Origin of the sequence: Corynebacterium jeikeium, assembly GCF_000738175.1 — a bacterium.
Taxonomy (GTDB): Bacteria; Actinomycetota; Actinomycetes; order Mycobacteriales; family Mycobacteriaceae; genus Corynebacterium; species Corynebacterium jeikeium_C.
Window position 1 is genome coordinate 1 of sequence record NZ_JFCH01000029.1, and the last position, 55,041, is coordinate 55,041.

Here is a 55,041-nt window from a genome sequence, read left to right on the forward strand (position 1 = left end):
AACGGGTAGCGAGTCAGTGTTCTTGACTGTTTGCGGGGGCGACCAGGTTTGGCGGGTTCACGCAACCATTTGTACAGCGTCCATCGCCCTGGATAGCCAAGTTCACGGACGGTCTTGGTCACCGATTGAGTGCGCTTGTAAACCTGCAGAGCTATGCGTCGCTGCTCCTTGGTGTATGAGCGGTTCATGATGGAATCCTCCAAGATTCCGTCCGCATCCCCTTTTGACCCTTAACCCATACATGTCCGGCAAGTCCAGCACAGATTCCAGTAGGTTCTGGCACACATTCACCACGAAATTCATCGGCACACCACCCAAGAGCGACCTGAAGCACGTCGAGGAAAACGCAGGCCGCTATTCCCTGGGCTTCGGCACACAGAACATCGGCGATCAGATCGTGTCCGCTAAGACGGTTCTGCCGTGGTTCCTGTCAGTCGTCGCCGCCCCCGCATGGGTCATCCCGCTGCTGGTGCCGATCCGTGAATCCGGTTCGATGCTGCCGCAGGCTCTATTCCGCCCGTGGCTGCAGACGAAGACCTCGCGGTTGGGCTTTATGCAGGTAGGCACTCTCGGCCAGGCACTGGCCTGTGCAATCATGGTCGCCGCTGCACTCCTGACCGATGGATTGCTGGCCGGGTTAATCATCCTGTTCGCCCTCGCACTGCTGTCCACCTGTCGCTCTTTGGTTTCGCTGACCAGTAAGGACATCGCCGGGCGCACGGTTCCGAAGGGCTTCCGCGGGCGGCTGACCGGCTTTGCCACTACTTTGTCCGGCGCGGTGGCGATCCTGGTAGGTGTGGCCATTCAGGCCGCCCGGGGCGAGCTCACCCCTACCCTCTTCGCAGTGCTTTTCGCCATCGCCACCGCAGCCTGGCTGGCCAGCGCATGGCTGTTTAAGGGGATCCGTGAGGGCGTCACTAAACAAGAACAAAAAGAGCTGCCACAGGGCACGAACTACCTACGCGATGTGTTCGACGACATCGTGGACCTCGTACGTTCTAACCGTGACTTTAGGCGCTTCGTGCTGGTTCGTTCGCTGCTGCTGGCCTCTGCACTGTCGCCGACTTTCCTGGTGACGATGGCGAACCAACAGAGTGTGACGGAGGAATCATCGCTGGCCAGCGCCATCTTCACGGGTCTGGGGACGTTCGTGATCGCTTCCGGCGTGGCCGCGCTGCTCGCAGGCAGAATCTCTGGCCTACTGTCCGACGTGAGCTCCCGCAACACCCTGTCCGGCGCCGCGCTACTGGCGACGATCGTCCTGATCATCACCGTGGCACTGGGTTACGCTTCTTCGATTAGTGACGCCCATGCGTGGACCACCGCCCTGGTGTGGTGGCTGCCCATCGCGTTCTTCATCATCTCGCTTGCCCACGCTGCGATTAGGGTCGCCCGCTCCACCTACATCGTGGACATGGCAGAGGGCACGCAACGCACCCGCTATGTCTCGGTGGCGAACACCCTGATGGGCGTGTTGCTTCTGATCGTGGGTGCGCTGACCAGTGTGTTGGCACTGGTGTCCCCCGAGGTCGCGCTGGCTGCGCTGGCGCTTTTCGGGCTTCTGGGCGCCGCACTGTCGAAGACCCTGCCGGAAGTATCGGTGGGCAAAGACAAGATTTCCTAAACGCCCGCGGGCGCCCCTCCCCGACCCGGCGGTCAAGCGGCGCTATGCTGGTATTCGCTTTTAACCGGAAGTAAGGAATGCCAACAACGTGACTGATGCTGCTCAGAACCCCGAAGCTCAACCAAAGGCCCAAGACAAGCCTGTGGCAGTGATCGTACTGGCCGCAGGGGCGGGCACGCGGATGAAGTCCGCAACCCAAAAGACCCTGCACTCCATCGGCGGGCGCACCCTGCTTTCTCACAGCCTGCACGCTGCCGCCGGCATCGACCCCGCCCGCATCGTGGCTGTTATTGGCCACGGGCGCGAGCAGGTCGGCCCAGCGGTGGCGGAGGTAGCCGAGCAGCTGGGGCGCAGCATCGACACTGCGGTCCAGGAGCAGCAGAACGGCACCGGCCACGCCGTGCAGTGCGCAATGGAGGAGCTGGAAGGCTTCGAAGGCACCGTAGTGGTCACCAACGCGGACGTGCCGCTGCTATCCCCGGAGACCCTGCAGGAACTTACTGCCACCCACGACGGCGCCAGCGTGACCGTGCTTTCTGTCAACCAGGACAACCCCACCGGCTACGGTCGCATCCTGCGCACCAACGACGGCATGGTCACTGCCATCGTGGAGGAAAAGGACGCGACGGAAAAGCAGAAGGCAATCACCGAGGTCAACTCCGGCGTATTCGCCTTCGACGCGGCCATCCTCCGCGACGGCCTGGCGCAGTTGAACACGGATAACGCCCAGGGCGAGCTGTATCTGACGGACGTGCTGAGCATCGCCCGCCGGGCGGGTCACCCCGTGCGCGCCCACATTGCCGCCGACGCGGCGGAACTTGCGGGCGTCAACGACCGAGTACAGCTTGCCGCCGCGGGCGCCGAACTCAATCGCCGCACCGTGACCGCCGCAATGCGGGGTGGAGCCACCATCGTGGATCCGGCGACAACCTGGATCGACGTGGATGTGCAGGTAGGCCAGGACGTCACCATCCTGCCGGGTACCCAGCTGCTTGGCACCACCACCATCGGCGATAACGCGCAGATCGGACCGGATACCACGCTGGAAAATGTCACGGTCGGCGAAGGCGCACACGTTGTGCGCACCCACGGCTTCGATTCCACCATCGGCCCGCGCGCCGAGGTGGGCCCCTTCACCTACATCCGTCCCGGCACGATCCTGGGCGAAGAGGGCAAGCTCGGCGGCTTCGTCGAGGCGAAGAAGGCGCACATCGGACGCGGCTCGAAGGTCCCACACCTGACCTACGTCGGCGATGCGACGATCGGCGAGTACTCCAACATCGGCGCCTCCAGCGTGTTCGTGAACTACGACGGTGTGAACAAGCACCACACCACCGTGGGCTCCCACGTGCGCACCGGATCCGATTCGATGTTCATCGCCCCGGTCGTCGTGGGCGATGGTGCCTACTCCGGCGCCGGTACCGTCATCAAGGAGGACGTACCTCCGGGCGCGCTGGTGGTATCCGGCGGCAAGCAGCGCAACGTCGAGGGCTGGGTAGCGAAGAAGCGCCCCGGAACCCCAGCGGCGGAGGCCGGCGAGGCCGCAGCCAAGCGTGTGGCGGAAGGCGGTTCCCCCGCTTCCACACCGCAGGCAGACCAGAAGTAGAAAACGGAAGCTACGCTGGTTTTTGTTGATATCTCTGGGCTCGCCCTAAAATAGGGAGCGCCTTAGTAAAAGTGAATAGTCCAGCTCTTCGACCGGAAGGTTAAAGCACAAGTGTCCACCACCCACTGGATCGACAATCAAAAGAACCTGATGCTGTTTAGCGGTAGGGCTCATCCGGATTTGGGGGAGGCTGTTGCCCGCGAACTGGGCATCGAGGTTACTCCGACCACCGCCCGCGACTTCGCTAACGGCGAGATCTTCGTCCGCTTCGAAGAGTCCGTTCGCGGCTCCGATGCCTTCGTGCTGCAGTCCCACCCGCAGCCACTGAATAACTGGCTGATGGAGCAGCTGATCATGATCGATGCACTGAAGCGTGGCTCCGCCAAGCGCATCACCGCGATCCTGCCGTTCTACCCCTACGCCCGCCAGGACAAGAAGCACCGCGGCCGCGAGCCGATCTCCGCCCGCCTGGTTGCCGACCTGCTGAAGACCGCCGGCGCGGATCGCATCGTCTCCGTCGATCTGCACACTGATCAGATCCAGGGCTTCTTCGACGGCCCGGTGGATCACATGCACGCCATGCCGATCCTGACCGACTACGTGAAGGCCAACTACAACCTAGACAACATCTGCGTGGTCTCCCCCGACGCTGGCCGCGTGAAGGTAGCCGAAAAGTGGGCGAACGTGCTGGGTGATGCCCCACTGGCGTTCATCCACAAGACCCGCGACGTGGACGTGGCCAACAAGGTCACCGCCAACCGCGTGGTTGGTGACGTGAAGGGCCGTACCTGCGTGCTGCTGGATGACATGATCGATACCGGTGGAACTATCGCCGGCGCCGTCGGCGTACTGCGCGAAGCAGGCGCGGGCGACGTGATCATCGCCACCACCCACGGCGTGTTTAGTGGTCCGGCCCGCGAGCGTCTGAGCAGCTGCGGCGCCCGCGAGATCATCACCACCGATACTCTGCCGCAGACCACCGAGGGCTGGGACAACCTGACGGTTCTGCCGATTGCCCCGCTGGTGGCCAAGACCATTCACGAGATCTTCGAGAATGGCTCCGTGACCACACTGTTTGAGTAGTTTTAATCCCCGGTTGGGGGTGTGCTAACATACTTTCGAATCTCGGCGAGGGCTGAATTCTTACCCAGAATTTGGCCGTTATCGGCGCGAAAAGCACACTCCCCCTTCTTTTTGTGTGACGTAACCTTTCAAAGCGAGACCGCTCGCGTGCGGGTGCGTGACCAATAAAACTGTGGGATGCATACACGCCGCGAGATATCGCGGCATTTTTTATGTCCGCGGTTGAAACGCAAGAGCGATTCAGAGCACATCTGAAGCACAAAAATTGAAGGAGAAAATCATGGCTGACATTACCCGCCTGAAGGGCGAGCTGCGTACCGAGTTCGGCAAGGGAGCTTCCCGCCGCCTGCGTCGTGACTTCCGCGTTCCGGCTGTTGTCTACGGCAACAAGCTGGACCCGATGCACGTTCACGTGGACATCCTGGAGTTCCAGGCCATCCTGCGTAACGAGGGCGTGAACGCTGTTCTGGAGCTGGAGATCGAGGGCCAGGACCACCTGGTCATGATCAAGGCTGTGGATCAGAACGTGCTGACCCTGGACGTGGACCACGCTGACCTGCTGAACGTTAAGCGCGGCGAGAAGGTTGAGGTTGACGTTCCGGTTATCTTCACCGGTCAGCCTGCTCCGGGCGCCCTGGTCACCCAGGAGGCAGATGTCATCACCATCCTGGCCGACGTTCTGAACATTCCGGAAGAGATCACCGTCGACATCGAGGGCAAGGAAATCGGCGACCAGGTTCTGGCCGGCGACCTGCAGATGCCGGGCAACGCATCCCTGGTCTCCGAGGAAGACACCCTGATCATCAACGTCGTGGAGCCGGAGGAAGAGGAACTGCCGGAGCCGGACGAGGAGGGCGAAGGCGCCGAGGGCGAGGCTGCCGAGGCAGCCGAGGGCGAGTCCGCAGAGGGCGAGTCCGAGGAGTAATCCACTCCCCCCACTGGGTCACTCGCGTGCACTTTTCGCACCGGGTGGCCCTTTTTGTTGCCCTTTTTATTGACGCCCACCCACGGCCGCGGGGGCTGTCCGGGGTGGACAGTACAATGACCGTCAGTGAGCTAGAGAGAGGGCTGGGAGACGGTGGCGTCACAAAATAAGAAACAACACACCAACAGCGATACGTGGCTGATCGTCGGACTGGGCAACCCCGGCGATAAATACGCCAGCACCAGGCACAACGTTGGGCGAATGGTGATCGGCGAACTGCTGGACCGGCAAGTACCAGCGGCCAGCCTGAATACCCACAAGAAGACGAACACTGACATCGCCGAGGTGACGATCGCGGGGCGCAAGGTAGTTTTGGCGCAGCCACGGACCTACATGAATGTGTCAGGCGGGCCGGTGCAGCAGCTGGCGGCGTTTTTCAAGATCCCGGCGGGTAACATCATCGTCGCCTACGACGACCTCGAGGGCGATCCGGGGGCGGTGAAGTTGCGGCAGTCCGGTGGCGACAAGGGGCATAACGGGTTGAAGTCCATCACGAAGTCCCTGGGCACGAAGGACTACTGGCGCCTGTCGTGCGGCATTGGGCGGCCACCCGGACGCATGGATCCGGCGGCCTATGTGTTGAAGCCCTTCCCCAAGTCGGAGGCGGCGGATGTGGCGATCATGTGCGCTGACGCAGCCGACGAGGTTGAGCGCACCCTCGGTGTGGGAAACTAGTGGCTGTGTCTTTCCTCCAATCTTTATTTTCCGTTTTCCGCAAGAACTCCGCGTCGCAGGGGCCTGTAGTTAAAAGTGCTGGTGCTAAGCCAGCTAAGTCTGCGAAGCGTGCGAAGTTCACCGTCGAGCAGCTGCAAGAGTTCGCCCCTGAATGGATTGTGATCGGACTAGGTAATCCCGGCGCCAAGTACGCGGAAACCCGGCACAACATCGGCTATTGGCCGATTGATCGCCTGGTTGAGCGGTATGAGGCGCAGTGGCTGCCGGTGGAGGGCCAGAAGGCTCATGCGGCGTTGATCACGGTGGAAGAAACCCCCGTGCTGCTACTGCGCTCTACGACGTACATGAATAACTCTGGTGAAGCGGTCGGGCCGCTGGCTTCCGCTTTGAGTCTGCCGGCAGAGCGAGTCATTGTCTGCCACGACGAGTTGGATATCGCCACCGGCCAGGTGCGCATCAAAGATAAAGGCGGCGAGGGCGGCCACAATGGGCTGCGCTCAATGACTGCCGAGCTAGGCACCCAGCACTACGTGCGCGTCCGCATGGGCATCGGTCGCCCGCCCAAGGGAACGTCGGTGATTGATTTCGTTTTGAGCCCGTTCGAGGATGCAGACATCGACCCGGAGAGCGGATGGATGGAAAACACTCTTCGAGATTCGGTGGACTCAGTGACTCTCATCGTGAACAATGGCACAGACATTGCGCGAAACGATATCCACACACGCAAGCACTAATAAGTGCTGCGGTGCAGGTAGCGCGCAGTAACGAGAATATTCGCAGGTTTTCGAGCTACCTAGCGTTAGTATTGTTGAATCAATGCACTCGATCTTGCCTTTGGGAGATGCAAAGTGAAGCAGGTTTTTGGACTACTGCGCGCTGTTCGTAACGCTCGAACAGGTTCAGCGAAGTCGTCTCCCGACCAGCAGAAACGCCAGAAGTCTGGTGCGCCTTCCGGGCCTTCTGTGCCTCTCAAGCCGTCTGCGAATTCCGAACCGTCTGCCGCTTCCAAGCCTTCCGAGGAGAAGACCTCTGCAGAGAAAAAGCCTGCCCCTCCGAAGCAGGAACCGGTGAAGCCGGAGTCAAAGAAGGCAGCTCCAGCGAAACCCGCGCAACCGCCAATCAAGCTCTCCGCAGTTGGCGCCCCCAAGGCCCCCTCCGCTCCGAAGTCGCCGAAGGCCACTGCCCAGAAGCAGAAGCCACCGAAGGCATCCACTGCCTCACAGGCGCCCAAGGAGTCGACTACGGCTGCGAAGGGCGCTAAAGCAGACAAGAAGCAGACAAGCACTAGCCCCAAGCAGGCTGCGGCTGCCCGGCCAGCTGCGGCTGCTCCAGCCATCAAACTTGGTAGCGCAGGCGCACCACCCGCTCCGGGTGCTGTCCCTGGCGCAGCGCGAAAGACCCCGGCTGTCAAGGAGGCGGCCGCCGCGAAGTCTGCTCCCAAACAGGAGCCCAAGCAAGCGGCGAAGTTACCCGCAGCGAAGCCAGCACCCAAGGAGACCGCGAAGCCAGCTGCCAAGAAGGCGCCCGCAGCAAAGACCACACCGCCTGCAAGGCCGAAGGCCGAGCAGAAACCAGTGCCAGCGCCTGTCTCAAAGCAGAAGGCTGAACAGGCGCCAGCTGCAAAGCAGAAGGCTGAACAGGCGCCAGCTGCAAAGCAGGCACCCAAGCAAGCCGCAAAGCCTGTACCCAAACCGAAGCCCACACAGGCGCCCGCTGCGGAGCAAGCGCCCAAGCCAGCCGCGAAGACGGAGCCGAAGCCGGTGCCGCCAGCGGCGGAGAAGTCGGCGTCACAACCAAAGAAACAGCCCGTACCGAAACAGGTGGCGACGGCACAACCTGCACCGCAGCGGCACCCTGCACCGCAGCAGAACAAGGTGCCGGAAGCGCTGGCGATCCCGCCGGAAAACAAGACGGTTAAGAAAGATCGCCGTGCGCGCCTGCGCCAGGTCAAGGGACTCGATGGCCTGCGTGGCCTCGCTGTGCTCGCCGTGGTGATCTACCACTTCTTCGGCGACATTCTGCCCGGTGGCTACCTGGGTGTGGATCTGTTCTTCGTCCTGTCGGGCTTCCTGATCACCTCTCTGCTGGTGCGCGAGTACCGCGTAAACAACACGATCAGTCTGAAAGACTTCTGGATCAGGCGATTCCGCCGAATCCTTCCCGCCGCGCTGGTCACGCTGTTTATCGTCACCGCAATCGTCACCGCCATAGGCGGGGACATCGCCGTGGGCATCCGCGAGCAATTCCTGGGCACGCTGTTCTTCGTCAACAACTGGACGCAGATCGCCACTTCCCAGTCGTACTTCGCGGAAAACGAGGTCCAGGTTTTCGCCCACTACTGGTCACTGGCGGTCGAAGAGCAGTTCTACATCATCTGGCCGCTGGTGACGCTCGGGATTTTCGTGTTCACCCAGCGTCGGCTCCGCCGCAGTCCGCGCCGCGTCCCGATGCTGGTGACGGCGCTGCTGGCGGTGCTTTCCGCTGCGGCCATGGCGCTGTTTTTCACCCCTGGCGAGGATCCAACGCGCGTCTACTACGGCACGGATACGCACGCTTTCGGCCTGCTCATCGGCGCTTTCCTCTCGCTGGCTGTCACCTCCACGCGCAACGATCCGCGAGTGGACTCCTGGCCGTCGGCAGGCAGGTTTGAGGCCCGGGTTGCGGGCGCGATCGGTGCCCTAGCGCTTGTCGGCTACGTCATCCAGCTTCTGTTTATGGGCGACGACCTGGCGGTGACCTACCAGGGTGGCCTGCTGCTAACCAGCGTGCTGGGCGTGCTGATGATCTGGGGCGTGATCCGCGAGACCGGCCCGTTGACGTGGGTCTTCCGCACCAATGTGATGCGCTGGCTCGGCCAACGCTCGTTCTCGTTGTACCTGTGGCACTGGCCGGTCATCATGATTCTGCGTGCTCTTTTTGACGCCGACGGTCACATGGACCACAAGTGGATTCTGGGACTAGTAGCGGTGCCGATCGCACTGCTGATCTCCGAGATTTCCTACCAGCACGTGGAGAACCCCTTCCGCCGCCGTGGCTACAAGCAGACGTGGAAGGACTACTGGGCTTCCCGCCCGAGCTTCCAGGAGATCAACGAAGGCTTTAAGAAGGTCGCTTGGCCCGTCGTACCACTGCTTGTCGTGGCCTGTGTCGGCGGCGTGGTCTACGGAGTGGTGAACTCCAACGATAAGACTGCACTGGAACAGGAGTTGGACCAGCTACAACGTATGAACCAAGAGGCTAACAAGGGTAAAGCCCCCGCCCCGGCCACTCCACCGCCACCGAAGGAGAAGAAGGCCGCGACCGTGCAGGGCAAGGACATCACCGCCGTGGGTGACTCTGTGATGCTGGCAGCCAGCGAAGCACTGAACACGAACTACCCGGGCATCTACATCGATGCGGACGTTTCCCGCCACTACACCGCCGGCTTGGAAGTGCTGCAACAGCTGAACGCTTCCGGCGAGCTGCGCAAGAACGTGTTCCTTGGCTTCGGAACCAACGGCTCAGCCTTCCCGGGACAGCTGGAGGAGATGATTAACCTCATCGGCCCCGACCGTCAGATCTTCATGGCCATGCCCTACGGCGATCGAGAGTGGATGGCGCAATCCCGCCAGGAAGTGCTGGATGCAGCCAAGGCTCACGACAACGTCTACATCGCAGACTGGTGCGGCCACGCGCAGTCCCACCAGAACCTGCTGTTTGAAGACGGTGTTCACCCGATGCCCGAGGGCGCGCAGGAGTACGCGAAATCCTTCGACGAGGCGCTGGCCCAGGCTGCAGAGCATAAGAAGAAGACCACGACTACCTGCGCCTAATGCCTACCCGCTAGACTTGTGGGCATTATGAGTTCAACCGCATCCGAAGCCTCGCGCCGCCGCACATTCGCCGTCATCGCCCACCCGGATGCCGGTAAATCTACCCTCACCGAGGCGCTCGCTCTGCACGCCCACATGATCAAGGAAGCCGGCGCCGTGCACGGCAAGGCCGGCCGCAAGTCCACCGTCTCCGACTGGATGGATATGGAGAAGGATCGTGGCATTTCCATCGCCTCCTCCGCGCTGCAATTTGAGTACGCCCCGGAGGGCCACGACGGCGAGCCCTTCATGATCAACCTGGTAGACACCCCGGGCCACGCGGACTTCTCGGAGGATACCTACCGAGTTCTGTCCGCCGTGGATGCCGCGGTGATGCTCATTGATGGCGCGAAGGGCCTGGAGCCACAGACGCTGAAGCTGTTCCGCGTGTGCAAAGCCCGCGGCCTGCCGATCGTGACCGTCGTGAACAAGTGGGACCGCCCCGGCCGCAGCCCGCTGGAGCTGGTGGACGAGATCGTCAACGAGATCCAGCTGCAGCCCACTCCCCTGTTCTGGCCAGTCGGCGAGGCCGGTGACTTCCGCGGGTTGGCGCGCATAAACGACGACGGCGAGGCCGAGGAGTACATCCACTTCCTCCGCACCGCCGGTGGTTCGACCATCGCCCCGGAGGAGCACTACACCCCGGAGCAGGCCGCAGAGCGGGAAGAAGACGTGTGGGAAACCGCTGCCGAAGAGGTGGAGCTGCTGGCCGCCGACGGTGCGTTGCACGACCAGGAGCTGTTCTTGGAGTGCACCACTTCCCCGCTGATCTTCGCCTCTGCGATGCTGAACTTCGGCGTGCACCAGATTTTGGATACCCTCTGCGCTTTGGCGCCCGCCCCGGCTGGCCGCGATTCCGACCCGAAGGTCCTCGAGGCCGCCGCGGGCGGAAACTCCGTCGCGGTGGACGAACACCGCGACCCCACCGACGATTTCTCGGGCGTGGTTTTCAAGGTGCAGGCGGGTATGGACCGCAACCACCGCGACTCCTTGGCGTTCATGCGCGTGGTCTCCGGTGTGTTCGAACGCGGCATGCAGGTCACACATGCTCAGTCCGGCCGGTCTTTCTCCACGAAGTACGCCCTGACCGTCTTCGGCCGTACCCGTGCCACCGTTGAGGCCGCCTACCCCGGCGATATCGTGGGTCTAGTCAACGCGGGTTCGCTCGCCCCGGGAGACACGATCTACGCCGGCAAGAAGGTGCAGTTCCCGCCCATGCCGCAGTTCGCACCGGAGCACTTCCGCACACTGCGCGCGAAGTCGCTGGGCAAGTACAAGCAGTTCCGCAAGGCCCTCGAGCAGCTCGATTCCGAAGGTGTTGTGCAGATTCTGCGCAACGACGCGCGCGGTGACGCGAACCCGGTCATGGCCGCCGTTGGTCCGATGCAGTTCGAGGTTATGCAGGCCCGCATGGACGTTGAGTACAACGTGGAGACCGTGGCCGACCCGGTCCCTTACTCTGTCGCCCGTCGTACTGACGCCGAGTCCGCGCCGGTACTGGCCAAGCAGCGAGGCGTGGAGATCTTCACCCGCACGGACGGGGAGCTGATTGCCCTGTTCGGTGACAAGTGGAAGCTAGCCTTCGTGGAGAAGGAACACCCGGAGCTGACAATGGAGACGCTGGTCGCCGACTAGGCGGAGCAGCGATTCATCGCGACCCCATCTAAATATTTGCACAAGTCTTGCAAAGTTTCCCATGCTGTGCAATATTTTACGCATGGCAAAATTCCTGTATCGAGTAGGCCGCTCCGCCTACCTTCACAAGTGGCGCTTCCTCGCCGTCTGGCTGATCGTGCTGGTCGGCGTGGGCACCGCCTCCGCACTTTTGACCAAACCAACCTCGCAGTCCTTCACCATCCCTGGCCTGGAGTCCATCGAGACCCAGGACAGGATCAAGGAAGAATTCCCCAACGGCGAAGACGCTGATCAGCTAGAGGCAGCCACGGGCAAGCTCGTGATTCAAGCCCCTGAAGGTCAGACTCTTGCCGAGGGCGAGGCTGCACAATCGACCGAAGACATCCTTCAGGCGCTGCAAGAGCTCGATTTCCTGCAAGACAAGGAAAAGCTCGTCTCCCCCGTGCTGGCCAGCGAAAGCATGCACCAGCAAATGGCTCCTATTAAGCAGAAGCAGGGCATGCCGAAGGAGCAGATTGCATCCGACATCGCTACACTGAGCCCACTGAGCCCCGACAAGCGCACCGGTGTCATTGAGGTCTCCTTCGATGCGGAAACTGCTGCAGACGTGCCAGCCGAGGACGTGCAGAAGTTCGAGGACGCGGTAAAGAACAACGAAGGTAACCTCAAGGTCGGATGGAGCGGCAACGCATTCCAACAGCCAGAGAAGAGCATGGCCTCCGAAGCCATCGGCCTGGCGGTCGCCGCTATTGTTTTGATCGTCACCTTCGGCAGCCTCGTGGCCGCAGGCCTGCCGCTGCTCTCCGCAGTGATCGGCGTGGGCACGGGTATTGGCATCGTCATGGCCGCCACCTCCGTCACGGACAGCATCAACTCCATGACCCCCACCCTGGCCTCCATGATCGGCCTGGCCGTGGGCATCGACTATGCGCTGTTCATCCTCTCCCGCTTCCGCAACGAGCTGATCGCCCATGTGGGTGGTCAAGATCTGGAACCGAAGGAACTACACCAGAAACTCAAGACGATTCCCGTCAAGGAACGCGCCCACCTGGCCGGCCTCGCAGTCGGCAAGGCTGGTTCCGCTGTCGTGTTTGCCGGCCTTACGGTGCTAATTGCACTGGCAGCACTGTCCATCATCAACATCCCGTTCCTCACCGCGATGGCCTTGGCCGCTGCCGGCACCGTTACCATTGCCGTGATCGTCGCGATCACCCTGCTGCCCGCCATCATGGGCCTCATTGGCACGAAGGTATTCGCGGGGCGCGCGCCTTTCGTCAAGGCTCCGGACCCAGAGAACGAGAAGCCGACCATGGGGCTGAAGTGGGTGCGCATCATCCGCAAGAAGCCCGCCCTGTGGTTGGTAGGCGCTGCAGTGTTGTTGATCCTGCTGGCCATCCCCGCAATGAACCTGCGTCTGGCTATGCCTTCCGATGGTTCTATGGCCAAGGGCACTCCCAACCGCGTCGCCTACGAAATGACGGAAGATGGCTTCGGTGCAGGCCGCAACGCCCCGATGGTAGCCCTCGTGGAATACCCTGACCTCAATGACAAGGAAAAGGCCGCCGCCACCCAGGAGGCCGTCGCGACCCTCCAGGGCACCGAAGGTGTGGAGAACGCACAGGTAGTGCAGACCAACGGCGATCCGCACAACCCAGCCGACCTGGGTACTGCGGCTCAGGTGATGATCACCCCGTCCTACGGTGCGACAGATGCCCGCGCCGCCGATGTCCTGGAGCAGATGCGTGCCGAGGAAGCCGGCTATAACGAAGAAACCGGCGCAACCTATGCCATCACCGGTGTCACCCCAATGTACGAGGACATTTCTCAGCGGCTTTCGGACGTCCTCATCCCCTACATCGCCATCGTCCTCGTGTTGGCTTTCATCCTGTTGATGATCGTCTTCCGCTCCATTTGGGTGCCACTGATCGCGGCGTTGGGCTTCGGCCTGTCGGTGGCTGCTACGTTCGGCGTCACCGTCGCACTGTGGCAGGAGGGCTTCGGCGGCATCATCGACGACCCGCAGCCCATCATCTCCTTCCTGCCAATCATGCTGATCGGTATTGTTTTTGGCCTCGCAATGGACTACCAGGTCTTCCTGGTCACCCGTATGCGCGAGGGCTGGGCGCACGGCAAGACCGCCGGCAACGCCACCGCCAACGGCTTCAAGCATGGCGCGCGCGTGGTCACTGCAGCCGCGCTCATCATGATTTCGGTCTTCGCTGCCTTCATGATGGCCGACGAGCCGTTTATTAAGGTGATGGGCTTTGCGCTGGCCGCCGCCGTATTCTTTGACGCCTTCATCGTCCGCATGACCTTTATTCCAGCAACGATGTTCCTTCTCGGTGAGCACGCGTGGAAGTTCCCCAAGTGGCTAGCGAAGATCGTTCCCGCTGTCGACGTCGAGGGCGAGAGCCTGGTGGGATTGAACGCTGACGGTAGCCGCACTCCGGATACACCTACCGAGTCAGGTGAGGCAGATCCGCGAGACGCACAGGCAGCAGTAAAGTAAGGCGTCACTCGAGAAAGGTTGTGAAAGTGATCTTCGAAGGCGGAAAGAGCGTAGAGGCAGCAACGCCGAGCCAACGGGATCGCAAAAAGGCCGAAACCCGTGAGCGCATCGCCTGTGCCGCCGTTGACTTGCTAGTCAACGAGGGAGCGGAGAATGCTACCATCGCGAAGATCGCAGAAAGAGCTGATATTTCCCCGCGCACTTTTCACAACTATTTCCCTCATCGAGACGCTGCTTTACTATTCACGCTTAATCAATTCGTTGAGGAAATGGTTGGCAAGGTGGATACTGCACAACCTGGGCAACAATTGATATCGATTGGCGAGAATATCGCGGTGGACTTCTTTAACCGAACGACGGGCAGCCCGAACAGCATTCAAACCCTCTCCCGCCTTGCGGACCACTTACTCTCTATCCCCGCCCAAGCTCGTACAGAGCTTTTCACTGAGAACGATGGCCTTCCCCGCAACGCCGTGGAGTTCTTCTCTCCGCTCGTACAGGCTTTTCAGCAGTACAGCGAGCGCGAAGGTCGGACGCTCAACACCGCCCACGCGCTGTTGCTCATCAATTCGATCATGGTTGTACCCACACTTTTCGTGGAACTCAACGAGAGTGGGGAATGTGCGACGGAAGAAGAGATTCGAGGCGCTTTCCAACTACTAGCGGGAGGGCTTTCGCAGCTCGGCTAGCTGAGATGAGAAACAGTTAAATACCCGACTTCCGTTTTGTTAATATCAGATTTGCTACGCTAGCCCGCATCGTACGATGTCCATCAAATCGGATCATCTGGGCATATTGAAAGGTTTCTCACTCACATGTCATCGAGTTCGACGATCCCCGAGCCCTCCGCTTCCCGGCGCGAACAGAAGAAGGCCGAAACAAAGCAGAATCTCATCGATGCAGCTATTGAGCTGTTCATGAGCTACGGCCCGGAGGAAGCGACGGTCCAGGCCATTACTAAGCGAGCGGGCGTATCCACACGCACATTCCACAACTACTTCGAGCGTCGCGACGATGTCTTCGCCTACTACCTGCATGAAGTCTTCGATCACTTCGCCCAACGCATCCGCGAGATTGCGGTGGACCATCCCACCGGCCGAATCGTGGACATCATGCGCGATGCCATGTGGATCTACTGCTTCCCGCCGCACGGTGATCAGGGCGACTCGGTCAGCCAGACGGGCTCGACTGACTCGTCTGGATCGGCTGACTCTGCCGACTCTGCCGACACTTCCGAGCTAGTGGATCCCGCCACCCCGGATATCCGCAAGTTCAAACCTCTGCTCGTCATGCTGGAAAACCCGCAGGATAAGGACAGCAGTGAACACCTGGACGTGGATCTGCCCACCCTGACGGCTCCAGGAACCAAGGCCTTGTGCGATGTCGACCCCGACCTCTCTCCCTTCAAGGCATTCCTGCTGCTGGATGTTTCCTTCAGCATCGCCATGCGCGCCATGGAGGCATCTGTCGACGAGAGGCTAGCTGGCGGCCTCAGCCCCCAGGAGCTCTACGACCAGGCCTTCGACCTGCTGTCCCGCGTAGACCGCACCGAGGATGGCGAGTAGCCACCAGCCAGCCCACCGAGAATCAAACCCGGTTTCCCTTACCCAGACCCGATAAGGGAAGATGGGCACTGTGGAATCAGAGGGAATCTTTACAACGCTTCTCAACGCAACGCTGATCATCGGTGGCTACCCGATCCTCTGGCGCGAGATCATTGGCAATCTCTTCGGCCTAGCCTCCGCCATCGGCGGAATGAAGCGCGTGGTGTGGGCCTGGCCCGTGGGCATCGTCGGCAACATGCTGCTGTTCACGGTATTCCTGGGCGGGCTGTTCCACACCCCGCAGGATCTGGACCTCTACGGCCAGGCAGGCCGCCAGGTGATGTTCCTCATCGTCTCGCTGTACGGCTGGTATCAGTGGAGCCGCGCCCGCACCGCCGGCATGCGCGAGCCTGAAAACACTGACCCTTCCCGCTCCATCGTCAGCGAACCCGCCGCCGACAGCGCGGCAGTGCAACCCAGCTGGGCCAGCCCCAAGGAACGCCTCGGCATGCTCGCCTTTGCGGTGATCGGCACCGTCGTCTTCGCACTGATCTTCGACGCGCTAGGTTCGTGGGGGCCGTGGGCGGACGCCTGGATCTTCACCGGCTCCATCCTGGCCACGTTTGGCATGGCCCGCGGCTGGACCGAGTTCTGGCTGATCTGGATCGGCGTGGATATTGTCGGCGTACCCCTGCTGCTCGCCGCGGGCTACTACCCCTCCGCGGCGCTATACGTGGTCTACGGCGCGTTCGTGCTGTGGGGATTCTTCGTGTGGCTGCGGGTGCAACGTACAAGAGCCTAGCCCAGCAGCGCCCGCCATTTCTCCACATCCACGTCTGCCGTGGAGGCCGGCTCGAACTGCGCGTTGTGATCCTTGTGTTCCAGCACTGCGCGCACTCCCTCGATGAAGTTCGGCCCCCGGCGCAGCTCACCACCGACCTTGAATTCCATATCCAGCGCCTCGCGCAACGTTGCGCCCTCCGCGCGGCGGAAAAGCTCCACCGTGGCCACGAGGCTCTCCGGGTTGGCACCCTTCAGGGAATCGGTCACTTTGGTTATAAACTGCGCCAATTCGGCGTCCGAAACAGAACCCTCATCCCGCACGATCCGGGCTTCGATGTCTGTCCAAGAACCTTCGGCAAAGGTCCTCTCGATCCAGTCCGCGTGCTTCTGCAGCATAGAGGTCGGCTCCTCCAGCTTCTGCGGGTCGAGCGCGTTAGACCGCAGTGCCTCCGGAAGGTCGCCCGAGTGCAGATCCGATTCGAAGGCATGCACATCCGCCACCAGGTTCGTGGCCAGACCGGTATACAACATGTCCGCAGGGCTCAGGCGCCACCCCGTCGTGGCAATAAACAGCCCCACTGCAGGCGAGCAATCCAGGTGCGTCAGCCGGTAAGACATACCCACGTCGGGAACAAACCCGATCGCGGCCTCCGGCATCGCTCCCAGGGTGCGCGGAGTGATCACGCGGTGCGAGCCATGCATGGAAATGCCCATGCCCCCTCCCATCACGATGCCCTCCAGCAGTGCGATAACAGGCTTGTTTACCCGCGACAGCCGCTCGTTGAGGTCGTACTCTTCCTCAAAGAAGGAGTCCCCGAAGCGGTACATGCGCTTCATGTCTCGCATCCGCACATAGCGCACGTCCCCGCCTGCACAGAAGGCCCGGTCGGAAGACGACTTAATCACGATGAACTGAATCCAGTCATCGTCGGCCCATTTGTCGACCGCCTCGCGGATTAGGCGGATCATCTCCACGTTTAAGGAATTCAGAGCCTTAGGGCGATTCAGCTCGATAACCCCGACGTGACCTGCAACGACGGTCGTTACTTCCGCATCCGGGTCGTACGTCGGGTGCTTCCTTCTCTTGTCTGCCATGTCACCATAATTACAGGAACGACAAGGAAGTGCAGCCTAATTTAAATCTAAGGTCTACTTAGATTTCTTGCCCTTCTTGGACTTCTTGCCCTTCTTCTTTTTGTCGCCCTTGTTCTTTTTGGACGCCGCAGCCTCCTTGTCCTTGGACTTCGAATCCTTCTTGGATTTCCCCTCGGACTCAGCTTCCTGGCCCTGCTTGGCTTCTTCAGCCTGCTTCTTCAGCAGATCCTTCTCTAGCATCTTCGCCACGTCTGGCACGTAGCGGAACTGGGTGCGCGGCGGGCGCTCGTAGGTGGATTCGGATGCCGGGCGCTCCGGAATCTTCGGCACGTTCTTTTCCACATACTCCCAGGGGATCGTGTTCAGCAGGTGATTGATCACGTTGATGCGGGAGCGCTTCTTGTCCTCGGACTCCACGGTGTACCACGGAGCGGACGGGATGTCGGTGTGTACGAACATCTCATCCTTCGCACGGGAGTAGTCCTCCCAGCGCGTGATGGACTGCAGGTCCATCGGGGACAGCTTCCACTGGCGCAGCGGGTCGGACTGGCGGGACTGGAAGCGACGAATCTGCTCTTCGTCGGACACGGAGAACCAGTACTTGCGCAGGATGATGCCGTCCTCCACCAGCAGGCGCTCGAAGATTGGAGCCTGGTGCAGGAAGCGGCGGTATTCCTGGGTGGTGCAGAAGCCCATGACGCGCTCCACGCCGGCACGGTTGTACCAGGAGCGGTCGAAGATGACGATCTCTCCGGCGGTGGGCAGCTTCTCGATGTAGCGCTGGAAGTACCACTGGCCCTTCTCGCGCGAGTTGGGGGCTGGCAGAGCCTCAATGCGGCAGACGCGCGGGCTGAGGTACTGGGTGATGCGCTTAATCGCGGACCCCTTGCCCGCCGCATCGCGCCCCTCCATCACGATGACGATGCGGGCTCCGGTTTCCACCACCCACTGCTGCATTTCGACGAGTTCAGCTTGGAGCCTTTTGAGCTCCTTTTCATAGGCCTGTTTGTCCAGCTTGGGAAGTCTATCGCTCATTGTTCCAAGTTTAGTTCTTCGCCGGCCGAACGCCTAATATTTTCTTAGCTTTTGACCATTGGTGAACCTGGGCGAGAGCAACCTCACAGATAGTGCAATAATTAGCCCTTATGCAGACAAAGGAAGCCGCTTCGGCGCGGTTGGAAAACTTCAAGCACCTCAAGATCAGCCTCCCGGTTAAGATCGCGCTGAGCGTGCTGCTAGTGCTTTCTGTCCTACCGAAAATCTTCAACACTCGCGGCTTCCACTACAACCTGGATCTGGACGTCTACCGGGTGGGAGCCAAGCGCGTTCTGGACGGCCAGGAACTCTACAGCGGCCACTTTCACATCATCGGCGATACGTACCTGCCGTTTACCTACCCTCCGATTTCGGCGCTGCTGTTTACTCCCCTGGCAGTGATGCCCTACAACCTGGCCGCAGTCTTGCTGGTCTGTGCCACGGTGACCGTCACCTGGTGGGTGCTCGCCCACACCGTGCACGCGGCAGCGCGCCTGGATCGTGCCTCCGCCGGGTGGGTGTCGGTGGCGCTCACCGCAGTGTTGATCCACTTGAGCCCCATCCACACCAGCTTGGCCTATGGGCAGATCAACGTTCTGCTGATGGGTATGGTCTTCGTCGATGCGCTCGTTGTGCCTCGTCGCTACCGCGGCCTGCTCACGGGCGCTGCGGTTGCTATCAAATTGACGCCCGCAGTCTTCGGACTCTGGTTCCTTCTGCGCAAGGACTGGGGTTCCATCCTGCGCATGGGCGCGGGAACGGTAGGCACTACAGCTCTAGCGTGGCTGATCCTCCCGCGGGACTCTCTGGAGTATTGGACGCACACGCTGCGCGAAACCGGGCGTATCGGTAACCACGAATACGCCCTGAACCAGAGCATCAACGGTCTGTTGTACCGCTTCGGCCTGCGGACGGACGACTCCTCCAGCTTGTTGTGGGTACTGCTGGTGTGTGTTTCGCTGGCAGTCATCACCTTCGTCATGATTAAGCTGCTGCGGGTACAGGCACCGATCGTCGCGCTGTGCGTCAATTCCCTGTTTGCATTGCTGGCCAGCCCAGTCTCCTGGAACCACCACTGGTCGTGGGCTCCGGTGTTACTGGTGGCTCTGACCTGCTACGCGATTGCGGATCCCACTTCCCCGCTGGCGACTCCGCGCTGGCTGTGGATTGCCCTGGTTGCCCTGGGCTTTGTCGCTTTCGCCTTCGAGCCCACCGCTTTCGTGCCTTTCCAGGAACAGCGCGAATTGGAGTGGAATGCCTGGCAGGCACTCATGGGTAACTCCTACCTGTGGTGGACAATCCTGGCCCTGCTGGTGATGGCGATTCGCCTAGCGCGTTACCGCGACAAAACTCCAGGCTCTCGGGCGGGCTCTGCGGCTAAAGGGGCTTAAGTAGCTTAAGGGGCTCAAGCCCCTTTTTCCTAGCACTCCGGCACGTTCACGGAGACGTTCGTCGCCAACCCGCCGCCGGCCGTTTCCTTGTACTTTTCGGACATGTCCCTGCCGGTCTGCCGCATGGTCTCAATGACCTCATCAAGGGTGACGTGATGGTCCCCGTCGCCGCGCATAGCCATCTTGGCGGCGTTGATAGCCTTGCCGGCGCTGATAGCATTCCTCTCGATACAGGGGATCTGCACCAAGCCGCCGATGGGGTCGCAGGTAAGCCCCAGCGAATGCTCCATCGCAATCTCCGCCGCGTTCGCCACCTGTCGCGGAGACCCTCCCAGCACCTCCGCCAGCCCGGCGGCGGCCATAGAGGCCGCAGAGCCGACTTCACCCTGGCAGCCAACCTCTGCGCCGGAGATGCTGGCGCGCTCTTTGTAGAGCGAACCGACTGCGCCGGCGGCCAACAAGAAGCGCCGGTTCACCTGGAACGGGTCTTGCTTTCCTGCGGGGGTGAACTCGCGGGCGTAGAACATCACGGCGGGGATGATTCCCGCGGCGCCATTCGTCGGCGCGGTGACCACCCGCCCACCAGCTGCGTTCTCCTCGTTTACCGCCAAGGCGATCAGGTTTACCCAGTCCTCGGAGAACTCGGCAGTGCGGTGAGGGTCCTCCTCCATCAGCTGGTCGTACCAGCGCTTCGCGCGACGGCGAACCATCAAGGCTCCGGGCAGCACTCCGGCGAAGGTTACTCCGCGCTTGGCGCAATCCTGCATGGCCTGGGCGATGGCATCCAGGTTCGCATCGATCTGCTCGTCGGTGCGCAGCGACTGCTCGCAGCGCCGCTGCACCTCCCCCAGGCTAATGCCCGCGTGCTCCGCCAGGGAGATCAGCTTGTCACCAGACTCGAACAGCCATTGCCCGCTGAGCTCGTCCAGGGTGGGGATTTCCTCCTCGGTACGGATGAAGCCACCGCCGATGGAGTAGAAAGTCTGCTTCAGCGGCTCGGATAGGCCGCTGACCACGAATGTCATAGCATTCGTGTGAATCGAACGGCGCACGGTCGGCCGCAGCACAATGTCTTCGAAACCGCAGGTGACGGGCAGGCTCTTATCGCCCGCCAGATAAATGGTGCGAGTCTGGCGGATCTCATCCAGCCGGGACTGCATGTAATCCGGATCGACCTGCGCCGGATCGGCGCCGTCCAGGCCCAGCAGGCAGGCTCCCAGCGTGCCGTGTCCGGCACCCGTAGCGGCTAGCGAGCCATACAGGACAACGCTGATGCTCAGCGGGTGTTCACCCTCATCGGGCAGGCTCACCACGTCGGCCAGCTTGTCGGAGCCCAGCGGGCGCAGCCCCTCCTCGGTTGCTGAGTCGGCGGCGCGGGGAGACGTGGCGTCATTACCCAAAAAAGCCTTGACCCGCTGTGCGAAGGACAGACCTGCGCGCATCGGCCCGACGGTGTGTGAGGAGGACGGGCCGACGCCGATCTGGAAGAGGTCGAAAACGCTGACAGTCATAGTGGTGTTAAGGGGGTGGGGTTAAGGGGGGGGCGAGACTAAGGGCTAGTTATCCTCGACGCGGAACTCGGCCATACGGTCCCACTCGGTCTTGCCCGGGATCTTCGTGTTGATGATCTCCGGGGTTTCCAGCAGGTACTTCGGCATCTCGTCGCAGGCGCGCTTAAAGTGCTCGGATTCAACGTGGGCGACGTCGGCATCGTCCTGGAAAGCCTCGATCAGCAGGTACTCGTTTGCGTTCTCCGGATCGCGGAACCAGTCGAAAAAGATGTTGCCTTCCTCGGCGCGAGTAGCCTCGGTGAACCAGGAAACCTCCTGCAGGAAGTTGTCGGCGAACTCGGGGCGGACCTTGTACTTCACATTAATAAGGATCATTTTTTTGATGGTAGTTGGTGTTCTGGTGGTTCGCTATTTTCGCTGGTCGCGGGCATGACTCTAGTGTCATTGGTGACGATTATGCCGGGGCTACCGGGGCGCGTGCGGGATTTTTGCGGGATCGGCAATACTGATAGGTAGCCCCCAAGCCCTCCCTTACACACTATCTAGCGGCTAGATATATACTAGTGGTATGACTAAACAAAAAACCTGCCAGGTTTTCGACTGTGACAAACCCGTGGCAGCAAAAGGCCTCTGCCTAACCCACTACAAACGCCAGCGACGAGGCCAGGACATTTTCACCCGCGAAAAGCGCGTCGGCGAGCCTAGTGGGCGTGGCCGGTACGGGATCATCGACGGCGACGACAAGTCGATCATGTGCCATGAGTGCGGGGAGTATTTCGCCTCCGTCGCTGGCCATATCTACGGCACGCATGGGCTGCGGGCGAAAGCGTACAAGGACAGGCACGGGTTGCCTCGCGGAACCGCCCTCGTCGCCCCGGAGTTGGCGCGCAGGAAATCCGCCGAGGCTAGAGCGAGGCTCGACTCCGACGAGTGGAAAAAGTTTGAGAAGGCGCGTGATCCCGAGAAGGCGGCGCATGCGCGCTCGGGGGATGATTTTAGGCGGCGTGGCGTGGCGCGTGACAGTGCGCGCGAGTCGGGGACGCAGAGGATTCAGGGTAAGCGCAAGCGGGTGCATGACGGGGTGTGTGCCGTGTGTGGGGAACCTAGGGGTGTTGGGCGGTCGCCTTTTATGACGTGCGCTAGTCCTGTGTGCGAGCAAATCCTGCGCTACCGGAACCGGAATGGCGCGGATGGGGAGATGCTAGCGAGGATCGATAGGGCGCAGGCTGGCGGAGCGACATGGAGGATGGCTGCGAGGGGTACGGGGATGTCTCAGCAAAGCGCCCGGCAGCGGGTGCTGTCTCTGCGGAGGCATCAGCTACGGGTGATGGGTGCTGTGTCGGAGGGAGTGAGTGTGGATGTGGCTTGGTGGGAGCGCCCGGCTGGTGGTGTGGTGGACATCACACATAAAAAAGAGTCTACCGACTAGACAACATCTAGCGACATGACATATACTAATTACAGAAGCCAAGGGAAAGCCCCGGGGCGCACACCGAAAGGAACCCCAAAATGACCACCTACACCGACCGCCACGAAGCCATCCACCACGAGACCATCACCGCCCTCGGCGACTACGCCGACGAGCACGACATCGACGCCATCGCCGACCAGGTACTCACCACCACCGGCGAGGGCAGCGACTACCGCTACATGCTCGACGAGGATGTGGACTTCTGGGCAGTAGTCGAAGCCAACGCCCTCTAACCCCCAGCCCCGCCACAACCGGCGGGGCTACACTCATACCCCACACAGGAGCCATCATGACCGACCTAGACACACTCACCCGCCTAGTCGCCACCGCCCTAGACATCACAGACGACGCAGCCCGCGACAGCCTAGACACCTACATCGACCAGCTCGCCCGCGAAACCGGCGACACCATCAACCCAGACGAGATCAACGACGACGACGCCGCCTTCCTCATGGAATCCTGCCGAGAAGCCCAACGTGCAGGCGACCTCGGAGACCGACAACTCGCAGACCTCGAAGACGCAGCACGCGCCTACAACGAGGCTCACATCGACTTCCAAACTGCAGAGCAGCAGCGCATGGCAGCAGTACGCGCAGCGCTCGCAGCAGGCGCACGAGTAGTAGACATCTGCCGGATCACCGGCATGGCACGCAGCCGCGTGTACCAGATCAAAGACGCCTAGAAACGCAAAAAAGACCCCCACCACGGGGAGCCAAAGCTCGACCACATGGTGGGGGTCTATGGGGGATTGCTGCAGGGGGTGGAGGGCGCTTTTCGTCGGCGGGGCGCGCCCTCTTGCAGCATGGTTAGTCTATCAAAGGTTTTTCAGATCGTCCCGAATCTCTTCGGGGATTTGCAGCCGGTGGTTCGGGTGGTCGCGCAGCCACCTGCGAATCGTCTCAAGCGCGGCACGATACCTAGCTTTCAGATCAGCGAGTTGCTGCTTGACGGTGCGCATATCCGCCTGCAACTCCTCAATCTGCTGCTGCTGCCCCTCCAGGCGCTCGTCCGCATACGCTTTCGTCTCCGCTAGCAGTTTTGACCACTCCTCCGCGCGGGTAGTCACCTCCGCCGCTTTCTCCTGGGAGCGTGCCGAAATACGCTGGCCAATGAGGGTGGATAGGCCGCCGACTAGCGCAACGGCGACTGTCCCCGCGACTGTGAGAATCGCGCTCACGTCCATCACCCCTCCTTAGCTATGCGTACCTCTGTGGCTTTCCCTCGGCCGAATGCCCATAGGATTAGGGCGCAGATGAGGTAGTAGGATAGTGCGCTCACCCAGGCGCGGGGCAGTTGCTCGTCGAAAAACTGGCCGGCCATGAAGCTAGTGCCCCATGCTGCGTGAATGCCAACAACCAGCCCCACACACGTCGGCATGAGCTTAGGGGACAGCGTCGCAATAAGGCAGATCAGGCCAATGCCGATCCACACAACGCTCCACACGGACGGTTGGAACACGCTTTCTAGGTAGTGTGCTGCGCGTCGATCCTGGTTGACAACGCCGGGCATGTATGAGATGCCGCGCGCGATGGTGGCTATGCCGACTATGAGTAGTCCTGCCGCGTCGGTTGCCCACCAGGTGCGGCTCATGAGTCCAGCCCCGGGTATGCGCCCTCAACCTCCGGCTCCACCTCTGGTGCTGCGTGGCGTGGCTCGTAGCTCGCCTGCTGCTGGTAGGTCTGCGCAGCCGCCGCGATAGTAGGGAGCGCCTGGAGCGCCGCTACGAGGTCAAGGCCTGCCAGGGGTGCTTGGTCTGGGGCTTTAGGAAGGTTGGCTGCTGCCGTGCCGCCTGTGATAGCTGCGCCCGCGCCTGCGAGGGTGCCTAGGAGTGCTGCGATGTCCGTGTAGCCCAGTGTGGTTGCCACGACCGCTGCGACGCCTACTAGTGCGGAGATCACGTAGATCACGAGGCGTACCCACGCCATGGGGGTTAGTTTCTGCTGCTGCATGGTTATTTCCCTTCTGTGAGTTGGTCGATCTTCTGCTCTAGTCGCTCGATCTTCTGCAGGATCAGGTAGGCGTGCGCGTCCGTGTTGTATAGCGCGTCACGCGGGGTCATAGTCACGAGCGATCCCGGCACGCGACTCTTGTAGCGCCGGTTGATTTGGTCGAAATCCGCCATGGAATCCCCCTTGGGTTGCGGTTGAGGCGCGGGCTTCGGCGCGGGCTTCGGTGCGGCCTTTTTGCCCATCTGGTCGTACCACCACTGCGCACGGACTATGTAGGAATCGTGGTACTTATGCCCTGGTCGCAGGTGCCACGGGCACCCCGTAGACCCACCGGACTCAATAGAGTGGAAACGGACATTCTTACCAGATACCGGCCTGCCCAACTTGTAGTATCGGCAGATCGCGGCCACGAGGTGCGCGCCCGCTTCGCGGGTAGCCTCACTGATCGGCCAGTCTTTATCTGCGTAGCCACTATTGGAGTGCTCAATAGTGATTGATTCCTGGTTCGACCGCAGGTTCGCATTACTCCACGCCGTATCCCAATCATTAACCGCCTGGCCGATCTTGCCGTACTGGTCGATGCAGTAGTGGGCGCTCGCTGGGCGGTCGCGCCATACGGCTACGCATTTGTCTACGTCGCCGATCATGGCCATGTGGTGCAGGGTGACGTGTCGGATTTTGCGTCCTCCACGGCCTTTAGTGAAATGCTTTTTCACTAGGTTGTATTTGTCTGGTTCGAGTTTTTCCCAGTCCATGCTCCCCTCCTCCTTGTTTTGGGCATGAGTAAACCCCCGCCGAAAAGCGGGGGTTGTTAGATGTTGTTAGATTTTCTCGAACAGCGCGCGGGTCTAGACGGGGTTGCCACTAGCGTCACGAATCTTCTTCCACTTCCGGGCGCTGTTCCACGGATAGTCGTAGAACGACGACTTGTGTTCTTCGATGCATTCGTAGGTGCCGTTGATGGACGGCGTTTGATTCCAAACGGTCACCGTGTCGCCAACCTTGTATAGAACGTCAAGTTCAAAATTCCCACGGGGGTTGCCAGACGGGAGCGTCGCCGCGCCTGGTGCGGGTGTTGCCCGCGGTGTCTTATTCATTACCGCCCCGGGGATAATCGCCACCTGCAAAACGTCGCCACGAAACTCAAACCACTCAACCCCCCGTATTTCGGCTGAATAGACTCTATCCTTTTTCGAGTAGAAGCGCCCCGCGCTAGGGATAATGCCTATATAACTGGAACCATAAGGTTCACCCGCTACCAAGAACGTGTAATCCCCCTTTGGCAGGTAGTATCTCGTGTCTTTTTGGGGTTGAAAGACCCACCCCTCTCCCCTCATTTTCCCAAGGGAAACAGTCTTAATCGCCATCGCTTACACCCCCGTGATCTTGTGAAGTTCCATCGTCGTTTCATCGAGGTAGTAATCCCCAACGACAGCGCCGGGAATGGACGACGGTGGCGCGCCTGATCCCGAAAAGAACGCCGGGCGTGACCCCACCAACGCGCGCGCCTCCGCTAGGGTCGCGGCGTCCCTATCGTCCACGTACTTCTTATGCGTCACATGGGCAATAGACGTAGGAGTGGCGTTCGCGTTGAGGATCGCGTGTCCGCTGGAGCTACGCTGCATAATCGTATTCGGGTCTCCGTAGGGGGAGACCTTCGGTAGGTCGCTAATATCGGCCATCTTGTGCTTATGAGCCTCCGGCGGGAACGCAGCGGGCTTCCCCGTCACCGTGTCCCACGTAGACGCGCCAGACTCGCCAGGCTCGCCCTTATCGCCCTTCTCGCCACGCAGCGACGGAGACGTCTTACCCGCCACCGTGAGCCGGTCACCATCCCACTGCACGGAATCCACAACGCCCACAGCCCGGTCAGCCTCAGCCTTAGCGGCCTTCGCGGAGTCACTAGCCCCCGTCGCGGACGTAGCCGCCTTACCAGCATCAGCCTTCGCCGCACCCGCGCTAGACGCCGCCGCACTTGCAGACTTACCCGCCGCATCAGCAGCCCCCTTAGCCGCGTCAGCACTACCCTTCGCGCCACTAGCGGACGAACTAGCACTATCAGCGCTTACTTTCGCACGGTCAGCATCGGCCTTAGCCGCCTTCGCGGAGTCACTAGCCCCCGTCGCGGACGTAGCCGCCTTGCCCGCGTCAGCCTTCGCCGCGCTCGCCGAATCAGCCGCCGCCTGCGCACTCGCCGTAGCCGACTCACTAGCCGACTTAGCGGAATTAGCGAACGACGATGCGTCAGACCTAGACTTATCAGCCGCGGTCGCGGAACCATCAGCGGCGGTAGCGGACTTGCCAGCATTATCAGCGGAAGTCTTCGCCGCGCTTGCGGACGTAGCCGCCTTGCCAGCGTCAGCCTTCGCTGCACTCGCGTCAGACCTGGCTGCACCTGCAGACGAGGCGGCGGACTTAGCGGACTTACCAGCAGCGTCAGCGGACGATGACGCAGACTCCGCCCACCCCTCGAGCTGCTCTGCGCCACGGAATGCGGAGGCGATGCGGCCAGCCTCGTCCGCAGCCTTGCGAGCCTCACGCGCTGCCTTCTTTACGGCGCTAACCTGCTCCGGCTCCCACTCGTAGACGTTGTCCAGCAGGTCGAGGAAATCCACATCGGCCTCATCAGGCACATCGACTCGCACATCGTGAGTCACCCCGTTGCCCTGGATCGTTAGCTGCACTGGGCCAGGCTCCACATTCTCGATCGTGAAGCGGCCGCCCTTGATTACCGCGACCTTCGGCTCGCCCGTCACCGCGAAAGTGCTACCTGGCCTAAGTTCCAGCGCTCGCAAAAGAACCGTGCCCTCGGTGGGCACCGAGTTCACCGACGCTAAACTTCCGTTGATAGTAGCCATCACAAACCACCTGATTCCTATTCGTTCGGGACTGTCTTCTGGCCGGGCTCAATCGCCCGGTTATCGTGCTTTATGGCAAAAAGGTTCGAGTACAAGGTGCCCCCCAGGAAGCGCGTATTACTGATAGCCGAGGCGCGCACCCCCACAAACACGTTCGGGCGATCCACCACCACGGAGAACACCACGGTTGCGGTCTGCTTACCGCCAATGATTGTCATATCCGTAGTGCGCAACTCACGCAGCAAGGTATCGGCGGGTGGCGAGTCGTTCTTAGTCCACTTATCTCGACTCACGAAAAGATGAACGTCTACCTGGTCGTTAGATAGCGCACCAAGTCCGCTCGTGTCGTCCTTTGTGACAGTGGCGTATACCGTCCACAGCCCGGTTTCTTCCAGAACGAGGCCGCCATCAGGGTCTACCCTCGCGCCTCTTGATGGGCCAAGCTGCCCGCCAAACGGCAGAAAGCGCCATTTGTATCCCGAAAAGACGTAGCCAGAGTCGGTATAGACGTTAAGCGTCTGGTAGGCCGATGCATAGCCACGCACGCCGTCCAGTAGTTCTACGCGGTCATTCAAGGTGGTCTGGTAGTCCCGCACCTCCACGCCAGCCTCTTTGACGGGGTTGAAAATGCTGCTTAAGCTGCCCGCGATCCCGCGCAAACCTTCTTGAAAAGCTTTTCCAATACCGCCGATGATGTTGGTGAAGAAGTTCGTTCTCCCCTCGCGCCATGGCAGCAGTGCCTGCGAGCGAATCTCCGCCCGCGCAGAATCTTCAGTCACAGACTGCAGCGCCTTCACGCTCGACGGGGTATAAGCCCCTTTCGGCACCGGCTTGGAATCGTCAGGATAAACGCTCACTACTCTGCCCCCTTATCCAGCGCCCTACGTAGCGCCTCGCGGTCATCATCGGACATGGAGTCCACCACCCGCTGCATCTCGTCATTCCCCGGCGGGTGGTCGACCCACCGGCCACCAGCCGCACCATCGAACACGCTCACGCCATCACGCGGCGCCTCATACCAGATTTCCTGCTTGCCACTGTCATGTCTGAAGCCAGCCAGGTATAGGTGTTTCGACCACTCCCGCAGGATCGCTTCAGGCACCAATAGGGGCGCGCCAATCGAATCACCAATATTCAGCAGCGCCCATAGGAAGTGCTCGTCTGGCTTGCCCATATTGCACTTGTCTTGTGTAGGTAGCCCCATGGCTAAATCACTCCTAGATCATGGATCGCGCCCGTTACCTCGCGGATACGCTCAAGCGCGTGCTCTACAGGGTCTTCCACATCGTTCGGGTCGCCGACGGTAATTTCCCACTCATGCGGCGAATCCGCGCCCCACGACAGTTTCAGTTCCTTGACCTGCTCGACCACCGTGTAGCCATCAGGCGCACCCGGCACCTCGCCACCCACACGATCACCGAGGAAGAAATGCCCCTCGCCGTTCTCGCCGATCAGGTACGGCGAAGCGTCACCAATCTGCATGGAGTGCGAAACGCGCTGACGGGTGCGCCAAAACTCCGCACGGATAGCCAGCAAGCTTGAAAGTGTATAGGCTTTATCGCCGCCCGAACCGAAGTTCTCGTAGTAGTGCGACCAGCCAAGCTTCCGCGTGCGCAGCGGGCTCTTAACGGTCTGGAACGCTAGGAACACATCCTCATACAGTGGCGCGAGCAGCGTATCCGCAGCGCCGCCGAAATCAGGGATAAAGAAGTACCGCGACGCCAGCGCGCCGGCCAGCTTGATCGACGCGCTAATCCCCTCGTTCACGCCCGGCATAGAGTGGCCGCCCACGGTCACCTGCCCCACCGTGGCGGGTTGCCACGTGAAGCTCGTGGACTCTGCCGTATTCTGCCCATCGCGGACGTTAGTCCGATAGGCGATCCACGGCTTTTGCGGCGCCACGCCGAGGAAGCCTGACACTGCGTATTGCTCCGGCTCCGAGACGAACTCGAGCGCGGCGCGCGCCTCATCGACGAGGTTGTCTGCGAGCTCCAAGCCACTGCGGATAAACCCGCCTGCGATAGTGCCGCCGATCGCCGTTTCGCTAAACCAGCCAGACTTGTCCACAATGTCGATAACCAGCTGCCCCGGCCTATATAGCCCAGCGCCGAACCACGGCTGCGGGTCGCCCGGAAACCATCGGCGACACTCCACCATCAGCTGCCCGTCGCCCAATGTGGTTTCCGCCATATCCAACCAGTTCTTAAATCGGCTCACCAGCACAGTCCACTTGGAATCATCAAGCAATAGCGACGAAGGCTTGACCACGATAGGCCACTCTTTGTAATTCAGCCCCTGCAGCCACGAGCGTGCCGACAGTGGGTCATCAGGTAGCGACCACAGATTCCCCTGCAGTCGGAACAGATTCAGGAACAACGAGAGCTTCAGGGTGTAGACCGACGGCCCAGCCAAGATGAACTGCTTCGGAAACTGCACCGCCGATGGGGTCAGCGGGTTAGACCACACCTGAATGTGGCGCAGCTCCTCCATGTCGTGCAAGAAGTTCAGGGTAACGCTACGCACCCCGTTCTCGTCCTGCTCCGTCACGGCATCAGACAGGCGGCCAGTCCACCGCGCGCCGTCCTTATCCACCCTGACATGCACGTTTTGTTTCTTGCGCCGCCAGTGCTCGATAACCCACTTCGCCAAGTGGTGCTCATACGGCAGGACAAGCTGCCCCGCACCCACCGCATTGAGCTTCCACTCGAACGAGGCATCATAGAAACCGAGGCACCTAGCGACCAGCTGCCAGTCACCGTCGTAGATGTAGACCTCCGGCTCTTTACGGCGAATATCCGCCCGCCTCATGCGACGAGACAGAGCAGCCTCGTAGATCGAGTCCAGCCTGTCCAGATCGGCGTTAGCCACCGCCTACACCTCCTCTTACTCCATACCCCACGGGCGAGACCACTTATGATCCACACGAATCTGCGCGGTTGCCCCAGCCATATTGTTTGTCTGCCCCCAGGCGTTAATGAGCCGCCCAGCGATGTAGTCCACTTTCAGGAAGTCCAGGATCGGGTCGCCGATCTTCTGCAGCCATGGCGGGCGCTTCGGGTTGTACAGCGCCTCATGGATCACCTGCGCCACATCTTCAGGCGTGCGCCTAAACACCTCTTCCTTACCGAGCTTCTTAGCCCACCTGGCGATCTCGCTGGCAATCCACTCACGCCACCCCGGCGGTAAAACCACCGGCAGGTTAGGCAACGGGTCGACCGCCACCGGAATCTCCGTGGGCGCTGTGCGCGGCGGGATCGGATTCTGAAAGAACTGCCCGCCCATCTCCGCCCACAACAACGTGTCATCGTTGGCGGTGATCAGCTCCTCTAGCGGATCAGTGTCAACGAGCACCTCACGCCCCAGCGGCTGGAACGGGAGAACAATCGTGCGATCCTTCTCGCCGTCCTCGCGGAATGACACGTCAGGCAGAATGAACTTCGCCGGAGCGGTCAGCACCCACTTCGGCCACGTGGGCACATCGCCGGGGTTACTGACCGTCACAGTGCTGCCGTACCAATTCAGACCGTCAAATACGTACTCGTCGCGCTCGTGCGCTGAATACCAAAACGGATCTTCAGCCGTGACTACAAACTCGACCAAGCTCGCGGCGTGATAGTGCGGGTCTTTATCCCACTGATAAGACGGAGCCTCACCCAAACGAACCTTCAGGCGACGCTCGCCACTCATCGTGGAGCGCACCACGAGCTCGGACTGCTTGTCGTAGTCCAGCGCGCGGCGGAAATCAGAGTCGATGCGCGCCCACTCTACCGACGAGTCCGCGTAGATCAGGACACGCAAAACGATGTTGCGCTCCTCCATGCGAAAACCTCGGTAGGTAGTGCCCGCCTGGCCTGCCCGTGGCTTGAAGTGGGTAGCGGCGGGCGCGTCGAACAGATCGCCCACGCCACCCTCGACCATCACCACTGGGGAATGCGCCGAGCGTGGGCCACTGATATTCCAGATCGACCCATCGGCGCCATGGAGCGCCACATCTACCGAATCAGCGAAACCCATTTACCTAACCCCCTTCGCGCCTGCAGACGTTTTCGCCTGCAGCTTCCTATATTCACTAAACGCACGCTGCGTTGAATCCACAACGATCTTGACGGACTGTCCAGGGTTGGCTGCAGCGCTAGCGGCAGCAGCAGGCGCACCAGAGGTCGCCCTAGCGATAGACGCCATACCAGCGCTAGCCAGCTGTGGTGCCGTGCGTGCCATCTCCTCTGCGGACTTCAGGGCGAGCGGAACCACGTCCCCGCCCCTCATTGTGTCCAGGATCGCCCCAGACCAGCCAGCCTCGAGCAGGTCAGCAACCGGGTTAGACTCGCCGCCATCTTCCACAACGGCCTTATTGGCCTCCAAGGCAGCCTTGACCGCCGGAACCTCCTTGAGCGCAGGCAGGCCGAACACATTGCGCACATCTTCCAGTTGCCCCTCAATGAGTCCAGCTGCGATAGATGCGCCCACCTCGTCAGGCTTAACCTCCTCCTTCTCGGAGGTGGTCTCTGCAACCTTCTCGTCGCTCTCGTCCTTAGCGCTAGCCTTGGAGCCCTTGGCCTTCGGGTCGTCGATCTCGACCGGCTTATCGACCTGCTTGACGCGCACGCCGTTGGCGAACTTCTCGATCTCGCTAACCATCGGCCTGGCGACCTGCGCCCACTGCTCGTTCGACAGGATCGCCTTCTTCAGCGTCTGCCACTGGGCATTAGTGAACACCGGCTCCGGCTTGCCCGTCTCGTTGTGAACACGGGTTACACCCGGCTGCAGGTAGCCGCCGTTGTCGTACCAGTTGTTCGCCTCCCAGAAACGACGAGCAGCCGACGGGTCGCCGTAACGATCCTTGATGTACCGCGCACCGGCGTTAGCCTGCACAGCGGCATCTGGGTTGCGGTCAGGCAGGTACTGCTGCAGAGTGCCTGAGGACGGATTGAACTGGAACAGGCCGAACGCACCCGAGGACGGGTTGGTCGCCGTGGTGTTCCAGCCGGACTCGCGCCCGATGATCCACTTCGCGTCCTCCCACTGCTGGCCAGTCCAGCCGTGGCGCTTGAACACTTCCTGCACCTTGGCCATAGTGTCGCCGTTCACGCCAGACAGGTCGACGTCACTCGACCCACCGCCGCCAATCGGGAGCTTAGACTTAATCCAGTCCCACATGGTCGAGGCGGCTTTCTTCAGGAACTTGCCCGGCACGGGAGCCCACGGTCCGACCTTCTCCTTGAACTTCGGCAGGGCGTCGATGACCTTATCCCACGCAGCCTTGGCGAGCCGTGCAACCGGGTTGCCGCCGCCAGTAATGCCAAAACCACCAGAGATGAACTCGCCGACAAAGTCTCGCAGCGTGAACTGCTTCGTAAAACTACGATCGTCAGAGCCAAGCGCGGAGCCGCCGATCTGAACTCCCTTGCCGCCGCCCGCGGACTCCATGTTGATGCCGCCCAGGGTGCCAGCCATGTGACCGCTGTTCACGCCAACAGTGACGGGGCCAGACAGACCGGGCGACCAGCCCGGAGGGGTGCTGCCCATGAAGGTGTGGGTAGTGAACAGGCGACCGCCGAACGGGCCACCATTCAGGTGGCTAGTGATCGCAGACCACAGGCCAGAGCAGTCGAATGACGGGTTGCCCACACCGCCCCACTGGTACGGCTTGCCATGGTGCTTACGCGCCTCCGCCTGGGTGCGGCGAATCTTATCGTCCCATGTGCCGCCCTTCTTGAAGGCGATAACGCCACCCGTGTGGAACCCTGCGCCCTCGCCGAGCTGGCGCTTTACAGCGTTTACGCCGCCACTGCGAGCAGTGCGGTTCATTGCTTCAACGGCTGCTGGGCCACCTATGGCGCGAGTCCATTCGGGGCGCATGATCGCCTCGCCGCCAGACAGGGCGAGCCGGCCGCCCGTGGGCGAGTAGAAAGCGTGCACGTCACGACCAGGCGTATAGCCGGGCAGAACGCCACCCTTGGCGTATTGTGCCACGGGACCAAGCGGTTTGAGCTTCTTATCGTCCAGGCCAACGAAGCCTGCAACCGCGTTCCACGCCTTGCGAATACCGTTATTGAAAACGGTGTCCACAATGAACGCGACGGGCTTGCGGGCGATATTGCCTATGCGATCCCAGGTGTTCTTGATCGCGTCGACGGCGACACTGAACCCGCGCTTCACCCAGTCAAGACCGGTCCTGATCTTGCCGAATACGTGTTCGTCGATCCACTTGGCAACTTGGTGCAGGACTCTCGACATGTCTCGCCAGCGGTCGCCGATCCACTGAAATGTCGGCTTGATGACGTTGTTGTAAAGCGCCGATAGCGCAGTCTTGAGAGCGTCCCACGCCACGCGAATGACATTCTCCCAGATCCACTTAATCCCGGCGGCCATGATCTGCCAACCGTTCTTAATATGGCCGAAAATGGGCTGCAGGACGTTCGACCACATGAACTGCGCGGCGATCTTCAGGGCGTCCCACGCAGGGCGAATAATGCCCTCCCAGTGTGCCTTCATGCTCAAGGCCAGCAGGTTCCATGCACCCTTAATGAAAACGAAAACCGGTTTCAGTACGCTATTCCACAGGAACTGCGCCGCGACCTTCATTGCGTCCCACGCGGGCTTAATGAGCGTATTCCACGCCCACTGGAAAACCGCAGACATAGCCTTCCACGCCAGCATGACCGGCGTAATCAGGATCGTCAGCACGATAGCTGCCACCCACTTAGCCATAGTGGCGAACGCGCTAAGTGCGGGCTTAATGTAGGACTCCCACATATTCGACACAATGCCGCCCAGCTCCGAGAACTTCTGCGCCATCCAGTCAATAACCGGGCGTAGGAACTCCATGAACTTAGCCCAGATTTTCTTGCCGGTCTCCGTCTTCGTGAAGAACCACGTCAACGCAGCAATAGCCGCCACTACACCGGTGACAATCGCGCCGATCGGGTTAGCCTTGATGGCTAGACCAAGCCCCTTAAAGCCGCGCGCGGCCATTCCGATAGGGCCATTCATCTTCGTGAGCGCAGAGCCAGCGGCCTTGGCATTCTCCTTCACGAGCAGCGACGCCTTGCCGAACGCGCCAACGTTAGGCGCAGCCTGACCCGCGTACTTCCACGAATCCTTCAGCGCTCCGCCGAAGTTCTTCACGAAGCTAGTGCCAGTCTTGGCGGCATCAAAGGCGGTCTTAGCCTTATCGCCAAACGCCGTCAGCCCTTTATTGGCGGTCTTGAGCGTATGGAAGCCGACAAAGGCTGTGACGAACGCATTCACTGCGCCCTGGTTATTGACCATGATGTCCGCAAGCTTCTCGAGCGCAGGCACGAGGATATGGTCAATCAGTGGCGTGACCGCCTCGAGCACACCCAGCAAGGAAACCATGGAGGCGGTCATACCGGCCTCGCCGAGCGACGTGGCGACACGGGCTAGCGGGGTGGCCATGCGTAGCGCAGCATCGGCCAGTGTTCCGAAGTGCTGACCTAACCGGCCAAACATGCCCTCGGTCGCCTGGCCATTGAAGCCGCGCTGAAATTGATCCCACCTATGCTTGACCGCGTCGATAGCTTCGATGCTCTTGTCGCGGAAGTTGAGAATGTTTGTCACTAGCGCACTGTTTTCCGATAGCGCGTTAGCCTCATCACCGCCCGCAAGGTTGACGCCAATCTCCTTGGTGTACTCGCCGGTCGAAAACAGCTCAAGGAAGCCCTTCAGCTTGTCGTTCGCCACGTCGATACGGTCGGAGATGTTGTTGAATACTGCAGGGGCGGCGTTAAACGGGGCGCTAAGAATCGTCTCACCCAGACGAGCCCACGCAGCGCCAATGTTCGCCAGCGAGCCAGTGAATGTATCGCCCGCCTTTAGCGCCTGGCCGCCGATCGTCTCATCCATCGCCTTTTGCAGATCATCGAACGAGATTTTGCCCTCGGAGGCCATTTTGCGAATTTCTTCAGTCGACTTACCCATCGACTGCGAGAGCGCCTGTGTAACTGGAATAGCGTTCTCTTCCAGCTGCATGAGCGTATCGCCCATCACGCGGCCACTATTGATCGCCTTCGTATAAATGGGAGCCACGTCAGCGAAGCTCTTGTTAGCGAACGACGCGGAGTCGCCAATAGTCTTAAGGACACCAGTCAGCTCCTTGCCGGGCTTAATACCGCCCGCAAGAGCCATAGCGGCAGCGTCGGCAGCTTCAGACGTGGAGAACGCGGTTCCCTTCACCGCAGCCGTCACATCGTCCATGAGGCCAGCCTGCTGCTTAGCGGTATAGCCCAGCGCCTCGAACTTCACCTTCGCCTGCTCGATAGCGTCAAGACGATCAAAGCCCTTCTTCAGAGCAGTGCCAAAAGCGGCAGCGGCGGCGCCACCAGCGGCGAGCGCGCCAACCTTGGCGGTCTTCTTCAGGCCGCTGGTGATCTTCTCGCCGAGCGCGGAGCCGGTCTTTTCACCCTTAGAGGCAATGCCCTTAAGCTGCTTGTCGATCTCCTTTTGCATGCCCTTAGTGCGGGGCGAGATCGTAACCCACGCCTGCGCTAGCTCAATACCAGCCACCTGATGCTCCCTAATCTAGAACTTCATGCCCAGCAACTCCGCGAGCCTCTTCGCGGGAATCTTCGCCCCGCCATGCTTCTTCTTGCCCGGCTCCTGCACGCCTGGGCGGGGGATCGGCTTAGGGCGATTGCGCCCCTTGGAGCCGTCCTTAGTCTTGAACCACACGAGAATGCTCGTCAGGTCGACGAGGTTCGCCGTCAGATGCTCCTGCACGCCCCATAGCGCCTCTTCGCCGGTCTCTAAGGCGTGAAACGCCGACCCCTTAGGGGAATGCTTGACGAAAACTAGTAGATCGCGCCACGAGTAATCCAGGGCGTCAGGATCGAAGAACCACCTCAACCGCATACCTGCGCGGATCAGGTCGGCCTCGATGCACTCCTTCTTGCCTGGATCGTCGAGAACGTCTACTAGTCCTCGGATTCCCCCGTGGTCACCTCGGAGGCCTTCTGCCACGCCTCCAGCAGCTCCCCGATCTCATCAATGCCCATAGTGTCGATGATCTCTAGGGTCTTCTCGTCTGCCGTGGACTCGAACAGCAGGAACGCCTGCTCAGACTCGTCAGCCTTGCGCATACGGCGCATCGTGCCGAACGGCAGCTTATCGAACCGTGGTAGCTCAATGTTCTTGCCGTTGAAGTCGTAGTTGAACTTGTTTGGATTCTTCTTTGTTGCCATCGTGTGCCTCCAATAGAAAAACGGTGTGCCTAGAAAAGTGAAAGATGAAAAAGAGGGGGCGAGGACGGCACACGGAGTCCCCGCCCCCAAGGGGGCTACTTGTTAGGCGCGGCACCCCTACGCGCCGAACTAGCTATCTAACCCTCAGAGTTGCCCGGATCCTCGGGGTTAGGGGTGGAGTTGCCGGGCTTAGCGTCAGGCTTTACCTGGTACTCGTAGCCCTTGTTGCCGTCCGCGTCCACGAACGCCTCGATCGTGACCTCCATAGAGATCACGTCAGAGTGAGTGAAGTTGCGGTCGCCGGTCTCGGTGATCTGGCCATCAGGGACAACCAGGCGAATCTTACGATCTGCGCCACGGTCGAAGACCTCAATAACCCAGGTCTTGTGAGGCAGAATGTCAGAGTTCTTCTTCACCAGAATCTGATCACCCGAAACCTCGACGTTCTCGTCGCCGTAGATCAGCTTCAGAACCTCCGCGTTGCCCAGCTCAAGGAAAGTAAAGCTGTAGGTAACGGTGTGGTCGTTCTGGATCACGCGGACGGTATCGCCGCCCCACGCCTTGATCTTGTCGGTATCGCGCTCGTTAGCCTCCGTGACGCCGTCCTCGCCAATGAAGCCAGCCGGGACGAAGCCAGCAGCCTCCAGGTCGGTGCTAGCGTCAGGAAGGGACGAAGTGTCGGTAATAAGGTCGCCTACCCACAGCCCGCCAGAGCTATCGGGAATGCCAACCAGAACATCTTGAGTGTTACCCAGTGCCATGTGAATATTCCTCCTTTAGGAATGAGTGATGTTGTTTGTTGCCAGCCGAAGCTCGCCTGTGAATTGGTAGCGAACCCTGTCCACGTCTGGCTGCGGGTAGTTCACCGGTCCAGCAACTTCTCGCCAAAACCGAATACCCGCGTCATGTACTTTTTCGCCCGCGCTGCCATCAAGCACCACGCGAGCCTCGTTGGCTAGCTTGGCCGCCGTGCTACGGCTCTTGGAGTAGCAATTAACCCCAATAAGAGCCGCGTCGGTTACTTCATTTCTCCGCACCCCACCTAGGCGCGTAATACGCACATAGGTGCTTGGAATGTCCCTAGGTGGGGTGATGTATACCGGCACGTCTAAACGCTGCCTAAGCAGCGTTACAGCCACCATTTCAGCGTCAGGAATCACGACCTACCAGCCCCTAACGCCTTCAAGAGCGTGTCGTTGGTCGCCTGATCTCGACGCGCATCACCATCGCCTGTGGCAACGAACGCGCGCCAACGATCAGCAGTGCCCGGCGAGCCGGACTCCATTACGTAAGTGCCCTTGCCGTTAGCCTGCGCGGACTGCTGTACCGCCCGCGCCTTCTCGTCGACGAGACGCGCCACGCCCGGCGACTTACGCAGCACGGCATAGGCGTGCCAGTTATGCCACGTCTTCATGAGACCCCCTCGATAGCGTCACCTTGTCCAGGCCAACGCTGCCCCATGGACCATGATCCCAGTTGGCTACTGGCCCATCGACACGAAACCAGCCAACACTAGGAAGATAAATCTCATCTTCAGGCTGAATATTCGCACCAACGGGAATAAACGCCGCAGCGTCGTAGTCAACCCGGTACATGTGCCCATCAGTACCTGGCTCCTCGCCACCCGTGAGCCACCATGCGGCGACCGCAATAGGTTCAGGCTCGCCGAGCATGTAGGCAGGGTCGCCATCCTCGTTGACCGCCTCCATACCGCGCCGTAATTGCAGAGTGTGCTTCACTGGAAAATCCATCACGCCCACCCCGTCGAATACGGTCCAAGAAGATACTTTTCAGGCCACGTCGACGGCCAATCCTGATACAGCCCGCGCGCCTCATTAGGCAGCATGTCCACCGAGTAGACACGCCGCGAGGCGGAATCCGCGAGCCGCTTCAGTAGCGCCTCCTCGGACGGGAAAAACATGGACGAGCGCTGACGGTAGGACTCCTGGGTACTAAACGGCCCCATCGTCTTCGACTGCGAAGCCACACCACCAGCGCCAGACTCGCCCCAGCGCACAATCGCGCCGCGGATCACACCAGCCGCCGCGTCCTGCGTATCCTGGTCAGCATTCTTCAGCCCCGGCGCAATAGTGACCGCCATAGCCACGGCATCACGGATAAACAGCTCCGCCGTCTCGTCCGTGATGTCGAGGCCGTAGGCGCGCAACTCGTCAGGGGTAATTTCGATTGCCATAGGCTCCCCCTTCCGTCATAGTGACGCTATCGTCTTACGCGCCGGAACCCGGAACGGTATCGCCCGGCTTCACGAACTTGACGAAAGCGTCATCCTTCATAATCGTCCAACCGAACATGATCTCCGCGATGAACGCCACGGAGTTGCGGCGCTGCAGGTCGCCGTTGCCCAGCGGGTCGCCGTACTCGATACGGCGCAGCGGAATATCCAGTGCGCGACCGAAGCGAACCTGCTGCCAATCGCCGCCGATAGCCAGAATGTTCGTGTCCGCAGAGGCGTCAACACGGCCAGACACAGTCTTAGCGACCGCCACCGGCAGGCCAGCGAAGGTAGAGATGCCCTGGCCGCCCATGTTGATCTCCGGGTAGAGGCGGCGGCCTTCCTTGTCGCGCGCGTTAGCGATGTAGGCGGCAAAGCGCGGGTCGGCAGCAAAGCCGTCGAAGTTGCCGTCGGCCTCATTGACCAGGCCGTAGCCTTCCCACATAGCCTCATCGACCGCCTCCGGCTCTGGCAGCTCGATCTCGTGGGCGGTCTTGGTCACGTATTCCTGGCCAGACAGCTGGCCACCGTCGATAGCCTGGCGACCGTGAAGGACAGCCAGGTCAATCTGACGAGCCAGAGCGCCGGCGGCCTCCGCGCCGATCTGCTCGAGCACGTTCACTGGGTTGGTCTCGATAGCCTCCATGGTGAACTCCATGCCGACCACAGCCTTGATCGGTCGGAAGCTCTTAGCACCGATCTGCATATCGGACTGCTTCTTGTTCTCGCCCTCGCCGATGATCGCGGCAGCCGGGCGCTTAGTCAGCGTCGGAATCGTGTTCTCGCCCAGAATCACCGGGTGCGCCTTAGACAGGCGCGGAACGACCGCTTCTTCCAGTGCGTCCTTCCAAATTTCCTGGGACAGGTTCCGTGGCAGGGTATCCTGCCCGCCCTTGCCGCCAATCAGAGAGTTGAGCTTTTGCGTAGCCATTAGTGTGTTCCTCCTTCAAGGAATCGTGTGTTTGTGGCTTGGTTTTATTAGCGAGGGCTAGCTGCCTGCCAACATGCGGCGCGCGTACGCCTCGGCAGACGATTCAGCCTCATCGCGCCCTACGTTCTTCACGTATGCGCCCGTTGCTGGCGCCTGCGCGGCCACATACTCCGCAAGACGCTTGGCGTGCGCCTCAATCGCGTCCGTATCGTCGCCTACGAGAAGATCAGCCGGTACGCCATGCTCGCTAGCCGCCTTAGCTTTCGCGGCCTCTAGCGCGCTCTGGTGGCGTTCCTGTTCTAGCTCCTTAACGCGGTCGTTCAGCTTTTCTACTTCGCTACGAGAGTCGGCAGCCTCCGCCGCCTGCTTCTTCAGCTCCTCGTAGTCCGCGTACTTCGCCCGCTCGCGCTCTAGGCGCTTGGATAGAATCTTGTCCAGCTGTTCCTGGCTTGTGATCGCCTCGAACCCGCTATCGGCATTAGCCTCATCGGCCTTCGCGTCAGCGTTAGGCATGTTGTTAGGTGTTGGATTGTCAGACATAAAGCCCCCTAAAAATCACCGCACATACTCGTGCGTACAACCGGGACATTTAGCCCCGTCCAATAAAAACCCGCCACCCTTATAGGAAGCGGTAGTGAGACGCCAGGAATCGAACCTGGTAAAGCCCCTTAACGGCTCGCCCCCTCTTTAAGCCACTTTGCGTAGCTGGACAGCGTGAGACTGTCGGTCTCCTCCGAGAACTGCGCCCATTCGCGCTCTAGATGCCGCACCGATTGCGGCAGGTCTCTACCGTCAATGCGGGCGATCTGTGTTGAGCACCTGCAGTTGTCATGAAAACGGTTTCCGTCCTTCGTGGACTGCGCAGACCTGGCAGACCCATACACCGCGCCACGAGAGGCCAACATGCGACAAAACGCACACGCGCCCGCCTCCGGGACACGAGCCACCGCCGTGCGGGTGCGCCGCCCATGATCCCGCGCGGCATTGAGCACCGTTTCCCGGTAGGACTGCAGCACTAGGCGCGTGAGTGCGCCCTGTAGTCGGTCTAGCGCGGCGGCCTCGAACTCGTCCTGCACGCCAAACACTGCCCACCGGCCAGACTTGTCCGCTTGCTCAAGCGACGGTGCCGCCAAGTCGATCTGGCCAGCCCTCACTCGCTCACCACGCGCCGCATAATCAGCCAGCGCATAATCCCGCGCAGCTAGCGCGGATTCCGTGCCGTACACGTCCACGATCTCCGTGAACGCATCGACCATAAACAGCTGCGGGTCGATAGCCTGCCCGGCGAGAAGGTTAGCCTCCAGCAGGGACTGCTGTGCTGTCGCCACCAGCTGATCCTGCAGCATTGCCCCCATTAGCGCCGGTTGCACTAGCCTCACCTCCCGCTGCCATCAGCGCCTCCTCGCTCGCACCACGAGCAATGCCAGCCAGACGCACGAGACGATCACTAGCGCGCGCCTCAGCCTGTACGCTCTCGACGGACTCAATCTCATGCTCCGAAAGCCCCATGCGACGCCACACAACCTCGCCAACCGGCAGCACGCCAGACTGCACGGCCTTGACCATCGCGTCTGTGGTGGCCGCCAAGGTAGGCGTAGCCGGGTCGGCCCAACGGGCACGCGGAGAATCCTCAATATCAAGATGCCCTGTCACCACAGCGCGCGCTAACCGGCCAACCTCGACCCATGGGCTAGTGAATTGGCGACAGCGCCGCTCTGCGCGCTTAATCAGCCGGTTCTCCATCGCCCGCACCGCGTCAGCGCTCGTGGGGTTAGAGTGCGGAATGTTGAAGTAGGATTCCGGGATACCGGACTCGGTAGCCACCAAGCTCGCCAGCCCCTTGATCTGATCCAGGTATGGACCAGGTGACACGGTTGAGAACTCTCCGAACTTAGGCTCCGTGCCCTCCTCCTCGTCACGGGGAGCAAGCAACATGCGAGTGCTAATCAGCTTCCACGAGTCCACACCCTCGAAGTTCTCCTCCGATAAGCCAATACCATAGCGCTGCGGGGTGGAGAAGAACTCTCGGTTGACGTCCATCGCGCGTAGCGCACGGGTAGCCGAGTTAATCGCCGTGATGATGCCCGGCGTGATCTCGGAACGCCCGCGACGATCGCCCGCACGGGTGCGGTTCACCACCGCCACGAGCGGCACCCTCCCCATGCTATGCGGGATACGTTCCGCGACCTCCCACTCGCCATGCTCGGAGCCGCGCACCAGCTCGACAACCTCGTCAACCTTCCATAAGGTCGCTTCCTTCTTCGAGTGGTAGGTAATGCCAGCCTCGACAAGACCTGTGCGCGGGTTGATCTCCGCCGTGGTGGAACGCGCCGAATGAGCACGGATAAGCACCTCCGGCTCCCCCGCCCCACCTGCTGTCACAGACAGGAAGCCGATGCCGTACATCAGCGCATCGCTATGTACCGCGCTAGATTCCGAGCCCACGTCAGAGGACTCGTACACGGCAGACAGTAGCTCATCATCTTCACCGCTAGCGTCAGACCAGCCCAGGAACTCGATACGCTCCTCAATCGTGTCCACGACAGTAGACGCCCAGCCCACAGTGACCTTGTTCAGCACCGAGTTAGGCGGGATACCGATACCCAGCGATGGGGCATAATACCGGCCACGGTAGTATGCCTCACGCTGCTGGTTGCCATGGTCGTAGCTAGCGAGGCGACTAGATAGACCCTTCACCAGCGCCCTATCCTGATCAGATAGCAGAGCCATCTACATCACCATCACTTTCTTGCGGTAGTTCTTCTTCGCCCCGCCCCGCGGCTTCCTGCGGTACTTCACGCGACTTAATTCCTGCTCGGTATCCAGGCCATTAAGAGCTAGGGTGGCGGCCACGAGTGGGCTAATGTCCGTCGTTGAGTTGAGGCGCCCAAACGCGAAACGCCCCTCCCCCACCCGCCGCTTACGAGCACCAGACAAAGCCAGCTGCATAGACCCCTGCCCCAACTGGCGCACATTGTGAGTCAGCACCGAATCCAGGAACCGCTCGGCAGCCGTACACACGAAATCAACCCGCACCTTCGTCACGCCCACCCCGCGCGCTTGAATGTCCTCAATCAGCGACGAGGCCGGGGAATAGCCGTCGATAATGACCGCGTCCGCCCCGAACTTCTCGACCACGTCCGCAACCTTCGCGGGAATCCATGCCACGGAGCCCGCCCGCTGGTCGATCACGTCAACGATGGGCGGCTTGCCATCCGTGGTCTGAATCGCCGCCACGAGCGCGCCTGCGTCACGAGAAGGCGTGATGTCTGCCGCGAGCACCACCTTCTCAATATCCTGCGGCAGAACGCGAACCTGGCGATCCTCGCACGCCCGCCAGTCCTCGACCGGAATAACTGACCGCTCACCAGCAAACGACCACATACCCAGCCGCTCGCGCATGAACACACCCGGCTCCATCGCGGACAGCTCATCCTCGATCACCTCTGCGCGCAGGCGAATGCCCAGGCTCGGATTGGCGTACGCCCATACGTCAGGGTCGCTTAGCTCGATAGGGCCATCAGCGTCAGGCGCAGACCACTCGCACCACATCGAGCGGCGGTTCTTGCTCTCCATGGCGTTATCACGCAGCCGTCGCCACACCTCGGAATCCGACCTAGTAGTCGGCGGAGTGCCCACGATAATCTGCTGCGGCTCACCAGACGGAGCAGACGAGATTGTGGGGAGTAGCGCGGCCAGTGACTCGTCGCCCAAGTCCTGCGCCTCGTCCATGATGAGAGTGTCCACAGTGAAGCCACGGCCTGCGCCCGTCGTGCGAGCGCCGAACTGCACGCTACCGCCATTAAGCAACCGCACTTCCTCTTGGCCGTTAGCGCGGCGAATGAAGTCCACCATCTCCTGAAGCTCCGGGTATTCCGGCGACTCAAAGAAGCCAGCGATGCGCAGAAACGCAGCACGCGCAGTCTTGAGCTCGTGAGCGGTATGGAGAACCTTCCTGCCTAGCACAACAGTCTGATACAGCTCGATCATCTCAATGATCGCATTCTTGCCGTTCTGACGCGGCACAGACAGACACGCCTGCGTGCACGTCATACGCCCCTTGGCGTCACGCCCCATCGCGTGATCGAGGAACAGCTTCTGCCACGGGTCAGGCTTAAGCCCGTAACCCTCAGCAAGGAAGGCCGCATCATCAGCTTCGGTCGTATGGAAGCGCGGGAGCTTGGAGACTGGGGACGGTTCTTGCCTGCCGATCGTTTGCGACACCGACCGTCACCTTCTTCCTAGCTCGCGCTCTTACGGCGCTCCATAAGCTGCTCCACAACCGTCAGCGGCTTGCCATCGTCTACAGGCGGGCGAAGCTCATCGATGCGCGCTAGCACTTCTGTGAGTTGTCGAGACAGTGCCGCGATGCTCCGCGCGTCGTCCGAGGAATCCATCGCGTCCGCAAGGACGTTTCGGAGTTCGATCAACGATTCGAACGACTGCTCGGTTCGAACAGCTTTTCCTAGGCGACCTAGGTTGTCGGCCATTTCTTCAGCCATTAGCGACCATCTCCTTGGTGAAAATACGAAAACGCTCTGACCTGCATAAACGCTGCGTTAAGTGGAAATAGTTGTCAAGAGGGGGAAATCCACAATGACATGTGGGTGGAAAACCCCCTATGACCTGGGGTTACTCCCCCTGGGTCTCTCATCGAAAACCCCGCGCGTTCGACCGGGTGTTCTATTACGTAGCCCCGCCCCTAGTGTGCATTCACCATGGCATAGCGTGCGGCTCGCTGGATCGCTCGAGCCGTTCGCTGCGCTGCTGCCTGCGCGAGTTGCAGACAAAGTGTGCCGGACGTAACCGCCCATGGTTATGTCCGCCCGTTGCCACCGGCTCAACATGGTCTGCAGTGAAGCTCATGGGGTCTGGCCACTTGATCTTCTTGTCGATCGGCTTATTGCATAGCCAGCATGTGAGGTTCGATTGGGCTTTGAGTAGTTCTCGCCTGCGCCTGTATTCAGGATCGCTTGTGCGGTGAACGTGTTGCCTCATTGCTCACTAACCTTCGTTCATTGTCCTGCTTGCTACTTGGTCTTGGCTTGGCCGTTGCTACCTACCGCTTGGCCTGACCTTGCCTAGCGCTTGCATGTCGTTAGCTTCGTTGCTTCATGGTCGCTTGCTATTGATTGCTCGTCGACTCGATGTGTTGTCGATGCTTCGCGTGTTGCTCGCGCTTCGCTTGCTCCATGCTTGTTGCCCTGGCTCGTAGTGCCTGCGCCCGTGCCACCCGTAAGGCTGGCCTGTACTCCCTTGCGCTTGAGCCCGTGCTGCGCCGCGTGGTCGACTGCCCTCACCAGGGCGGCGGGAGTATGGGGCTACAGGCGGCGGGGTGTGCCCTTGCCGTGGGGTGCGGTAGCGATAGGGGGGCTGCCTGCATGAGGGGGCTACCTAGATAGCCGGGGGGCATACGACCAAACCCCCGTGCGCTTCGCTCCCGTGATGTGGGGCGTGCGCCGGGGGTTTGTCCTACACCTGTTGCAATTCCATTATACCGCAGGGCGTGACAGTTGCAATAGTTGTTGTTCTACATCTGGCCACCAGTAGTGCTTCGCGTCTCCGTAGGTTCTGCTGCGCACCTTCTTGCGCTTCGCCCATTGTCGTAGCGTGGCGGGCTTTAACTCCGCCTTGTGGCGTGCTGCCCGTGCCGTTGCCTGGGAGGTCGTCAGCCAGTGGCTCGCCATCGAGGCCGGCACCTCCCTGTTCCATCTACGGAATAGGCTTAGCTCCATTGAGGCAATATCCTCTGCAACCTGGTCGCGTTCCTCGCATTGATCCAACACGTCAATGTAGGTTGCAAGCCAACGGCAACAGCTTGCTGCGCCTTGCTTGCGCTTAGCTGCTGGCAAGTAGCTTCCTGCTGCGCGCTTGATGATGTCCATCACTTCGGCTTCGATGTCGAGCTTCATGTCTAGCTGCTTGATGTTGCATGGCGCCGGACGGTTGATGGTCGTCTTGCGTACGCCTGTTTGCGATGTAACACCAGGCGCTAAGACTTGGTCTGTTAGTTCGCTGCTTAGTTCGTCTATGAGTGTTGCTAGGCGTGTGAGCGTTGCGGGTAGGTTGCCGGTCACGAGGTGGGCTCTCCTTGTGGGGTGTGTGCTGCTGGTTGTTGTAGACGTTCCTGCTTGACTGGCTTTAGGTGTAGGGGTTGCGTGCCGTAGGGGTGGGGTTAGTTCTATGCCCCCTCCCCCTTGTTCCATTAGACCCCCTCCCCTCTTTTGTTTAGGCCGCCCCCTCTTTATGTGTGCGGCACCCTATTCGCTTCGATGGTTGGCGTGTGGTCGTTAGTGATGGTGTCGAGTATGCCGCTGGCGATTCCCTCGGCTTCGTCTTCGCTGTGCGCTTCAACATAGGCGGTGTAGGTGACAGTGATCTCGTACTCGTGCCAGTTGTTGTAGCGGTCGATTTGTTGCATGAGTGGGTCGGGCATTACTCCTCTTCTTTCGGGTCGAGTGGGTGTGTGTCTCCGTATTCATCGACGATCCGCAGGCTGCAGTGTGGGTGTTGTATCAGGAATGTTCGGAGTGTGTTGGTGAATTGGCTGCCGTAGTCGGTTTCGTAGCCGAGGTAGCCGCCCTGGTGCGCGCGGTAGAGGTCTTGGCGCTGGTTGATCTCTTCGCGTATGCGGGGTAGGTTGCGGAGGTGCTGGCCTACCTCATGGGGGCTTTGTAGTGGCGGAGTGTGGCTGTCGCATTGGAGGTAGAGGTAGGTGCTCACTGTGCTTCCTGTCTGTAGTGGTGTGCGAGTAGCGCGAGGGCGAGGGGTTTCAGTTCGTCGTCGTGGATGAAAATAACCTCCTCTACCCCTTGGGCTGTACATTCGATGATTATGTGCTCACCCCAGCGGTGGAGCGTGATCGGCTTTTCTTCCTTCTCCATGCAAGCCGGGAGCGGAACAACTGTGTTATCCCTTGGCAGCTCGATTTCTACGGTGCGTGCCATGCGGTCGGCGTAGGCGAGGGCTTCAGTATGGGTGGGGAAGCCGAGCTCGTGATATTCAGGTGAGGTTACGACCCAGTAGGGTTTCGGTGCCCATCGTTGCTGCTTCCAGACTTTCCAGTGTTCCCGTGTGGTGGTCATTGCTTCTTTCTGCATTCCTCCGCCAGGTACATGTATCTGTCGGTAAATACGGCCAGGTTGTGACTGATTACGTGGGTGAAAGGGAAAGCGCTTAGGAGAACGCGGGTGCTTCGTAATCGGTCTGCTTTTCGCTCGTACTTGCGCGCTTTGCGCTCCCAGTATGGTGTGGCGTTATGCCTATCAACGGCCTCCACCACAAGAACGGTTAATATTCCTATTACGATCGTCATGGCTAGACCCGCGACGAAAATTAAAAGTTCATTCACCTACATCACCTCCGAGGCGGTCGATGAAACTGTCATACATTCCCACTGGGTTGCCCTTCCTCTTCTGCGTAGTTCGCGGCTGCCAGTAGCGCAAGCGCAACCTTGTGCGTTTCGTTTGGGTTAAGTTCGCCGGGTTCGATGCGTTGGATCATTACCCGTCCAGCACCGGCGGCTGTCCACACGATTGGGTTTTCTAGCCCTGTTCCTAGTGGTAGCCATTCGCCCATGTGGAATTGTCCACTTTTGCCGTGCTCGTCCGGTTCCGGTAGGTCTGGCGCGAGTAGGTCCGCATCAGCTAGGTCTTGCGCGATACATTCCGGTTCTTGGCAAGGGTCGGTTCCGTGGGCGCGGATCACGTCCGTTGCTTTGTTGTAGGTGCTCATTCTCCCCACCCCCGGCGGAGAACATGGCGCGTCCTTCCTGCCATCTCGGCATTGTTTCGCCTGCCGCCATCGCTCATCCACACGTAGGGCAGGTGAATCCATGGACCGTCGCCAACTGCGGCGACAATACTTCCTTCGGGTAGCGCCTCGTATTCTTCGTGTGTGGTGACAGTCTCCGGCATATCCTGTGGGCGGGCGGGAATAAGCGGGGTGATGAGCGTGATTTCGTAGTTGTGCCATTCGGACTCGTCAGCTGTTTCCCGTGTGGGGGTTACCCATAGGTCGGGGGTGATTTTAAGCGCGGGGGTGTTGGGTTGTGTGTCGAACCCGTTGTGTGCGTCTAGTAGCCAGGCTTCGCCGACGGGTACGTCCTCCGGGCGGGTGGTTTGCTCTGGGAATGAGAGACTGTCGAACTGCTCCGCCTTTTCGCTCGTGGTGCCGTCGGGGTTGACGTATGTGGTTTCGATCCAGCCATCTACTGGCCTGTCTGTGGTGATGAGCACCTGCTTGCCGTGGCGGTTGGTCGCCCAGCGGCCTAGTAGCCCGGTGGTGGGTGGCGTGTTGTTGAGCTGGTCTTCCAGCTGTTCGATCTGCTCCGCGAGGGTTTTAGCCTGCTGTTGTAGTTCTTCCAGACGTTGCTGGTTGCTGGTCATTAGCTGTTCCCCTTCATGTTTTCGGCTTCCTCTACGGCTGCGAGTAGAGCGAGGGCAACCCGTCGGGCTTCGTCGTAGCCGAGAGACAGCACTTCCTCCTCGTGCGTTTCAATGTCGATGGTGCCCCGGCTGCGGTCGTGGATTACAACTCCGTCGTTGTCGATGTCGCCGTCGATCACGATGGAGTGGCGGGTGAACCAAACGTTGTGGATATAGTTGGTTGCCGATGGTTCGGGTAGGTCGTAGGTTTTGCGGGTGGTCATGGAGTGTCCTCCTTGGGTGCTGGTCGGTAGATCGGTGCTGAATCGTCGGGCTCGTACAGGTCGTAGTAGGTGACGCTGTTCTCGCCAGGGTCGGGCGTGATGAGGCCGGCAACGTTCAGCTGGTGCACGAGCTCAAATAGGGACTCGCCTACCTCGTCCATGTAGGCGGCGATGTCGATCGCGCGGTCGAAGTTAGTTGCTGGGCGGTGCGAGTTATGGCTCATAGCGGGATTCCTGTAGTTCGCCGGTGAGGAAGAAGATGAGGTCGTCGACGCACATCGTTACCCACTGCCTTCCAGGGTCTGCTACGCCGTGGCGTTTGTGGATGATGATGCCGACGGCTGCGTCGTCGTTGCCCGCCTGAGTGTGCGCTTCGTCGATCCATTGGGCGAGGCTTGGACGGGCGGTGTTCTTGCATTCCACGACCACTCGCTCGCCGTGGGATCGGACATTGGAGATGTCGCCCCGGTCTTTCGCCCCGGTTTTTACACGGCGGTCGATGTATTCGCTGACGTTGTCGCGGAGGTGGTCGGCGATTTGCCTTTCGAACCTGGCTCCGGCCGCTTTGGCTGATTGTCTTGTGCGTGCCATTGGTTTCTCTCTTGCTTAAAAAGGCGGCTCGTCATCGTCGCCCTGCTGCTGGTTTGCGGGCTGGTCGGCGAACGGGTCGCCCTGCTGCTGGCCGAAACCTGCCTGGTTGTTCTGCTGGTTCGTCGTGGCCTTCTGCACACCTGCGACCGCCCAGCGCAGATCAGGCGCGACGGAGTCGGCGGTCATCTTGATCTGCAGCTGCTCGCCATGCTGCGAGTTCCACACGGTCGGTCGCACCTTGCCCGCGACAGTCACGCGCGTGCCCTTCTTGAGGCTGTGCGCGACGTTGGCTGCCAGGGTGCCGAAGCAGGACACCTTGACGGCGATGACGGGCGTGTCCTGCCACTGCCCGGTGGCGTTGTTCTTCTCCCGCTCGCTCCATAGGACGGTGAGTCCCGCCCAGGGCTGGCCTTCCGCGTTGTGCTGTAGTACGGGATCGCTGGCGAGGTTGCCGGTTACGGTCATGTGGGTCATTTTTTCTACTCCTTGGTTGTTGGTTGGTTGTTGGTGGCGTCAGATTCTTGTTGATTGCCGTCTCTCGCGGACTTTCCCGCCTCTAGTGCCCATTTACGCGAGAGGCGCTTCTTCGTCGCTTCTACGGCCTTCTGATCGACGTTTCCCGCGCGCTGGCATAGCTCCGGGGATCGCCCATCGGCGGTAAGCCCCATCTGCAGGTGCCGTTGCTGCTCGCGCCTGCGCCTGATCTGTTCGCACTCCGCCCGGTATCCCGGCTCGTCGATGAGTAGCTCCTCGTGAGCGCGCCATACGGCTCGCTTGAAGTCCGGGACTCCGATCAACCTGCCGCCGAGATCGTCCCCAGCGACCTTCAAGGCCGCGACGGGGAACACCTTCACCGGCAAGTGGATTCGGCTAATCGCGTCGGCGTACAGGCGCATGAGCGCTTGCTGCTGCTCCGGAGAATCCATGCGAGGCATCGACTGTGGGGCGAACAGCTTCAGGTTCTCAAGCACCTGTGAGGCAATCGCGGCTGCCTGGTCGAGCGTCATGCTCCGAGTTGCCATTGGGGGTTACCTCCGATCTGCAGCGGCTCGCTGGGCATGTCTTCGCCATAGAAGCTCGCGAGTAGCGCATCTGCCGTCACGCCTTGGCGGGCGGGCTGTGGTGCCACATGATTGTTGGTTTCGTCGATGGATTCCCAGCGGCGATCCTTGAGCCACTTGTGTGGGTGGGGGATGTAGCGCGCGTCATCGACTCCGGGGTTGTCCGCATAGACGGCTGTGAGGCGGAGCAGTTCCTCGGGGGCGATGGTTTTGGTTGCTTCACGCCATTGCTTCGCCGCGTCTTTCTTTGAGGCGTTGCGTCGGCGTGGGTAGGTCTTCCACCAATCCTCGAATGCGGGCGGGTAGGCATCTGGGCGCGCGTCCGGCCTTCGGGCGGACGAGTCCGAACTTGCTTCGGACGATATATTCCTTTCCTCTGTTCCTCTGTTACTTTTATCCCCTGTTCCAGGCAATGGATTCTCGCGAGGGTGTCGCGAGGGTGTCGCGAGGGTGTCGCGCATTTGCGCATTTTCGCTGGTAGGGAGCGGGTAGCGAGGTTTGTTAGGCCGATCGATACGTTGATGTTTTCCCCAGTTGTCTATTGATAGATACTCTCGCCCATCGACTGTGTACCGGTTGATTCGCCCGGCTGAAGCAAGGCGTTGAAGCCCGTCTGCAACCCTCGCGAGGGTGTCGCGAGGGTGTCGTGAGAGATCATCGGCAAACAGATCAGCGGCCACTAGGCTCACTCTGTCCTGCCCTACCCCGTTATCGTCCACATACGACCACAACCCAATGAACAGCAGTCGATCTTCGACCGTCAGGCAAGATATATCGGGTGATCGCCAGAACTCGGGCTTGATCGAACGAATCCTCATGCCACCTCACCCCCTCCCGCTAGAACGAAGCCCTGGCCATACCGCGATGCGTACACTTGTGAACCTGGTCGCTGGTTGCATTCCGGCTTAATCGCTTCAATGAAGCGTCTTTCGGCCTCCCATGTTTTCGACTCTGCGTCGAAACGGCTGTCCCCGTGAATTTCAAAAACATAGACACTAGCCGCTCGCGGAAACCATGGCTTGCGCACATGCCCGGACATTCTGTACACCATGTTCACTGCCTTGCCGACGTAAATCGGCTTATTATCCTGGTCGAGAATGACGTAAACATATTCAGAGTGGCGGCGACTGTATTCAGGAAAGTGCTTCCATCTGCCCCAGCCTCTCTCTTTGATCTCAAATCTGCCTAGCGGGCTAACTTCGATGCATTCTTTCTCCATCTTCTTCCTCCTTCCTGTAAACCCCTCGGTAGTATCTCGGCGGCCAGGTAACCTCGTCCCGGCCACGAATCAATAAGCCCCGCTCGTAAGACCAAGCGGGGTTGTGGTGCGCGTAGCTATGGCATTGGTGGCAGAGAGCAACCAGATTCTCTTCCGTATGCTCGCCACCCTGTGATCTCATCTTCCGGTGGTGCAAGTGATGCGCCCGTCCAACACACACGCCGGGAATCATTGCCTCGCATGTGCCGGCCGACCGGGCGAGAACAGCCTCTGCGACCTCGGGCGGCATTGCCTTACGTTTGCCCATGGCCACTCCCGGCATAGGCCTGGCGGATTCCAGCAGCCATAGTCTGTAGTGCGGACTGCTTAGCGATAACCGCACGCAGCATGTCTTTCGCTCGCTTATATGCAACATCGGCGACATCGCGGGCTGCGCGCTTCTCCTCGGTCGCAACCTCCGCCTTGGCTTCCTTGTCCTTAATGCTGCCCTCGGCTGCCAGGTAGGCCATAGCGTAGGCGTTCTTGTATTCGCGCTCCGCGTCGAGGTAGTCGGCATAGGCGTTTGAAACGACGTCTACACCTTTGTATGTCTGCTCGCTGGTGGTGCGCAGGTCGCGCTCGATCTGGACAGGGTTAAGAGGCTCCATTAAGTTCCGCCCTCCTCCGCTTCACGACCAGAGTCAGGTGGTTAGCGACGCCAAGCTCCATCGCCTCACTCCATACCTTCTTCAGGTCGGCTTCCGTCTTGCAGGCGTTCGCCCTGTCGGTAAGCTCCTGGATTTTTGGCTTCATCATCTCTTCGCGCGTCACACGGCGGTTGCCAGCGAAACCGGCATTAGCCAGCGCGCGTCCCAGTGCGGAGGTTTCGCAGGTTTCCAGCGCGGCTACCTTCTGTGTCATGCCCGCGCCGTCGACCTCGAAGGCGTGCCCTTCACTAAGGGGCTTCTCGTCCTCGAAGTTGCGATAGAGTGCCACCTTCACGACCCAGCGGGTGGCTCCCACCTCGCCCCGCATGTCCACGACCTCGCTGGTCATGCGGTAGTTCGGGTACGTGTCTTTGAAGCGCATAATGCGCTCCTCGACAGGTTCATAGTTGTCCAGGTTGATCTGATTACCCATTTAGGACACCTCCTTCTCGAATGCCAGGCGTAAGCTTGGCTTCGTTTCTTTCTCAACCGTGTACTGGTCGGCCAGGTCGGCATGATCTTTGCGGAACTTCTTGGAGTCGAAGGTCTTGCGCGTGCCTGGCTTCGTCATCGTCACCATGCCGATGCTGGGATACTCCCAGCTGCCCGGTTCGTCGCCGATGGCGCCGATGATCTGCTCGCGCAGTTCGTTGATCTCCGCCTCGATACCGGCCTTCATGTCGGTCAGCTTCTTGACCTGCGCCAACTCGAAGGACACATCTGGGGCGGTCGGGTTCTTGCCTTCGAGCCACTTGTGAGCGAAGTCCACTAACTCCTTGATGCGCCTCTCATTGCGTCGAATAACGCAGCTGCGCACCTCGCCGGGCTTGAACTCGTCGCCCTCAACCGTGTACGGCTCCCAAGAGAACAGGCACTCGTCCGCGTCGGTCACATACAACTGAACCTGCACCTGGTCGAAGTACACACCAGGAATATCCCCATCGCCCCAATCGCGGTGGGCGCCAACGGTCTTGATCTCGCCGATCAGCTCCATCGGCTGCCCCTCGCGCCAATCACGATCAACCATGTCCGGTGTCGCGCCGATCAAACCGGCATCATCGACCCACAGGTCATCGTTCGCTTCAAGGCTCGAGTCGATCTCTAAGCGAACATGCTTGGCGATAACAGGCTCGCGCTCCTTACCCCACTCGGTGTAGCGGTTGCCGGTGAAGTTTTGCTTGCCGGTGCGCTTCTCCTCGCGCAGTTCACGAGCATATTTAGGCGACCGGATCGCCCTAGCAATTTCCGTAGCCGTGATAACCTCACGGCGCTGCTCCAACCACTCTTCAGTGTCGAAGCTAATTAGGCGTTGCGGCATGGTGGCAACACTCCTTTCTCTTCTATAAGACGCTTAGCTTCCGCCTCTGCCTCGTAGATGAAATTGATGTCCAGCCCGAGGCGAGTAACGAGCTTGTCTAGCGTGGAAATAAACATTGTGTTCCGACGCGATACGGGGTTGCAGCACTCATTGAGCTGGGCTGGCGAAATCCCCGTGAGCTCCACAATCAGATCGCTGCCCAGGCGGTCGCGCTTAGCGGCCAATGCAGCCTGTAGCCCCGATGGGATCGGCACTTGCTTAATCTCGCGCACCGCGATCACCTGATCTCGTTCGCTAGTGCGTCCAGGTGATTACAGATCGCGCGCTGCGACCGGGTCGCCTCCCGAACCTTCTTCCGTAGCCGGTCGGCAGAAATGCCGGGGCGCGGGTGATTCGCTCGGCTTAGCTGCTGCTGTAGCTCGCGGTTACGGTCACGCAGGCGGGGAAGCCGATGTAGTAATTCAGCCGTATAGGCAGCCAGCGGGTCGTCCGTCTTCAGCAGCTGGGAATGTGTCGCGGAAATCAGGCGATCCAGCTTCATGTCCGCGAGCTGGGTTTCAAGGTCTTTCAATGGGGGGGCTTTCTAGGTCAGCAGGATTACGCAGATCAGGATCACGCCCATACCCACGGCAAAACCGAGGGAGAACCAGAATGGCGGGGGCGGGGTCGAATCGTCGTGGTCATACGGGTCAATCAGGGGCATTAGACCAACAACTTTCCGAGATGCCAGGCGATCAGCAGGATCGTGCCCGCGAACGCGATAGCGGCCAGCGAGGCGGCGATCATGTCGAACAGGGTTACCCGCTGCTCACTGTCGAGTTCGTAGGGCATCGCGTCATCGGTGTAATCATCGTCCGCTTCCAGCCACTCGTCGATCTCGTTAATGAGGCGCTGTTGCGCGCCCTGGATAGCTGGGTGTGCCGGCGGGATAATACGGTTCGGGATTGGGATGTCATCGTGGCGACTCATGATGCGGCCTCCTCAGGGGTGATGGATTCAACAGGGATACGGGTGGCATTCCCGATACGGATGGGATTGAGATGGGCGAGCCGGCCTTCGCGGGCATGGCGGTACAGGGTGCCGGGCGGAATTCGCAGTATTTCTGCAGCCTCGGGTATGGTGTAAAATTTGCGTTGGGTCACAGTTTTTGTCCTTTCGTGTGGCCTTGTTTTTAGTGAATGGCAGAACAACGACACCCCATCTGGATCAGAATTGATTAGGCGATGATCTGGGTGGGGTTTGTCGTGTTTTTAGGGGAAGGGGCGCAGCGCCACCCTCGCGCTCTTCGCTAGCGGTCGTGGGGTGGGCTTACGCGGCGACGAAACGTCGGAAGGTCGACCGCTACGCCCCTAGTACCCTCGGCAGGACTCGAACCTGCCTTGCACGTCACGTAGCGCGCGCCTAGTGGCTGGCGTGGCTGGTGATCGCGTGCAAACAACCTTGTGAGGGTCTGTTTTCGTCTGTAGTTACCTCCCACTGGCGGGTGGGGTTCCTGCCCTAGTAGGGCTTGCGGGGGTCATGGCGCATCTGAGAACCAGCGCTCGCCC

Annotated in this window: 65 protein-coding genes and 2 pseudogenes; 17 read left to right on the plus strand and 50 right to left on the minus strand. The window is 60.4% G+C overall.

Going from position 1 to position 55,041, the window contains the following annotated elements:
- Positions 1-188, minus strand: a pseudogene (locus JQ46_RS11450) (IS3 family transposase); the annotation flags it as partial.
- 35 nt (positions 189-223) lie between these two features.
- Between JQ46_RS11450 and JQ46_RS04670 the strand changes: the two are divergent.
- The 12 genes from JQ46_RS04670 (at position 224) to JQ46_RS04730 (ending at position 16,314) form a co-directional block, all read left to right on the plus strand.
- A complete protein-coding gene (locus tag JQ46_RS04670) occupies positions 224-1,624 on the plus strand; it encodes an MFS transporter (RefSeq protein ID WP_237744727.1) in 1,401 nt (466 codons plus the stop codon).
- An 88-nt stretch (positions 1,625-1,712) separates the two neighbouring features.
- Positions 1,713-3,230 (plus strand): bifunctional UDP-N-acetylglucosamine diphosphorylase/glucosamine-1-phosphate N-acetyltransferase GlmU, encoded by a 1,518-nt coding sequence (gene glmU, locus JQ46_RS04675; RefSeq protein ID WP_034985913.1) that lies wholly within the window; start codon positions 1,713-1,715, stop codon positions 3,228-3,230.
- Between the two features lie 111 nt (positions 3,231-3,341).
- Positions 3,342-4,313: a ribose-phosphate diphosphokinase gene (locus JQ46_RS04680; RefSeq protein ID WP_034985916.1), complete on the plus strand. Its 972-nt coding sequence runs from the start codon at positions 3,342-3,344 to the stop codon at positions 4,311-4,313.
- Between the two features lie 280 nt (positions 4,314-4,593).
- A complete protein-coding gene (locus JQ46_RS04685) occupies positions 4,594-5,238 on the plus strand; it encodes a 50S ribosomal protein L25/general stress protein Ctc (protein ID WP_034985918.1) in 645 nt (214 codons plus the stop codon).
- Between the two features lie 153 nt (positions 5,239-5,391).
- Positions 5,392-5,973 carry an aminoacyl-tRNA hydrolase gene (gene pth, locus JQ46_RS04690; protein WP_051876246.1) on the plus strand — a complete coding sequence of 194 codons (582 nt, stop codon included), beginning with the start codon at positions 5,392-5,394 and terminating at the stop codon, positions 5,971-5,973.
- The gene (gene pth, locus JQ46_RS04695) at positions 5,973-6,707 is read left to right on the plus strand and encodes an aminoacyl-tRNA hydrolase (RefSeq protein ID WP_034985920.1); all 735 of its coding nucleotides are present in this window, start codon (positions 5,973-5,975) and stop codon (positions 6,705-6,707) included. Before pth (JQ46_RS04690) ends, pth (JQ46_RS04695) begins: the two co-directional genes overlap by 1 nt.
- Positions 6,708-6,821: 114 nt before the next feature.
- Positions 6,822-9,785, plus strand: coding sequence for an acyltransferase family protein (locus JQ46_RS10775; protein ID WP_051876247.1), 2,964 nt, complete (start codon positions 6,822-6,824; stop codon positions 9,783-9,785).
- Positions 9,786-9,812: 27 nt separating this feature from the next.
- Entirely contained in the window at positions 9,813-11,459 is a 1,647-nt protein-coding gene (locus JQ46_RS04710; protein ID WP_034985922.1) for a peptide chain release factor 3, read from the plus strand.
- Positions 11,460-11,541: 82 nt separating this feature from the next.
- Positions 11,542-13,968 carry an MMPL family transporter gene (locus JQ46_RS04715; protein WP_034985925.1) on the plus strand — a complete coding sequence of 809 codons (2,427 nt, stop codon included), beginning with the start codon at positions 11,542-11,544 and terminating at the stop codon, positions 13,966-13,968.
- Positions 13,969-13,994: 26 nt separating this feature from the next.
- Positions 13,995-14,657 carry a TetR/AcrR family transcriptional regulator gene (locus tag JQ46_RS04720; protein ID WP_237744728.1) on the plus strand — a complete coding sequence of 221 codons (663 nt, stop codon included), beginning with the start codon at positions 13,995-13,997 and terminating at the stop codon, positions 14,655-14,657.
- Positions 14,658-14,783: 126 nt separating this feature from the next.
- On the plus strand, positions 14,784-15,533 hold the full coding sequence (locus JQ46_RS04725) for a TetR/AcrR family transcriptional regulator (protein ID WP_034985928.1): 750 nt from the start codon (positions 14,784-14,786) through the stop codon (positions 15,531-15,533).
- 61 nt (positions 15,534-15,594) lie between these two features.
- On the plus strand, positions 15,595-16,314 hold the full coding sequence (locus JQ46_RS04730; protein ID WP_034985930.1) for a nicotinamide mononucleotide transporter family protein: 720 nt from the start codon (positions 15,595-15,597) through the stop codon (positions 16,312-16,314).
- Here the strand turns inward: JQ46_RS04730 and JQ46_RS04735 are convergent.
- Both JQ46_RS04735 and ppk2 read right to left on the minus strand, forming a co-directional pair.
- The gene (locus JQ46_RS04735) at positions 16,311-17,390 is read right to left on the minus strand and encodes an enoyl-CoA hydratase/isomerase family protein (protein WP_034985931.1); all 1,080 of its coding nucleotides are present in this window, start codon (positions 17,388-17,390) and stop codon (positions 16,311-16,313) included. The genes JQ46_RS04730 and JQ46_RS04735 overlap by 4 nt on opposite strands.
- A 141-nt stretch (positions 17,391-17,531) precedes the next feature.
- Positions 17,532-18,425 (minus strand): annotated as a pseudogene (gene ppk2, locus JQ46_RS04740) (polyphosphate kinase 2); the annotation flags it as partial.
- Between the two features lie 110 nt (positions 18,426-18,535).
- On the opposite strand from ppk2, the gene JQ46_RS04745 reads away from it, so the two are divergent.
- The gene (locus JQ46_RS04745) at positions 18,536-19,816 is read left to right on the plus strand and encodes a glycosyltransferase 87 family protein (protein WP_034985936.1); all 1,281 of its coding nucleotides are present in this window, start codon (positions 18,536-18,538) and stop codon (positions 19,814-19,816) included.
- A 29-nt stretch (positions 19,817-19,845) separates the two neighbouring features.
- On the opposite strand, the gene JQ46_RS04750 is transcribed toward JQ46_RS04745, so the two are convergent.
- The 3 genes from JQ46_RS04750 to JQ46_RS11455 form a co-directional block, all read right to left on the minus strand.
- Positions 19,846-21,327, minus strand: a complete 1,482-nt coding sequence (locus tag JQ46_RS04750) for an L-serine ammonia-lyase (protein WP_034985937.1) — start codon at positions 21,325-21,327, stop codon at positions 19,846-19,848.
- Between the two features lie 45 nt (positions 21,328-21,372).
- Positions 21,373-21,702, minus strand: coding sequence for a putative quinol monooxygenase (locus JQ46_RS04755; protein WP_034985939.1), 330 nt, complete (start codon positions 21,700-21,702; stop codon positions 21,373-21,375).
- Between the two features lie 259 nt (positions 21,703-21,961).
- Entirely contained in the window at positions 21,962-22,138 is a 177-nt protein-coding gene (locus JQ46_RS11455; protein WP_237744729.1) for a hypothetical protein, read from the minus strand.
- Here JQ46_RS11455 and JQ46_RS11620 point away from each other — a divergent pair.
- From JQ46_RS11620 to JQ46_RS04770, 3 genes are all read left to right on the plus strand, one after another.
- Entirely contained in the window at positions 22,079-22,756 is a 678-nt protein-coding gene (locus JQ46_RS11620; protein WP_424648000.1) for a MucR family transcriptional regulator, read from the plus strand. The genes JQ46_RS11455 and JQ46_RS11620 overlap by 60 nt on opposite strands.
- 80 nt (positions 22,757-22,836) lie before the next feature.
- Positions 22,837-23,031 (plus strand): hypothetical protein, encoded by a 195-nt coding sequence (locus JQ46_RS04765; RefSeq protein WP_034985943.1) that lies wholly within the window; start codon positions 22,837-22,839, stop codon positions 23,029-23,031.
- Positions 23,032-23,087: 56 nt separating this feature from the next.
- Positions 23,088-23,480, plus strand: a complete 393-nt coding sequence (locus JQ46_RS04770; RefSeq protein WP_034985945.1) for a hypothetical protein — start codon at positions 23,088-23,090, stop codon at positions 23,478-23,480.
- A 132-nt stretch (positions 23,481-23,612) separates the two neighbouring features.
- On the opposite strand, the gene JQ46_RS04775 is transcribed toward JQ46_RS04770, so the two are convergent.
- The 26 genes from JQ46_RS04775 to JQ46_RS04905 form a co-directional block, all read right to left on the minus strand.
- Complete coding sequence (locus JQ46_RS04775) at positions 23,613-23,975, minus strand: hypothetical protein (RefSeq protein WP_155271089.1); 363 nt, start codon at positions 23,973-23,975, stop codon at positions 23,613-23,615.
- Between the two features lie 5 nt (positions 23,976-23,980).
- Positions 23,981-24,388, minus strand: coding sequence for a hypothetical protein (locus tag JQ46_RS04780; RefSeq protein WP_034985948.1), 408 nt, complete (start codon positions 24,386-24,388; stop codon positions 23,981-23,983).
- On the minus strand, positions 24,385-24,747 hold the full coding sequence (locus JQ46_RS04785) for a hypothetical protein (RefSeq protein WP_034985950.1): 363 nt from the start codon (positions 24,745-24,747) through the stop codon (positions 24,385-24,387). Before JQ46_RS04785 ends, JQ46_RS04780 begins: the two co-directional genes overlap by 4 nt.
- Before the next feature lie 2 nt (positions 24,748-24,749).
- The gene (locus JQ46_RS04790; RefSeq protein ID WP_080719500.1) at positions 24,750-25,502 is read right to left on the minus strand and encodes a peptidoglycan recognition protein family protein; all 753 of its coding nucleotides are present in this window, start codon (positions 25,500-25,502) and stop codon (positions 24,750-24,752) included.
- A 93-nt stretch (positions 25,503-25,595) separates the two neighbouring features.
- Complete coding sequence (locus JQ46_RS04795) at positions 25,596-26,114, minus strand: hypothetical protein (protein WP_034985952.1); 519 nt, start codon at positions 26,112-26,114, stop codon at positions 25,596-25,598.
- Positions 26,115-26,117: 3 nt separating this feature from the next.
- Positions 26,118-27,605, minus strand: a complete 1,488-nt coding sequence (locus JQ46_RS10780) for a hypothetical protein (RefSeq protein ID WP_155271090.1) — start codon at positions 27,603-27,605, stop codon at positions 26,118-26,120.
- 17 nt (positions 27,606-27,622) lie between these two features.
- A complete protein-coding gene (locus JQ46_RS04810) occupies positions 27,623-28,462 on the minus strand; it encodes a hypothetical protein (protein WP_034985955.1) in 840 nt (279 codons plus the stop codon).
- Positions 28,462-28,809 carry a phage gene 29 protein family protein gene (locus JQ46_RS04815; RefSeq protein WP_034985956.1) on the minus strand — a complete coding sequence of 116 codons (348 nt, stop codon included), beginning with the start codon at positions 28,807-28,809 and terminating at the stop codon, positions 28,462-28,464. Before JQ46_RS04815 ends, JQ46_RS04810 begins: the two co-directional genes overlap by 1 nt.
- 2 nt (positions 28,810-28,811) lie before the next feature.
- Positions 28,812-30,473, minus strand: coding sequence for a hypothetical protein (locus JQ46_RS04820; protein WP_034985958.1), 1,662 nt, complete (start codon positions 30,471-30,473; stop codon positions 28,812-28,814).
- Positions 30,474-30,488: 15 nt separating this feature from the next.
- Complete coding sequence (locus JQ46_RS04825; protein WP_034985961.1) at positions 30,489-31,619, minus strand: hypothetical protein; 1,131 nt, start codon at positions 31,617-31,619, stop codon at positions 30,489-30,491.
- The gene (locus JQ46_RS10785) at positions 31,620-36,131 is read right to left on the minus strand and encodes a tape measure protein (RefSeq protein WP_051876249.1); all 4,512 of its coding nucleotides are present in this window, start codon (positions 36,129-36,131) and stop codon (positions 31,620-31,622) included.
- 15 nt (positions 36,132-36,146) lie between these two features.
- On the minus strand, positions 36,147-36,584 hold the full coding sequence (locus JQ46_RS04835; RefSeq protein ID WP_155271091.1) for a DUF5361 domain-containing protein: 438 nt from the start codon (positions 36,582-36,584) through the stop codon (positions 36,147-36,149).
- Positions 36,539-36,805, minus strand: coding sequence for a hypothetical protein (locus JQ46_RS04840; RefSeq protein WP_034985963.1), 267 nt, complete (start codon positions 36,803-36,805; stop codon positions 36,539-36,541). The genes JQ46_RS04835 and JQ46_RS04840 overlap by 46 nt, the downstream gene beginning before the upstream one ends.
- Positions 36,806-36,942: 137 nt before the next feature.
- Positions 36,943-37,566: a hypothetical protein gene (locus JQ46_RS04845; protein WP_051876251.1), complete on the minus strand. Its 624-nt coding sequence runs from the start codon at positions 37,564-37,566 to the stop codon at positions 36,943-36,945.
- A 15-nt stretch (positions 37,567-37,581) separates the two neighbouring features.
- Positions 37,582-37,965 carry a hypothetical protein gene (locus JQ46_RS04850; RefSeq protein ID WP_034985967.1) on the minus strand — a complete coding sequence of 128 codons (384 nt, stop codon included), beginning with the start codon at positions 37,963-37,965 and terminating at the stop codon, positions 37,582-37,584.
- Positions 37,962-38,219, minus strand: a complete 258-nt coding sequence (locus tag JQ46_RS04855; protein WP_034985969.1) for a hypothetical protein — start codon at positions 38,217-38,219, stop codon at positions 37,962-37,964. Before JQ46_RS04855 ends, JQ46_RS04850 begins: the two co-directional genes overlap by 4 nt.
- Positions 38,203-38,556, minus strand: coding sequence for a hypothetical protein (locus JQ46_RS04860; RefSeq protein WP_034985971.1), 354 nt, complete (start codon positions 38,554-38,556; stop codon positions 38,203-38,205). The genes JQ46_RS04855 and JQ46_RS04860 overlap by 17 nt, the downstream gene beginning before the upstream one ends.
- Positions 38,556-38,999: a hypothetical protein gene (locus tag JQ46_RS04865; RefSeq protein ID WP_051876252.1), complete on the minus strand. Its 444-nt coding sequence runs from the start codon at positions 38,997-38,999 to the stop codon at positions 38,556-38,558. Before JQ46_RS04865 ends, JQ46_RS04860 begins: the two co-directional genes overlap by 1 nt.
- Before the next feature lie 34 nt (positions 39,000-39,033).
- Positions 39,034-39,969: a phage major capsid protein gene (locus JQ46_RS04870; protein WP_051876253.1), complete on the minus strand. Its 936-nt coding sequence runs from the start codon at positions 39,967-39,969 to the stop codon at positions 39,034-39,036.
- A gap of 57 nt (positions 39,970-40,026) precedes the next feature.
- Positions 40,027-40,482 (minus strand): capsid assembly scaffolding protein Gp46 family protein, encoded by a 456-nt coding sequence (locus JQ46_RS10790; protein WP_051876254.1) that lies wholly within the window; start codon positions 40,480-40,482, stop codon positions 40,027-40,029.
- Positions 40,483-40,637: 155 nt separating this feature from the next.
- Complete coding sequence (locus JQ46_RS04880) at positions 40,638-41,315, minus strand: hypothetical protein (protein ID WP_051876255.1); 678 nt, start codon at positions 41,313-41,315, stop codon at positions 40,638-40,640.
- On the minus strand, positions 41,263-42,699 hold the full coding sequence (locus tag JQ46_RS04885) for a phage portal protein (protein ID WP_051876256.1): 1,437 nt from the start codon (positions 42,697-42,699) through the stop codon (positions 41,263-41,265). Before JQ46_RS04885 ends, JQ46_RS04880 begins: the two co-directional genes overlap by 53 nt.
- On the minus strand, positions 42,700-44,193 hold the full coding sequence (locus tag JQ46_RS04890; RefSeq protein WP_051876257.1) for a hypothetical protein: 1,494 nt from the start codon (positions 44,191-44,193) through the stop codon (positions 42,700-42,702).
- Between the two features lie 17 nt (positions 44,194-44,210).
- Entirely contained in the window at positions 44,211-44,471 is a 261-nt protein-coding gene (locus JQ46_RS04895; protein ID WP_034985973.1) for a hypothetical protein, read from the minus strand.
- A gap of 990 nt (positions 44,472-45,461) precedes the next feature.
- Positions 45,462-45,881, minus strand: coding sequence for a hypothetical protein (locus JQ46_RS04900; protein WP_155271094.1), 420 nt, complete (start codon positions 45,879-45,881; stop codon positions 45,462-45,464).
- A 332-nt stretch (positions 45,882-46,213) separates the two neighbouring features.
- The gene (locus tag JQ46_RS04905) at positions 46,214-46,405 is read right to left on the minus strand and encodes a hypothetical protein (RefSeq protein WP_034985979.1); all 192 of its coding nucleotides are present in this window, start codon (positions 46,403-46,405) and stop codon (positions 46,214-46,216) included.
- A gap of 26 nt (positions 46,406-46,431) precedes the next feature.
- Between JQ46_RS04905 and JQ46_RS11240 the strand changes: the two genes are divergently transcribed.
- On the plus strand, positions 46,432-46,608 hold the full coding sequence (locus tag JQ46_RS11240; RefSeq protein WP_155271095.1) for a hypothetical protein: 177 nt from the start codon (positions 46,432-46,434) through the stop codon (positions 46,606-46,608).
- A gap of 80 nt (positions 46,609-46,688) precedes the next feature.
- On the opposite strand, the gene JQ46_RS04915 is transcribed toward JQ46_RS11240, so the two are convergent.
- The 18 genes from JQ46_RS04915 to JQ46_RS11625 all read right to left on the minus strand — a co-directional run bounded on the left by JQ46_RS04915 (position 46,689) and on the right by JQ46_RS11625 (position 54,690).
- A complete protein-coding gene (locus JQ46_RS04915; protein ID WP_155271096.1) occupies positions 46,689-47,069 on the minus strand; it encodes a hypothetical protein in 381 nt (126 codons plus the stop codon).
- Between the two features lie 283 nt (positions 47,070-47,352).
- Positions 47,353-47,703, minus strand: coding sequence for a hypothetical protein (locus JQ46_RS04925; protein ID WP_034985983.1), 351 nt, complete (start codon positions 47,701-47,703; stop codon positions 47,353-47,355).
- Complete coding sequence (locus JQ46_RS04930; protein ID WP_034985984.1) at positions 47,700-48,356, minus strand: hypothetical protein; 657 nt, start codon at positions 48,354-48,356, stop codon at positions 47,700-47,702. Before JQ46_RS04930 ends, JQ46_RS04925 begins: the two co-directional genes overlap by 4 nt.
- Positions 48,356-48,619 carry a hypothetical protein gene (locus JQ46_RS04935; RefSeq protein WP_034985985.1) on the minus strand — a complete coding sequence of 88 codons (264 nt, stop codon included), beginning with the start codon at positions 48,617-48,619 and terminating at the stop codon, positions 48,356-48,358. Before JQ46_RS04935 ends, JQ46_RS04930 begins: the two co-directional genes overlap by 1 nt.
- Complete coding sequence (locus JQ46_RS04940; protein WP_034985987.1) at positions 48,616-48,843, minus strand: hypothetical protein; 228 nt, start codon at positions 48,841-48,843, stop codon at positions 48,616-48,618. The genes JQ46_RS04935 and JQ46_RS04940 overlap by 4 nt, the downstream gene beginning before the upstream one ends.
- Complete coding sequence (locus tag JQ46_RS04945) at positions 48,833-49,210, minus strand: putative PDDEXK endonuclease (RefSeq protein WP_034985990.1); 378 nt, start codon at positions 49,208-49,210, stop codon at positions 48,833-48,835. Before JQ46_RS04945 ends, JQ46_RS04940 begins: the two co-directional genes overlap by 11 nt.
- 15 nt (positions 49,211-49,225) lie before the next feature.
- A complete protein-coding gene (gene ssb, locus JQ46_RS04950; protein ID WP_034985993.1) occupies positions 49,226-49,684 on the minus strand; it encodes a single-stranded DNA-binding protein in 459 nt (152 codons plus the stop codon).
- A gap of 5 nt (positions 49,685-49,689) precedes the next feature.
- Positions 49,690-50,232, minus strand: coding sequence for a hypothetical protein (locus JQ46_RS04955; protein WP_155271097.1), 543 nt, complete (start codon positions 50,230-50,232; stop codon positions 49,690-49,692).
- The gene (locus tag JQ46_RS11330) at positions 50,214-50,684 is read right to left on the minus strand and encodes a hypothetical protein (RefSeq protein ID WP_192817241.1); all 471 of its coding nucleotides are present in this window, start codon (positions 50,682-50,684) and stop codon (positions 50,214-50,216) included. Before JQ46_RS11330 ends, JQ46_RS04955 begins: the two co-directional genes overlap by 19 nt.
- Before the next feature lie 401 nt (positions 50,685-51,085).
- On the minus strand, positions 51,086-51,490 hold the full coding sequence (locus JQ46_RS04965) for a GIY-YIG nuclease family protein (RefSeq protein WP_034985997.1): 405 nt from the start codon (positions 51,488-51,490) through the stop codon (positions 51,086-51,088).
- Complete coding sequence (locus JQ46_RS11460) at positions 51,465-51,812, minus strand: HNH endonuclease signature motif containing protein (protein WP_337588506.1); 348 nt, start codon at positions 51,810-51,812, stop codon at positions 51,465-51,467. Before JQ46_RS11460 ends, JQ46_RS04965 begins: the two co-directional genes overlap by 26 nt.
- Complete coding sequence (locus JQ46_RS04975; protein ID WP_034985999.1) at positions 51,784-52,137, minus strand: hypothetical protein; 354 nt, start codon at positions 52,135-52,137, stop codon at positions 51,784-51,786. Before JQ46_RS04975 ends, JQ46_RS11460 begins: the two co-directional genes overlap by 29 nt.
- On the minus strand, positions 52,124-52,609 hold the full coding sequence (locus JQ46_RS04980) for a hypothetical protein (RefSeq protein WP_034986001.1): 486 nt from the start codon (positions 52,607-52,609) through the stop codon (positions 52,124-52,126). The genes JQ46_RS04975 and JQ46_RS04980 overlap by 14 nt, the downstream gene beginning before the upstream one ends.
- A complete protein-coding gene (locus JQ46_RS04985) occupies positions 52,610-53,494 on the minus strand; it encodes a YqaJ viral recombinase family protein (protein ID WP_034986002.1) in 885 nt (294 codons plus the stop codon).
- The gene (locus JQ46_RS04990; RefSeq protein WP_192817242.1) at positions 53,479-53,766 is read right to left on the minus strand and encodes a hypothetical protein; all 288 of its coding nucleotides are present in this window, start codon (positions 53,764-53,766) and stop codon (positions 53,479-53,481) included. The genes JQ46_RS04985 and JQ46_RS04990 overlap by 16 nt, the downstream gene beginning before the upstream one ends.
- Before the next feature lie 5 nt (positions 53,767-53,771).
- A complete protein-coding gene (locus JQ46_RS04995) occupies positions 53,772-54,065 on the minus strand; it encodes a hypothetical protein (protein ID WP_034986006.1) in 294 nt (97 codons plus the stop codon).
- Between the two features lie 131 nt (positions 54,066-54,196).
- The gene (locus JQ46_RS05000) at positions 54,197-54,463 is read right to left on the minus strand and encodes a hypothetical protein (RefSeq protein ID WP_034986008.1); all 267 of its coding nucleotides are present in this window, start codon (positions 54,461-54,463) and stop codon (positions 54,197-54,199) included.
- Complete coding sequence (locus JQ46_RS11625) at positions 54,460-54,690, minus strand: helix-turn-helix domain-containing protein (RefSeq protein WP_424647999.1); 231 nt, start codon at positions 54,688-54,690, stop codon at positions 54,460-54,462. The genes JQ46_RS05000 and JQ46_RS11625 overlap by 4 nt, the downstream gene beginning before the upstream one ends.
- Between the last annotated feature and the right edge of the window lie 351 nt (positions 54,691-55,041).

Coding starts and splice junctions, on each gene's coding strand:
- JQ46_RS04895 (WP_034985973.1), bottom strand. CDS start 44,471: ATGGCTGAAGAAATGGCCGACAACCTAGGTCGCCTAGGAAAAGCTGTT.
- JQ46_RS04840 (WP_034985963.1), bottom strand. CDS start 36,805: ATGGCAACAAAGAAGAATCCAAACAAGTTCAACTACGACTTCAACGGC.
- JQ46_RS10790 (WP_051876254.1), bottom strand. CDS start 40,482: ATGCCTAACGCTGACGCGAAGGCCGATGAGGCTAATGCCGATAGCGGG.
- JQ46_RS04780 (WP_034985948.1), bottom strand. CDS start 24,388: ATGAGCCGCACCTGGTGGGCAACCGACGCGGCAGGACTACTCATAGTC.
- JQ46_RS04925 (WP_034985983.1), bottom strand. CDS start 47,703: ATGAGCACCTACAACAAAGCAACGGACGTGATCCGCGCCCACGGAACC.
- JQ46_RS04750 (WP_034985937.1), bottom strand. CDS start 21,327: ATGACTGTCAGCGTTTTCGACCTCTTCCAGATCGGCGTCGGCCCGTCC.
- JQ46_RS04770 (WP_034985945.1), top strand. CDS start 23,088: ATGACCGACCTAGACACACTCACCCGCCTAGTCGCCACCGCCCTAGAC.
- JQ46_RS04710 (WP_034985922.1), top strand. CDS start 9,813: ATGAGTTCAACCGCATCCGAAGCCTCGCGCCGCCGCACATTCGCCGTC.
- JQ46_RS05000 (WP_034986008.1), bottom strand. CDS start 54,463: ATGAGTCGCCACGATGACATCCCAATCCCGAACCGTATTATCCCGCCG.
- JQ46_RS04930 (WP_034985984.1), bottom strand. CDS start 48,356: ATGACCAGCAACCAGCAACGTCTGGAAGAACTACAACAGCAGGCTAAA.
- JQ46_RS04855 (WP_034985969.1), bottom strand. CDS start 38,219: ATGAAGACGTGGCATAACTGGCACGCCTATGCCGTGCTGCGTAAGTCG.
- JQ46_RS04975 (WP_034985999.1), bottom strand. CDS start 52,137: ATGGAGCCTCTTAACCCTGTCCAGATCGAGCGCGACCTGCGCACCACC.
- JQ46_RS04815 (WP_034985956.1), bottom strand. CDS start 28,809: ATGGGGCTACCTACACAAGACAAGTGCAATATGGGCAAGCCAGACGAG.
- JQ46_RS04865 (WP_051876252.1), bottom strand. CDS start 38,999: ATGGCAATCGAAATTACCCCTGACGAGTTGCGCGCCTACGGCCTCGAC.
- JQ46_RS04935 (WP_034985985.1), bottom strand. CDS start 48,619: ATGACCACCCGCAAAACCTACGACCTACCCGAACCATCGGCAACCAAC.
- JQ46_RS04885 (WP_051876256.1), bottom strand. CDS start 42,699: ATGGCTCTGCTATCTGATCAGGATAGGGCGCTGGTGAAGGGTCTATCT.
- JQ46_RS10780 (WP_155271090.1), bottom strand. CDS start 27,605: ATGGCTACTATCAACGGAAGTTTAGCGTCGGTGAACTCGGTGCCCACC.
- JQ46_RS04900 (WP_155271094.1), bottom strand. CDS start 45,881: ATGAAGCTCGACATCGAAGCCGAAGTGATGGACATCATCAAGCGCGCA.
- JQ46_RS04880 (WP_051876255.1), bottom strand. CDS start 41,315: ATGCTGCAGGATCAGCTGGTGGCGACAGCACAGCAGTCCCTGCTGGAG.
- JQ46_RS04870 (WP_051876253.1), bottom strand. CDS start 39,969: ATGGCTACGCAAAAGCTCAACTCTCTGATTGGCGGCAAGGGCGGGCAG.
- JQ46_RS04735 (WP_034985931.1), bottom strand. CDS start 17,390: ATGGCAGACAAGAGAAGGAAGCACCCGACGTACGACCCGGATGCGGAA.
- JQ46_RS04790 (WP_080719500.1), bottom strand. CDS start 25,502: ATGGACTGGGAAAAACTCGAACCAGACAAATACAACCTAGTGAAAAAG.
- JQ46_RS04685 (WP_034985918.1), top strand. CDS start 4,594: ATGGCTGACATTACCCGCCTGAAGGGCGAGCTGCGTACCGAGTTCGGC.
- JQ46_RS11455 (WP_237744729.1), bottom strand. CDS start 22,138: ATGCGTGCCGTAGATATGGCCAGCGACGGAGGCGAAATACTCCCCGCA.
- ssb (WP_034985993.1), bottom strand. CDS start 49,684: ATGACCCACATGACCGTAACCGGCAACCTCGCCAGCGATCCCGTACTA.
- JQ46_RS04795 (WP_034985952.1), bottom strand. CDS start 26,114: ATGGCGATTAAGACTGTTTCCCTTGGGAAAATGAGGGGAGAGGGGTGG.
- JQ46_RS04915 (WP_155271096.1), bottom strand. CDS start 47,069: ATGCAGAAAGAAGCAATGACCACCACACGGGAACACTGGAAAGTCTGG.
- JQ46_RS04730 (WP_034985930.1), top strand. CDS start 15,595: ATGGGCACTGTGGAATCAGAGGGAATCTTTACAACGCTTCTCAACGCA.
- JQ46_RS04965 (WP_034985997.1), bottom strand. CDS start 51,490: ATGGAGAAAGAATGCATCGAAGTTAGCCCGCTAGGCAGATTTGAGATC.
- JQ46_RS04860 (WP_034985971.1), bottom strand. CDS start 38,556: ATGGATTTTCCAGTGAAGCACACTCTGCAATTACGGCGCGGTATGGAG.
- JQ46_RS04955 (WP_155271097.1), bottom strand. CDS start 50,232: ATGGCAACTCGGAGCATGACGCTCGACCAGGCAGCCGCGATTGCCTCA.
- JQ46_RS04785 (WP_034985950.1), bottom strand. CDS start 24,747: ATGCAGCAGCAGAAACTAACCCCCATGGCGTGGGTACGCCTCGTGATC.
- JQ46_RS04825 (WP_034985961.1), bottom strand. CDS start 31,619: ATGGGTTTCGCTGATTCGGTAGATGTGGCGCTCCATGGCGCCGATGGG.
- JQ46_RS04945 (WP_034985990.1), bottom strand. CDS start 49,210: ATGGCACGCACAAGACAATCAGCCAAAGCGGCCGGAGCCAGGTTCGAA.
- JQ46_RS04715 (WP_034985925.1), top strand. CDS start 11,542: ATGGCAAAATTCCTGTATCGAGTAGGCCGCTCCGCCTACCTTCACAAG.
- JQ46_RS04845 (WP_051876251.1), bottom strand. CDS start 37,566: ATGGCACTGGGTAACACTCAAGATGTTCTGGTTGGCATTCCCGATAGC.
- JQ46_RS04725 (WP_034985928.1), top strand. CDS start 14,784: ATGTCATCGAGTTCGACGATCCCCGAGCCCTCCGCTTCCCGGCGCGAA.
- JQ46_RS04755 (WP_034985939.1), bottom strand. CDS start 21,702: ATGATCCTTATTAATGTGAAGTACAAGGTCCGCCCCGAGTTCGCCGAC.
- JQ46_RS04985 (WP_034986002.1), bottom strand. CDS start 53,494: ATGCCGCAACGCCTAATTAGCTTCGACACTGAAGAGTGGTTGGAGCAG.
- JQ46_RS04940 (WP_034985987.1), bottom strand. CDS start 48,843: ATGAGCCATAACTCGCACCGCCCAGCAACTAACTTCGACCGCGCGATC.
- JQ46_RS11620 (WP_424648000.1), top strand. CDS start 22,079: ATGTGCCATGAGTGCGGGGAGTATTTCGCCTCCGTCGCTGGCCATATC.
- JQ46_RS04980 (WP_034986001.1), bottom strand. CDS start 52,609: ATGGGTAATCAGATCAACCTGGACAACTATGAACCTGTCGAGGAGCGC.
- JQ46_RS04905 (WP_034985979.1), bottom strand. CDS start 46,405: ATGCCCGACCCACTCATGCAACAAATCGACCGCTACAACAACTGGCAC.
- JQ46_RS11460 (WP_337588506.1), bottom strand. CDS start 51,812: ATGCCGGGAGTGGCCATGGGCAAACGTAAGGCAATGCCGCCCGAGGTC.
- JQ46_RS04765 (WP_034985943.1), top strand. CDS start 22,837: ATGACCACCTACACCGACCGCCACGAAGCCATCCACCACGAGACCATC.
- JQ46_RS04745 (WP_034985936.1), top strand. CDS start 18,536: ATGCAGACAAAGGAAGCCGCTTCGGCGCGGTTGGAAAACTTCAAGCAC.